Annotated in this window: 48 protein-coding genes and 1 pseudogene (2 of these 49 running past the window's edge); 24 read left to right on the plus strand and 25 right to left on the minus strand. The window is 46.5% G+C overall.

The window, feature by feature from the left end; translation table 11 throughout:
* The 3 genes from AC5JL3_RS14465 to AC5JL3_RS14475 form a co-directional block, all read left to right on the plus strand.
* Nucleotides 1–991, plus strand: the 3' portion of a protein-coding gene (locus tag AC5JL3_RS14465) for an ATP-binding protein (RefSeq protein ID WP_496075139.1). The gene continues 404 nt to the left of window position 1, outside the view; only the last 991 of its 1,395 coding nucleotides appear in the window; its start codon lies beyond the left edge, outside the window; the stop codon is at nucleotides 989–991.
* A gap of 54 nt (nucleotides 992–1,045) precedes the next feature.
* A complete protein-coding gene (locus AC5JL3_RS14470) occupies nucleotides 1,046–2,479 on the plus strand; it encodes an ATP-binding protein (RefSeq protein ID WP_496075140.1) in 1,434 nt (477 codons plus the stop codon).
* A gap of 273 nt (nucleotides 2,480–2,752) precedes the next feature.
* Nucleotides 2,753–3,646 (plus strand): prohibitin family protein, encoded by an 894-nt coding sequence (locus tag AC5JL3_RS14475; RefSeq protein ID WP_496075141.1) that lies wholly within the window; start codon nucleotides 2,753–2,755, stop codon nucleotides 3,644–3,646.
* Between the two features lie 98 nt (nucleotides 3,647–3,744).
* Here AC5JL3_RS14475 and AC5JL3_RS14480 read toward each other — a convergent pair whose 3' ends face one another.
* The gene (locus AC5JL3_RS14480; protein WP_496075142.1) at nucleotides 3,745–6,741 is read right to left on the minus strand and encodes a response regulator; all 2,997 of its coding nucleotides are present in this window, start codon (nucleotides 6,739–6,741) and stop codon (nucleotides 3,745–3,747) included.
* An 851-nt stretch (nucleotides 6,742–7,592) separates the two neighbouring features.
* On the opposite strand from AC5JL3_RS14480, the gene AC5JL3_RS14485 reads away from it, so the two are divergent.
* From AC5JL3_RS14485 to AC5JL3_RS14495, 3 genes are all read left to right on the plus strand, one after another.
* Entirely contained in the window at nucleotides 7,593–7,796 is a 204-nt protein-coding gene (locus AC5JL3_RS14485; RefSeq protein ID WP_192217148.1) for a hypothetical protein, read from the plus strand.
* A 202-nt stretch (nucleotides 7,797–7,998) separates the two neighbouring features.
* The gene (locus tag AC5JL3_RS14490) at nucleotides 7,999–9,033 is read left to right on the plus strand and encodes a zinc-dependent alcohol dehydrogenase (RefSeq protein WP_496075143.1); all 1,035 of its coding nucleotides are present in this window, start codon (nucleotides 7,999–8,001) and stop codon (nucleotides 9,031–9,033) included.
* Nucleotides 9,034–9,035: 2 nt separating this feature from the next.
* Nucleotides 9,036–9,743 (plus strand): hypothetical protein, encoded by a 708-nt coding sequence (locus AC5JL3_RS14495; protein WP_496075144.1) that lies wholly within the window; start codon nucleotides 9,036–9,038, stop codon nucleotides 9,741–9,743.
* A gap of 165 nt (nucleotides 9,744–9,908) precedes the next feature.
* Here the strand turns inward: AC5JL3_RS14495 and AC5JL3_RS14500 are convergent, their stop codons facing one another.
* Nucleotides 9,909–10,253 carry a Dethiobiotin synthetase gene (locus AC5JL3_RS14500; RefSeq protein WP_496075145.1) on the minus strand — a complete coding sequence of 115 codons (345 nt, stop codon included), beginning with the start codon at nucleotides 10,251–10,253 and terminating at the stop codon, nucleotides 9,909–9,911.
* Nucleotides 10,254–10,546: 293 nt separating this feature from the next.
* Here AC5JL3_RS14500 and speD point away from each other — a divergent pair, with 293 nt between their 5' ends.
* On the plus strand, nucleotides 10,547–10,945 hold the full coding sequence (gene speD / locus AC5JL3_RS14505) for an adenosylmethionine decarboxylase (protein WP_192217151.1): 399 nt from the start codon (nucleotides 10,547–10,549) through the stop codon (nucleotides 10,943–10,945).
* Between the two features lie 294 nt (nucleotides 10,946–11,239).
* Entirely contained in the window at nucleotides 11,240–11,536 is a 297-nt protein-coding gene (locus tag AC5JL3_RS14510; protein WP_496075146.1) for a DUF6464 family protein, read from the plus strand.
* Nucleotides 11,537–11,569: 33 nt separating this feature from the next.
* Here the strand turns inward: AC5JL3_RS14510 and AC5JL3_RS14515 are convergent, their stop codons facing one another.
* The 6 genes from AC5JL3_RS14515 to AC5JL3_RS14540 form a co-directional block, all read right to left on the minus strand.
* Nucleotides 11,570–12,124, minus strand: coding sequence for a Uma2 family endonuclease (locus tag AC5JL3_RS14515; RefSeq protein ID WP_496075147.1), 555 nt, complete (start codon nucleotides 12,122–12,124; stop codon nucleotides 11,570–11,572).
* Nucleotides 12,125–12,147: 23 nt separating this feature from the next.
* Nucleotides 12,148–12,732, minus strand: a complete 585-nt coding sequence (locus AC5JL3_RS14520; RefSeq protein WP_496075349.1) for a Uma2 family endonuclease — start codon at nucleotides 12,730–12,732, stop codon at nucleotides 12,148–12,150.
* Nucleotides 12,733–12,877: 145 nt separating this feature from the next.
* Nucleotides 12,878–14,224 carry a TldD/PmbA family protein gene (locus AC5JL3_RS14525; RefSeq protein WP_496075148.1) on the minus strand — a complete coding sequence of 449 codons (1,347 nt, stop codon included), beginning with the start codon at nucleotides 14,222–14,224 and terminating at the stop codon, nucleotides 12,878–12,880.
* Nucleotides 14,225–14,443: 219 nt separating this feature from the next.
* Nucleotides 14,444–17,242 carry an EAL domain-containing protein gene (locus AC5JL3_RS14530; protein WP_496075149.1) on the minus strand — a complete coding sequence of 933 codons (2,799 nt, stop codon included), beginning with the start codon at nucleotides 17,240–17,242 and terminating at the stop codon, nucleotides 14,444–14,446.
* 513 nt (nucleotides 17,243–17,755) lie between these two features.
* A complete protein-coding gene (locus tag AC5JL3_RS14535; RefSeq protein ID WP_496075150.1) occupies nucleotides 17,756–19,246 on the minus strand; it encodes a TldD/PmbA family protein in 1,491 nt (496 codons plus the stop codon).
* A gap of 239 nt (nucleotides 19,247–19,485) precedes the next feature.
* A complete protein-coding gene (locus AC5JL3_RS14540; protein ID WP_496075151.1) occupies nucleotides 19,486–20,268 on the minus strand; it encodes a Uma2 family endonuclease in 783 nt (260 codons plus the stop codon).
* Between the two features lie 410 nt (nucleotides 20,269–20,678).
* On the opposite strand from AC5JL3_RS14540, the gene AC5JL3_RS14545 reads away from it, so the two are divergent.
* From AC5JL3_RS14545 to secA, 5 genes are all read left to right on the plus strand, one after another.
* Nucleotides 20,679–21,944: a GTP cyclohydrolase II gene (locus AC5JL3_RS14545; protein ID WP_496075152.1), complete on the plus strand. Its 1,266-nt coding sequence runs from the start codon at nucleotides 20,679–20,681 to the stop codon at nucleotides 21,942–21,944.
* 118 nt (nucleotides 21,945–22,062) lie between these two features.
* Nucleotides 22,063–23,373 (plus strand): URC4/urg3 family protein, encoded by a 1,311-nt coding sequence (locus AC5JL3_RS14550; RefSeq protein WP_496075153.1) that lies wholly within the window; start codon nucleotides 22,063–22,065, stop codon nucleotides 23,371–23,373.
* Nucleotides 23,357–24,049 (plus strand): uracil phosphoribosyltransferase, encoded by a 693-nt coding sequence (gene upp, locus AC5JL3_RS14555; protein ID WP_496075154.1) that lies wholly within the window; start codon nucleotides 23,357–23,359, stop codon nucleotides 24,047–24,049. Before AC5JL3_RS14550 ends, upp begins: the two co-directional genes overlap by 17 nt.
* A 1,355-nt stretch (nucleotides 24,050–25,404) precedes the next feature.
* Nucleotides 25,405–25,653 (plus strand): hypothetical protein, encoded by a 249-nt coding sequence (locus tag AC5JL3_RS14560; protein WP_496075155.1) that lies wholly within the window; start codon nucleotides 25,405–25,407, stop codon nucleotides 25,651–25,653.
* A gap of 164 nt (nucleotides 25,654–25,817) precedes the next feature.
* Complete coding sequence (gene secA, locus AC5JL3_RS14565) at nucleotides 25,818–28,610, plus strand: preprotein translocase subunit SecA (RefSeq protein ID WP_496075156.1); 2,793 nt, start codon at nucleotides 25,818–25,820, stop codon at nucleotides 28,608–28,610.
* A 233-nt stretch (nucleotides 28,611–28,843) separates the two neighbouring features.
* On the opposite strand, the pseudogene AC5JL3_RS14570 reads toward secA, so the two are convergent.
* Nucleotides 28,844–29,062: pseudogene (locus AC5JL3_RS14570) on the minus strand (amidohydrolase family protein); the annotation flags it as partial.
* A gap of 371 nt (nucleotides 29,063–29,433) precedes the next feature.
* Here AC5JL3_RS14570 and lepB point away from each other — a divergent pair.
* Nucleotides 29,434–30,111: a signal peptidase I gene (gene lepB / locus AC5JL3_RS14575; RefSeq protein WP_496075157.1), complete on the plus strand. Its 678-nt coding sequence runs from the start codon at nucleotides 29,434–29,436 to the stop codon at nucleotides 30,109–30,111.
* 163 nt (nucleotides 30,112–30,274) lie between these two features.
* Here lepB and AC5JL3_RS14580 read toward each other — a convergent pair whose 3' ends face one another.
* Nucleotides 30,275–31,603, minus strand: a complete 1,329-nt coding sequence (locus tag AC5JL3_RS14580) for a dihydroorotase (RefSeq protein ID WP_496075158.1) — start codon at nucleotides 31,601–31,603, stop codon at nucleotides 30,275–30,277.
* 78 nt (nucleotides 31,604–31,681) lie between these two features.
* Entirely contained in the window at nucleotides 31,682–32,269 is a 588-nt protein-coding gene (locus AC5JL3_RS14585; RefSeq protein WP_496075159.1) for a nucleotide-binding protein, read from the minus strand.
* Between the two features lie 78 nt (nucleotides 32,270–32,347).
* Here AC5JL3_RS14585 and AC5JL3_RS14590 point away from each other — a divergent pair, with 78 nt between their 5' ends.
* Nucleotides 32,348–33,247: a DMT family transporter gene (locus AC5JL3_RS14590; protein WP_496075160.1), complete on the plus strand. Its 900-nt coding sequence runs from the start codon at nucleotides 32,348–32,350 to the stop codon at nucleotides 33,245–33,247.
* A 43-nt stretch (nucleotides 33,248–33,290) separates the two neighbouring features.
* Here AC5JL3_RS14590 and AC5JL3_RS14595 read toward each other — a convergent pair whose 3' ends face one another.
* The 3 genes from AC5JL3_RS14595 to dapF all read right to left on the minus strand — a co-directional run bounded on the left by AC5JL3_RS14595 (nucleotide 33,291) and on the right by dapF (nucleotide 37,082).
* Nucleotides 33,291–33,878 (minus strand): hypothetical protein, encoded by a 588-nt coding sequence (locus tag AC5JL3_RS14595; RefSeq protein WP_496075161.1) that lies wholly within the window; start codon nucleotides 33,876–33,878, stop codon nucleotides 33,291–33,293.
* 226 nt (nucleotides 33,879–34,104) lie between these two features.
* Entirely contained in the window at nucleotides 34,105–35,613 is a 1,509-nt protein-coding gene (locus tag AC5JL3_RS14600) for a SulP family inorganic anion transporter (protein WP_496075162.1), read from the minus strand.
* A gap of 605 nt (nucleotides 35,614–36,218) precedes the next feature.
* Entirely contained in the window at nucleotides 36,219–37,082 is an 864-nt protein-coding gene (gene dapF, locus AC5JL3_RS14605) for a diaminopimelate epimerase (RefSeq protein ID WP_496075163.1), read from the minus strand.
* Nucleotides 37,083–37,117: 35 nt separating this feature from the next.
* Here dapF and AC5JL3_RS14610 point away from each other — a divergent pair, with 35 nt between their 5' ends.
* Nucleotides 37,118–37,366 (plus strand): Hfq-related RNA-binding protein, encoded by a 249-nt coding sequence (locus AC5JL3_RS14610; protein ID WP_192217173.1) that lies wholly within the window; start codon nucleotides 37,118–37,120, stop codon nucleotides 37,364–37,366.
* 60 nt (nucleotides 37,367–37,426) lie between these two features.
* Here the strand turns inward: AC5JL3_RS14610 and AC5JL3_RS14615 are convergent, their stop codons facing one another.
* Nucleotides 37,427–39,772: a monovalent cation:proton antiporter family protein gene (locus tag AC5JL3_RS14615; protein WP_496075164.1), complete on the minus strand. Its 2,346-nt coding sequence runs from the start codon at nucleotides 39,770–39,772 to the stop codon at nucleotides 37,427–37,429.
* Between the two features lie 201 nt (nucleotides 39,773–39,973).
* Here AC5JL3_RS14615 and AC5JL3_RS14620 point away from each other — a divergent pair, with 201 nt between their 5' ends.
* Both AC5JL3_RS14620 and AC5JL3_RS14625 read left to right on the plus strand, forming a co-directional pair.
* A complete protein-coding gene (locus AC5JL3_RS14620) occupies nucleotides 39,974–40,906 on the plus strand; it encodes a M23 family metallopeptidase (protein ID WP_496075165.1) in 933 nt (310 codons plus the stop codon).
* Between the two features lie 119 nt (nucleotides 40,907–41,025).
* On the plus strand, nucleotides 41,026–41,583 hold the full coding sequence (locus tag AC5JL3_RS14625) for a late competence development ComFB family protein (RefSeq protein WP_496075166.1): 558 nt from the start codon (nucleotides 41,026–41,028) through the stop codon (nucleotides 41,581–41,583).
* Nucleotides 41,584–41,743: 160 nt separating this feature from the next.
* On the opposite strand, the gene AC5JL3_RS14630 is transcribed toward AC5JL3_RS14625, so the two are convergent.
* Together AC5JL3_RS14630 and AC5JL3_RS14635 are read right to left on the minus strand one after the other, a co-directional pair.
* Entirely contained in the window at nucleotides 41,744–42,271 is a 528-nt protein-coding gene (locus tag AC5JL3_RS14630) for a L,D-transpeptidase (protein WP_496075167.1), read from the minus strand.
* A gap of 35 nt (nucleotides 42,272–42,306) precedes the next feature.
* Nucleotides 42,307–42,768 carry a response regulator gene (locus tag AC5JL3_RS14635; protein ID WP_192217178.1) on the minus strand — a complete coding sequence of 154 codons (462 nt, stop codon included), beginning with the start codon at nucleotides 42,766–42,768 and terminating at the stop codon, nucleotides 42,307–42,309.
* Between the two features lie 533 nt (nucleotides 42,769–43,301).
* Between AC5JL3_RS14635 and AC5JL3_RS14640 the strand changes: the two genes are divergently transcribed.
* From AC5JL3_RS14640 to AC5JL3_RS14650, 3 genes are all read left to right on the plus strand, one after another.
* Nucleotides 43,302–43,958 carry a sigma-70 family RNA polymerase sigma factor gene (locus AC5JL3_RS14640; protein WP_192217179.1) on the plus strand — a complete coding sequence of 219 codons (657 nt, stop codon included), beginning with the start codon at nucleotides 43,302–43,304 and terminating at the stop codon, nucleotides 43,956–43,958.
* Nucleotides 43,959–44,066: 108 nt separating this feature from the next.
* A complete protein-coding gene (locus AC5JL3_RS14645) occupies nucleotides 44,067–44,615 on the plus strand; it encodes an anti-sigma factor family protein (protein ID WP_496075168.1) in 549 nt (182 codons plus the stop codon).
* Nucleotides 44,616–44,812: 197 nt separating this feature from the next.
* Nucleotides 44,813–45,661: an alpha/beta fold hydrolase gene (locus tag AC5JL3_RS14650; RefSeq protein WP_496075169.1), complete on the plus strand. Its 849-nt coding sequence runs from the start codon at nucleotides 44,813–44,815 to the stop codon at nucleotides 45,659–45,661.
* Nucleotides 45,662–45,728: 67 nt separating this feature from the next.
* On the opposite strand, the gene AC5JL3_RS14655 is transcribed toward AC5JL3_RS14650, so the two are convergent.
* The 5 genes from AC5JL3_RS14655 to carA all read right to left on the minus strand — a co-directional run bounded on the left by AC5JL3_RS14655 (nucleotide 45,729) and on the right by carA (nucleotide 49,867).
* Nucleotides 45,729–46,013, minus strand: coding sequence for a DUF1816 domain-containing protein (locus AC5JL3_RS14655; RefSeq protein ID WP_496075170.1), 285 nt, complete (start codon nucleotides 46,011–46,013; stop codon nucleotides 45,729–45,731).
* Between the two features lie 71 nt (nucleotides 46,014–46,084).
* Nucleotides 46,085–47,281, minus strand: coding sequence for a 23S rRNA (guanosine(2251)-2'-O)-methyltransferase RlmB (gene rlmB / locus AC5JL3_RS14660; RefSeq protein WP_496075171.1), 1,197 nt, complete (start codon nucleotides 47,279–47,281; stop codon nucleotides 46,085–46,087).
* 19 nt (nucleotides 47,282–47,300) lie between these two features.
* Nucleotides 47,301–47,771 carry a Mini-ribonuclease 3 gene (locus AC5JL3_RS14665; RefSeq protein ID WP_496075172.1) on the minus strand — a complete coding sequence of 157 codons (471 nt, stop codon included), beginning with the start codon at nucleotides 47,769–47,771 and terminating at the stop codon, nucleotides 47,301–47,303.
* Nucleotides 47,772–47,916: 145 nt separating this feature from the next.
* Nucleotides 47,917–48,285, minus strand: a complete 369-nt coding sequence (locus AC5JL3_RS14670; protein WP_192217318.1) for an STAS domain-containing protein — start codon at nucleotides 48,283–48,285, stop codon at nucleotides 47,917–47,919.
* Nucleotides 48,286–48,712: 427 nt separating this feature from the next.
* Nucleotides 48,713–49,867 (minus strand): glutamine-hydrolyzing carbamoyl-phosphate synthase small subunit, encoded by a 1,155-nt coding sequence (carA, locus tag AC5JL3_RS14675; protein WP_496075173.1) that lies wholly within the window; start codon nucleotides 49,865–49,867, stop codon nucleotides 48,713–48,715.
* Nucleotides 49,868–50,144: 277 nt separating this feature from the next.
* On the opposite strand from carA, the gene AC5JL3_RS14680 reads away from it, so the two are divergent.
* Nucleotides 50,145–51,077, plus strand: coding sequence for a retropepsin-like aspartic protease family protein (locus AC5JL3_RS14680; RefSeq protein WP_496075174.1), 933 nt, complete (start codon nucleotides 50,145–50,147; stop codon nucleotides 51,075–51,077).
* Nucleotides 51,078–51,353: 276 nt separating this feature from the next.
* Here AC5JL3_RS14680 and AC5JL3_RS14685 read toward each other — a convergent pair whose 3' ends face one another.
* On the minus strand, nucleotides 51,354–52,844 hold the full coding sequence (locus AC5JL3_RS14685) for a carotenoid oxygenase family protein (protein ID WP_496075175.1): 1,491 nt from the start codon (nucleotides 52,842–52,844) through the stop codon (nucleotides 51,354–51,356).
* Nucleotides 52,845–52,874: 30 nt separating this feature from the next.
* A complete protein-coding gene (locus tag AC5JL3_RS14690) occupies nucleotides 52,875–54,344 on the minus strand; it encodes a folate/biopterin family MFS transporter (protein ID WP_496075176.1) in 1,470 nt (489 codons plus the stop codon).
* A gap of 463 nt (nucleotides 54,345–54,807) precedes the next feature.
* Between AC5JL3_RS14690 and AC5JL3_RS14695 the strand changes: the two genes are divergently transcribed.
* Nucleotides 54,808–56,766 (plus strand): CHASE2 domain-containing protein, encoded by a 1,959-nt coding sequence (locus AC5JL3_RS14695; RefSeq protein WP_496075177.1) that lies wholly within the window; start codon nucleotides 54,808–54,810, stop codon nucleotides 56,764–56,766.
* A 32-nt stretch (nucleotides 56,767–56,798) separates the two neighbouring features.
* Here the strand turns inward: AC5JL3_RS14695 and AC5JL3_RS14700 are convergent, their stop codons facing one another.
* Nucleotides 56,799–57,293 (minus strand): 2TM domain-containing protein, encoded by a 495-nt coding sequence (locus AC5JL3_RS14700; RefSeq protein WP_496075178.1) that lies wholly within the window; start codon nucleotides 57,291–57,293, stop codon nucleotides 56,799–56,801.
* Between the two features lie 250 nt (nucleotides 57,294–57,543).
* On the opposite strand from AC5JL3_RS14700, the gene AC5JL3_RS14705 reads away from it, so the two are divergent.
* A protein-coding gene (locus AC5JL3_RS14705; protein WP_192217194.1) for a site-2 protease family protein crosses the window boundary here: on the plus strand, nucleotides 57,544–57,671 show its 5' end (the start). 1,000 nt of this gene lie beyond the right edge of the window; only the first 128 of its 1,128 coding nucleotides appear in the window; the start codon lies at nucleotides 57,544–57,546; its stop codon lies off the right edge, out of view.

Here is a 57,671-nt window from a genome sequence, read left to right on the forward strand (position 1 = left end):
TCAGACCTTATCCCAACAGCGTGAAAAACTAGCGGCACTCGGTACTTTAGCGGCTGGACTCGCGCACGAGATGAATAATCCCGCCGCCGCTGTGGTAAGGGGTGCAAGGCACTTGCAAGATATTTTTGAAGAATTGCCGTGTCTTTCGCTAAAGCTAAATCAGCAACAGATGACACCTGTTCAACTAGAGTTTCTGGCTGACTTGCAGTGCGAAGTGGTGAAAAGTGCGAAAACAGCGCCCCGGCTCGATCCTCTCAGACAAAGCGATCGCGAAGATGAAGTCAATGACTGGCTAGACGCACACGATGTAAAAGATGGCTGGAAACTCTCCTCAACTCTAGTCAGTGCAGGTTTAGATACCGCATGGCTAGACACTGTTGCCACGAAAGTACCCCCTGAATGTCTCAGTGATGCCCTGACTTGGATTTCAACGGCGTTAACAGGTGTTGGCGTGTTATCCGAAGTTGAACAGGGATCGTCGCGTATTTCCCAATTGGTGAAAGCGATTAAAGATTATTCCTACATGGATCAAGCACCACTACAGGACGTGGACGTGCATGAGGGATTGGAGAGTACAATTACCATCCTGAGTTATAAACTCAAAACAGGTGTGACAGTCACTCGTGAATATGACCCCAATTTACCGCGCCTACTCGCCTACGGCAGCGAACTCAACCAGGTGTGGACGAACCTGATTGATAATGCGATCGAAGCCATGAACGGACAAGGGGAGATATGGATTCGTACTTGGTGTGAGTATGACCATGTGCTAGTAGAAATTGCCGACAACGGACCCGGTATTCCACGAGACATCCAGCCTCGTATTTTTGAACCGTTTTTCACTACGAAAGGTGTAGGGCAAGGAACTGGATTGGGGTTAGACGTGACCTACCGTATTGTTAGCAAACACAACGGAAATATCAGCTTCATTTCCCAACCAGGAGATACCCGCTTTCAAGTCCGTTTACCAATCGGTTCTCAAACAGCCTAGAACTCATAACGCTATCGCATTCACAATAGTCAGGCTATTGATTGAGGTATTGCAATGACCGACCTCGAAGAGGCTTTACGTCAGGTACCACTGTTTGCCAAACTTCCCCAAGAGACGTTGCAGTGGTTATCCGAACATGGTGAAGAAATTTGGCTACAACCAGGAGTGCAAATTGCTAAGCAAGGAGACCCACCGGATGGTTTTTACATCATCTTAGAAGGTAAAACCGAGTGGACAAGGACAGTTGGAGCGCAAGCCGTTCATGCTGTCACTTTGGAAACGGGCGATGTCTTTGCTGAACTCATCCTGCTATTGGAGGAAACTTATCCGACCAGTGGATATGCCATAACTGGTGTTCGTCTGTACAAGCTGACTCCTGAGATGTTTTGGGAGATGCTGTGTACCTGTCCTTCAATTCCTCGGCGTATCCTGAAGATTTCGGCAGAGCGATCGCAAATTCACGAAGCTGTCTCGCAACAGCAGGCGAAGCTGATTTCCCTCGGTACCTTATCCGCCGGACTTGCCCACGAGTTAAATAACCCCTCTGCTGCCGCCCGTAGAGGCGTGGAACACTTAGAAGAAGTCTTGCAAAAGCTACCAACCCTCGCGCTAAAGCTACATCAGCAACCCATTACCGAAGAACATAGGACATTTCTATCTAATTTGTACCAGAGAGCAACTGAATCAGCTAAACGCTGCACCCATCTTGACCCCCTAGCGCAAAGCGAAGCTGAAGACGAGGTAACAGATTGGCTAGACGCGCACGATGTCGCTGATGGGTGGAAAATTGCACCGACGCTAGTTGCTGCCGGAATGGATACGGATGAGCTGGATAAAATTGTCACTCATCTCGATCCTAGTTGTCTTGGTGATGTGTTGGCTTGGCTAGAGGCGACAGTATCGGGAGTTGGACTGTTAGACCAAATTAAACTCAGTTCGACGCGGATTTCCGAATTAATCGCCGCGATGAAGGATTACTCCTACATGGATCAAGCGCCACTGCAAGAGGTGGATATCCATGAGGGGATTGAAAGTACATTAAAGATTTTGAGTTTTAAGCTCAAGCAGGGCGTAGTTGTGAAGCGCGAGTATGGGGATTTGCCCAGAATCACTGCTTATGGTCACCAACTCAATCAAGTGTGGACAAATTTAATTGATAATGCGATCGACGCAACAGGTGGTAAAGGGCATATTTGGATACGCACCTCACAGGAAGGCGATTCTGCTAGTAGCGATCGCTCTGCTTCACGCATTGTTGTCGAAATCGCTGACGATGGCGTAGGCATTCCCCCAGAAATTCAGCCACGCATCTTCGAGCAATTCTTTACGACAAAAGAAGTGGGCAAAGGAACAGGATTGGGATTGGACATTGCCCGTCGGATTGTTGTCGGACAACACAAAGGCGATATTCGGGTTGATTCAAAGCCAGGAGATACCCGATTTCAAGTCCGATTACCCATTCACAAGTCTGAGAGTGTCACTAAATAGCCATATCGACACTCAACATTTATCGATAGTTTCCGCTTGGTGATGCTGATTGCCGTTGGACTTGCGATCGCAAGTGCCGTCATTGCTGCATTGATGATTAGAAGCCAAAGAAAGCTAAGTTAAATTCATGCCTGGTGTTTCGGAAGGTAACAAAATTCTGTTTTTTGTCATAAATTAGCAGCTTGCTCCTGAGTAAGTAGTAGAGGTTCACAAGTAACAGTTTTTCAACGACAGTGAACTTCCTACTTGTTCAAACTTAAGGAACCGAAGCTCATGACATTCGTTGCATCGCTCCTCACTAGCCTGATCTCAATCCTCGTCTATCTTTCTAGTGGCAAGATTGCCAGTAAGCAGAATCAGTTTGCTGTGCGTGCGATCGCACTACTGATTGCACTCATTGCGACGTTCGTCGCTCTGTTCAAAAACCTCATTATTATTCCAGCCGGTAATGTCGGTGTCGTGGAATTATTCGGGCAAGTCTCCTCTCGTCCCCTCAATCCTGGTATCCATCTGGTTAATCCCTTCGTTGAGATCGAAAGTTTCTCGACTCGGCTTAGAGATATCAAGGAAAAAGTAGAGGCAACATCCCAGGAAGGATTAGCGTTCAATATTGAGGTAAGTCTCCAGTACAGGCTAGAACCAAACAAAGCCGCAGAACTTTATAGAACCATTGGCACCAACGAGCAGGAAATCGTGACTTCCCGCTTCCGCTCTATCGTCCGCGAAATCACTGCTAGCTACCCAGCCGAGGCGATTTACTCAACAAAACGGCAGGAGCTAGCAGCTAGACTGCGCCAAGCACTTAGCGAACAGCTAGCCCCCCTCGGTTTTGTTGTTGAGCAAGCCTTGCTAAGAGAAGTTGAACTTCCCGATAAGCTCCAAGCCGCAATTCAGCAGAAGCTAGCAACCGAGCAGGAGAGCCAACAAATGAAATTTACACTTGAACAAGCGCGGCAAGAGGCAGAACGCAAGCGCATTGAAGCAAAAGGTATTTCCGATTCTCAAAAGATTGTCGCTCAAGGACTGAATCAGCAAGTATTACAATTGAGGACAATTGAAGCCACGGAGAAGCTTGCTGGCTCTGACAATGCCAAAGTCGTAATTATTGGGGGTGGGCGAGGCGGGACACCACTGAATCTTCAGCTAGATGCTTCCTCAACTCCTTAACTTGAAAATAAGGCAGAAGGAGTAAGAAAAATTTCCATTCCTTCATTATCAGCGACAATTCCCAATTCCCAATCCCCAATTCCCAATTCCCAACAAATTCAGAGATACCGCATCAAAATTGCCTCCAACTGAGCAATTCCAATTGGCTTGCTGAGGTAGTCATCAGCACCAGCAGCGAGACAACGTTCGCGATCGCCTGCCATTGCCAGTGCCGTTGCCATCACCACCTTTAGATTCTTTGTATCCGGCTCCTGACGTAGTGTAGCCAGCAAATCAAACCCTGTGGAATCTCCTCGTAAGTGTACATCCATCAAAATCAGATTAGGTTGGAAGGCTCGCACTTGCGTGAGAAAGTCCTCGCCACTCCTTAAATGTTCAACTCTGTGACCAATTACTTGTAGATAGTCCTTCAACACTAGGGCACTGCGCTCATCATTTTCTACAAGGAGAATGCGAGATCTTGTTCCCAGTGAGCAACATTGCCCTTCACAGCCAGCTAACTCTTGAGGGGATGAAGCGGCGAATAGATCTTCTGAGGGTAAATCTGGGAGATAGAGGGTAAATTGGCTACCTTGACCCAGAACTGACTCCACTGTAACTACACCACCATGTAGCTGGGCCAGGCTCTGTGTCAGCGCCAATCCCAAACCTGTGCCAGGGAACTGCCGATTCAAGCCACTATCAAGCTGGCGAAATGGCTCAAAAAGCAGTGGTAATTTGTCAGCAGGAATCCCAATTCCCGTATCTGTGACTTTAAAGGAAACTCCTTCCGCCTCCTTTGTCACAATCAAGCAAACCTCACCTGCTGGCGTGAACTTAATCGCATTAGAAAGCAAGTTGAGTAACATCTGCTTGCATCGTCGCTCATCCGCAATACAGATACGAGCTTTAGGGTCAATGCTAAGCGTAACTTTTAGTCCTTGATCATAAGCTTGTTCACGCACTAACGTTAAGCAGGATTCGCATAACTCCTGAATGTCCAGAGGCACAAAGTTTAGTTGCTCTTTCCCAGCTTCCACCTTCGAGAGGTCGAGAATGTCGTTAATCAGTGAGAGCAGATGTTCCCCACTACTTTGAATACAGGCAACATACTCTCTCTGCTTGTCATTGAGCGTCCCGAAGATTTCTTGCCGCATCAGTTGAGAGAGTCCCAGTACTGCATTTAGGGGAGTGCGGAGTTCGTGGCTCATTGTTGCTAAAAACTCCGACTTTGCCCGACTTCCGGCTTCTGCGGCTTCCTTGGCTTGCCGTAGCTGTTTCTCCGTTGCTATGCGCTCTGCAATATCGTGAATTACGGCTTGCAAAACTTTTCGGTTTCCTAGCTTAATCAGGCTCAAGGTTACCTCGGCAGAGAAATCTTGACCATCTTGCTTGCGGTAAACCCAATCAAAGCGGTAGCTGCCTTTTTGCAGGGCAATAGCAACGTACTCTTTGGCAAGTGAGATCGACTCTTGACCATTTGGCTGTACTGGAGGAAGAAACTCATAAGGGTGCTTGTCGCATAGCTGTTGACGCTGAGTACAGCCAAATAGTTGTAAGGCGGCAGTATTGGCATCAAAGATTCTGTTTTCATCGACGAGCAATACGGCTGCACTGGTTGATTCGTAAAGAGTCCGAAACTTAATTTCTGACTCTCTGAGCGCTTCCTCCTTGACAGAGCGGACAATTGCCCCGCCAATACTTGCCGCCATTACAGTTAATATAGATTCCTCGTGGTCTGTCCACTGGCGATCTGCGCTTTGCAGCAGCGCTTCGCTATCGCCTGAGCTATCTGCAAAACTAATAAAACCCCAAAACTTACCCTCCGTCATGATCGGTACAACTAGGAGCGATCGGATGTTTTGAGGCTCTAGGATGTTTCGCTCGACTTGAGGAAAATGCTGCACCAATCCCTTTACCGCTTGACCGTTTGCTAGACTGTCGTACCAGCGAGGGAACCAGGTTTTGTAGGAAAGATTCTGGAGGCAAGGAGTTTTGGCAACCGCGATGGGATTCCTTACCCACACAAAGCTTTGGCTTGTGAGGAGTTCGCCAGTTTTTTCTTGAAGATGATTTTCAAAGATTTGAACTTGATCGACATCAGCCGCGACACCGAGAACATTTAGCGATCGCATCAAGGCACTCTGGTAATCAGTTGCAATCAAAAGCTGGCTGATTGCCTCAGTGACACCACTCAGTAAACGCTCGTGTCTGAGTAGTGCGTCTTCTGTGCGCTTATGCTTGGTAATGTCTCTGGCTGTATTAATTGAGAGTTCGATATTCCCTGTCCGATCGCGAACCGCTGCCCCATTGATACTAAGCCACTTTTGTTCCCCATTTGGGCAACCAACAACCAGTTCATAATCTTTTACGATTTCGCCTCGTAGGGCGCGACTGATTGGTAACTCTTCAGCAGTTGGTACCGAACCATCAGGCTCTTGAACGTGCAAGCGGCTCAGCCGTTTGTGCAGTGGCTCTGGCGTTCCTTCTGATTCCAAACCTAGCATCTCACTATCAGCAGGATTTGTGAGTACAACCTCACCATCAGGGCGCATTACACAAATCCCTTCTTGAATCGAATTAACAATCACCTCCAGCAAGGCTTTTTCCTGAACAAGTTGCTGGGTTCGCTCCTGCACCAATTGTTCAAGTTGTTGACGCTGTTGGGCATTGTAAAAAATCAAAGCGGAGGCAAGAGCCGAATAGCTAGCATTAGCTTGTTGCAACCGTTGCCGCTCAATGGCATAACGGATCGATCGCACCAAGAGGTGAGTATTGGTATGACGTTTGACGAGGTAATCCTGAACCCCCTGTTGTAACGTTTGAAGCGCGATCGCTTCATCACACAGGTTACTCATCACGATCACCGGAATATCCGGCGCTGCCAGCAGCAACTGTTTCACCGTATCCAACCCCTGAACATCAGGTAGCGACAAATCCAGCAGAATTACAGAAATGGATGATTTAGTCGCAAGGCAAATCAGAGCATCTGCCAGTCTTGAAACATGAATCAGTTGAAACTGAGGAGCCTCTACTTCCTCCAGCATTTCTTGCACTAGACAAGCATCTGCGGAATTATCCTCTACCAGCAAAATTGTCAGGGTTTCAGTCGGCATGGGCTTTACTCGGCGAGCACCATGACTAATTGTCAACCAGAAGTCTTGGCACGAGCTAACTAGATTTCTGAATCTGCCCTTCACTGAGACAGGTCATATTAACAGGTAGCGTAGATTACAAGTCTTAGACATATTCTGACCAAGCCGCGAATGTATTCAGGAGTACAAGGTTATTTAACTTACAGTTGGATATCCACTTTGAACCATAAAATAGTCCTTATCAATGTCCAATTGTTAACGACTAGTACTCTAATCTGCCTAGTCTATCTTCCAGATTCTGCGACGATACATCGCCAAGATTCTTTTGCAAATTGCCCTAAAGGTCACGAGGAAAGACAATAAGCCTTATAGAAGAGAATATCCGTTCCCTGAGTGCCTACGCCCTCCTACCTTTGTTGGCAATAACGTCCTCAGGCAACCAGCTAGGTTACTGCTTCTTTTCCCTCCAACTTAGTACACCCCATAAGCTCTCTCCTCAAGTCAATGTGCTAGCACAGTCCTTAGTGTTTGTTTAAGTGCTTAATCATTTTTAAAGACCATAAACAGGTAGTATAAACACTACTTGCGTTTGCTTGAAAAAAGGCTTTAATTTGATGATATCAAGCTGGGGATCGCCTATAACAAGTTCTTTCTAGAGATAGATGAGAGGAACGAAAGCTAGATTTATTCTAAATATTGTTAGGAGCTTGAGATTGCTACTTGTAAAACTGACTAACTTGCCCAAGCGAATCACATTGTGAGAACTCGGTATCGACAGTTACTGCAAGGTAAGTTTGTTGATGAGAGAATTCTTTTAGACCCAGTTTAGGTTTTTAATTAACAAGATTTTAAGAACTAGGAGATCACAAAATATGCGGGCTAACTCTTGTCCTTGTTGTGGTAGTGCCTTATTGCGCCATGCACGACGGAAGGGTGTTTATTGGTTTTGCACCTCCTGCCACCAGGAAATGATGCCCCTCAGTTCAGGTCAGTTGCCTACCTGTGTTGATGCCATAAAACAGCAGCAACGCACGGCTACTTCGATGACGTTAGAGAATTCTTTACCTTTGCGCTGACGTAATTAAGGGAAAGGGGGGCAACAGGGGAAGCAGGGAAGAGCATGAGCGTGGAATCTCCAAGATAATGACAATCACTCCGTTCCCGTTCCCCTTCCTCCTTCCTATTAAGTATTGGCTACGTTGAATGACCTATATATGGCATGAGGAGGAGATCGACCCTGTTAAGATTAGGTGAATCTAGGGTTCGAGACACTTCAGAATGCTTGCTGCGCTGCTCTACGGTCAAGAAGATTTACGTTTAGAAGAAGTCCCCTCACCGATGCCTGCTATTGGTGAGGTTGTGATTAGAGTAGGAACAGCAACGACCTGTGGCACCGATCTGAAGGTATGGCGTCGTGGTGGTCATGCCCGGATGCTACGACCCCCGACGTTGTTTGGTCACGAAGCCGTTGGTGAAATTGTATTGGTGGGAGAAGGGGTCACAGGTTGGAATGTTGGCGATCGCGTTGTTGCCAACAATTCTGCTCCTTGTATGAATTGCTTTTTCTGCCACCGCAGTGAGTATTCGCTCTGCCCGAACTTGATCTTCAATAACGGCACGTTTGCAGAATATCTCAAAGTTCCAGCACCAATTGTGCAACATAACTTGTTAGCAGTTCCTCCAGATTTACCAGATGCCTTAGCCTCGATGACAGAACCACTAGCTTGTGTACTGCATGGGGTAGCCTGTTCTAATGTCCAATCTGCTGATCGAGTTGTAGTCATTGGTGATGGGGCAATCGGGCTAATGTTCGTCGCTGTGCTTGCCCAGCAATTAGCTGCAGAAGTATTTCTGTTTGGTGGAAATGACCAACGCCTGAAAATTGGGCAGCAGTTAGGGGCATCTCGAACGTTTAATTACCATCAGTTGAGTGATGTACCGACGGTGGTGCGAGACTTAACAGAAGGATGGGGTGCAGATGTCGTCATCGAAGCAACAGGTGTTCCTGCGGTTTGGGAAAGTGCGATCGCGTGTGGTCGTCCTGGCGCAACGATTAACTTATTTGGTGGCTGTCCACGAGACACCACGATTACGGTTAGTACAGAACAGCTACACTATAATGCTTTGACCCTCAAAGGTGTCTTTCACAATACACCCAAATATGTACGTGAGGCTCTCTCCCTGTTAGCGAGTCGAGTCATACCCTTTGAGCTACTGATTAGTGACTACCGACCCTTAAAAGATTTAGAACAGGTATTTGAAGATATGAAAAACCGAAAGGCAATTAAAGTTGCCATTGAACCGGGGAGTTAGCGATGAAAAAGGTAATAAAAAGAGTGAGTAGCGATTCAGGAATGGCGGCTGGGAATTTGGCAGATTTCGAGACAAGATGTTCTAAGAGTGAAGTAAATCCTTCCAGGAAGAAAGGGCTGCTATCCTGTGCTTGGTGGAGTCCTCTCTTCCTTGTTCCTTTTTCTTTTCTTCTTCTTGGTTCAACCGCTAACGCTCTACCGGGTGAGACGACGGATACCGTTGAGGCTTGGATTAATGCTCATCCTACCTTGCGACCGGGTATTGGAGATGGGCTACTCGTGCAAAAGACTAGCACTCCTGCCCAACGTTTTACCTTTCAAGCGACGGTGTTACCTCCAGGACGAGTGACTTTGCCGAGAGACAGAGGGACAATTCGCACTGAGCGCCTTACTTTCTATGACATGGTTAATGGCGTTACACCTGAGCGACTTGAAGAATCATTGCGAACCATCTATGGTTCTGCGATTTATCAAGATTGCGACAGAGCAAGCATCGTCTACTACTATCCAACACCAGACATAGCAGAGTTGGCACGGCGACAGAATCGTCCGCTTTTAGCAGCACGACAGGGTGAACTGCGCTTAGGAGAACGCTTTGCTTATTGGTGGGAAATCACCAAAACTGAGGAAGGTAAGGCGTTCAATGGACAATTGACAGTTTTCTTAAAAGAGGATTTGGACAAGCTAGAAACAGAACTACGCGATCGCTAATTATGCATCAGTGCTTGGTCATTGGTCAGCTATAGCAAAAGGCTCTTATGGAGAGGGCTTTTATGCAGAAGGTTGAGTACTAGTACGTGGTTGTTTGGGCTGTTGAATCTGTCTTAACCTTTATGGCGACAACTATACTAATGACCAAACTCTTAACTTATGACTTTACTCACTGTGCCAAACTCCGGCAAAAATACTCTTGACTGCTCTATTGATTCGCTTCAAGTCTTCATCAAGTAGCGGAGGCCAATTGACACCTGCCTGATATCCAGCGTCAAACAGTTTTCGGCTCTCAAAAGACAAGAGATATAGTGAGTAAACGAGTTCTCGGTCAAGCGTTGGGGCAGTACGTAGTGCCTCAAATACAATTTTTAGGGCTAACAAAATATTAGTCACCTGACCCGGTACTGGCGCCTTTCCCTGCTTCAAACGCACGAGGAAGGCATCGGGATTTTGGTCAGATGTCGTTCCCTGATTGATTAGAAAGCCACAGGCAGTTTTGTAATCCATTAATTAATTCTTGATTGCCAGCTTCCCAGATGGGGCTTGACTTCGGTTAACGACTTCAATTTTTACACCGGATTGGTCCTAAATACAGTAGGGGACTTTCCCACTTCACCTGACCACTGGCAATATTCCTTGCTCAATCGTTCAAGTGTCCAAGACAAAAAGCGATCGCGCTCAATCTTCGCCCTACTCCATAAATCGTTACTATTACCTTAGACCGTGCGCTTGAGAAGCCAAGTAAATCTGTGCTATAAAGGAAATCTTTGAAACCTTTCCGGTGGAGTAAATCAGGCAGAATGAAACAAGTGGGAACTCATCTGGTCGTTGACGCATGGCAAGCGCCGCAAGACCTTCTTAATGATCCTGAAGGAATTCGCCGCGCCTTGATTGATGCGATTTCAGCTGGTGAAGCAACCCTGATCGATCTATGTGTGCATCAGTTTAGCCCTCACGGTGTTACGGCAACGGCAACGTTGGCAGAGTCACATATCGCCATACATACTTGGCCTGAGCATGGCTACTTTGCTGCGGATTTGTTCTTTTGCGGTCGTGGCAAACCGGATGAGGCAATGAAACTTTTACAAACAGCGCTTCAAGCTAAACAAGCAAGAGTGAGAGAGATTCCGCGTGGCTTTGATGAACTCTCAGAAATCAATGAGCGGCTGGGAGAACCTGCCTACCATTCGGTTCTGTAAGCTGTTTTTTCCCAAACAATGTAGTTCAGTCATTAAAGGGCAAGGCAAATCAAACCTTGTCCTTTATATTTAGAAACCCCTAAATTAAGTATTAGAGGCAGTGGGTGCCTTCTAAGGAGTCGTCCAAAAATGAAATCGCCATTTTAGAGCCTGATTTTTGTCTGTTGTAGCTCAACACAGACCACTGACAGCGAACTCTAGTTAACGTGTTAAAACGTGTGGCGTTGTTTTTGTAAGACCCTTAAGTAGCTTGAGAAAGAGCATCAGGTAGAGTCACCCCGGAGGATAACAAGCGTGTTAGAGGCAATCTTAGTTCTTGTCTTGGGTTTGGCACCGTCAGTGATTTCTGTATGGATGATGCGAAGAGCAAAGGAACGGGCGCAATCGAGGTTGAGAGCAGCAATGCAAGCCTCTGCAACTAGGGCAATACAAAGAAATCAGATACCTCCAGACCAGTATTATCTTGAAGGTTTTGGCTATTTAATTGGTGATATTACCTGCCAATTCAATGCCTGTTCTGCTTACATTCGTTGCGCGGTTAATCCCTCAGGGCCTTGTGACGAGTGTCATCATTATCAACCGAAGGATTGATGCCTCTCCATTTGTTGTTCAAGTGGGAGTATGTTACAGCCTTAACCAGCCAAAAACCTGCTCTACTGTTAGCTCCAACTCAATCTCGCTAAGTATTGGCAACGGTGCGGTTCCTCTAAGCAATTGCACTCGCTGTTCTGGAAAGACAACTAAGATGCTTTCCTCTTCTGGGTCAATTAACCACCCTAATTCTGTGCCATGTTGGGAGCAGTGGAGCAGTTTACCCAATACTTTTGTCTGACTCTGGTCAGGGGATAAAATTTCAATTGACCAATCAGGATGAATCTCGAAGCGATTGGCAATTCTTCCAGAAGGACGAAGTGGAATTCTTTCCCACCGAAACACCACAATATCTGGAACAATCGCGTCTCCCCCAAATGTACAACGTAGTTCTGGAAAGGCGATCGCAATTTTCTGTGGTTTAGCCACTCGGTTAATGGCTTCGCAAAGTTCTCCCTGAAGCAGGCTATGCTCCCCTTGTGGCATGGGTTTTTGAATGATTTCTCCGTTGATAAACTCAGAGACAGGTTTGGTTTCTGGGAGTTTTAAGAACTCCTCCAGAGTTAGGGGTTGCGTTATTGTACTCATCTTCTCACTCAGATAGCCTGCTATCAATTATTCTCTGCTTCAAAATCAACCTTGTCATAAATATCAGCTAGGGTGATTTCAAATGGAATAGACATTAGTGAGAAGATGGTTTCCTCACCTTCATATTCAGAGAGTAGCCACTGATTCGTCTCAGTTTTAACAAATCGCTCGACGTGCATACTGTACTGCTCAATCAGTACATACTCCTGAAAGCTGGCAATTGTACGGTAAGCGGCAAATTTCTCGCCTCGGTCATAGCCTGCGGTGGACTTTGACAGTACTTCTGCAATCATTAAAGGATTGGTAATCGTATCAGTGCGTCCCTCTTGAAGCTGCAAATCTCCCTGGACAACCAGCACATCAGGATAAGTATAGATACGTTTTTTAGGAATCCACAGTCGCTGGTCGGTAAAAAACACATCAAAAGGTTTACCTTTGAGCGCAAAGTTTAGATTGGCATAGAAGTTACCAGCAATTCGGTTATGGTTCGGAGTGCCACCTGTCACAGGAATAACCTCACCATTAATGTATTCATGACGTTCCTCCGAGTTGATCTCCATTTCCAGATATTCTTCTGGCGTGTAATACCGTTGCTCTTGTGCTTGCATAATCATGGAATCTCTACTCCCAACGCTTCAAGCTGCTGATTCATCCTAGTTGTTGCGGTCACTTATTCCAAGTTAAACTTTTAGAGTTTTAGCGATCGCACCTTCCCCCTCTCAGTTCAAAAGAGCGATCGCCTATACTCCTGAATTACACGCTATCCGTGACACTACTAAAGTTAAATGCTTTTACCCTTACTCCTGGCACAACACTGCTACCAAAGCGTTGCACGCTACTTAAGGCATCAACCGCTTGGAGCATCTCCGGTAACCTTTGGTTAAAGCGTAAGTTTTTGATTGGGTAAGCAATCTGACCTTCTTCAATCCAGAATGTCCCATCACGGGTCATTCCCGTAACTTCCAACGTCTTGGGATTGACATAGCGCACGTACCAAGCGCGATTAACCAAAATTCCTCGCTCGGTTTGGGCAATCAAGTCCGCCAAAGTTTGATTCGATCCAGACATGACAATTGGAAACATCGCCCCGGTTGGCTCTTTCCCTTGCTGCTGCGCCCAGTAGCGGCTATAGGATAGGGTTTGGGGAGTACCGTCCTTAATCACCTCAGTGTAGTGATTACTCAACCCATCACCAAAGCAAGTACCCAGTTGTAACAGAGGATGAGCGGGATGGCGCTGTACCTGCACCAAGGGGCTAAACATCTGCTCACCCAAGCGGTTACCTGCTGGTAACCCTGCCTCATCAGTACGGGACATAAAGGAGCGCCCTTCATCTGCCGCCCGTGCATCCAAATTCCAAATCACCCAACTGAGTAAATCAGCAAAAGCCGCACCGTCAAAAACCACTGGGTAAACACCTGGGTTGACTGTGCGAGGTTGACGTGAGGCAAGCGCCCGCTTGATTAGCTGCTCAGTCAGAGACTCAAACGGGATTTGGTCGATAGAAAAAGCCGTGCGTTGGCTCCAACTAGAGCCATCATCAATCCGAGCCGTAAAACTAAAATCTGCCTCGGTTGTGCGATCGCAAGCTCGTAAACCCCGTGAGTTTCCAACTGCCATCAAAAAGGCTTCTGTACTCAAAGTACCAGACCCTTCAATCCCGGCATTCGTACTCAACGTACAAACTCGCTGAACCATTTCTCCCCGTTCCAGAGGTGAAAAGGCAACTGTTGCTTCGTCAAATGCAGGAGTACGCTCTTCATAGTTTTGCGGTTCCAGTAAGGGCACCCATTCTGGATCTTCCGGAGCAATCCGAGCGAGTTCTTCTGAACGGCGGACTGTCTCGTTGATTGCCTCTAAATCAAGTTCCGTCGTTGAGGCAGAGGCACTGCGCTTGCCAAAATAGCTAGTGATACTGAGACTCAACCGGCTGCGGCTGATGTTTTGACTAATCTGATTTTCCGAGAAACGGCTAAGGGCTTCTTCACCAGTGCTGAGACTGACAAAAACTCCCTCTGCTTCTGACTGTTGAATAACCTTGTCTACAAGGGATAGAGCTTGGTCTTCACTGAGAAGAGTCGGTGCTTTAGCTAGGGTCATATTAAATAGATTTTCGTTACTATTTGCTTGTTAGTATGTGCTTACGTTCTAACTAACCTAACGTGCATTTCTTTAGACTTCTTGCAGAAGTAGGGAAAAGGAAAAAGGGAAGCATGAACATTCGTTTCCCCTTCGCCCTTCTCCCTATCGGCAAGAGATTTTTTTCGGGGGAGCAATAGGTCTAATACATATCGACTCAAACCCCATCGCCCCATCAGCTTACTCCCCACTCCCCATCCCTAAGTGAGATAGATTCCAATCTTGAGCAATCAATTGGGTTGCTGTTCGGCTATCTACAGGCTTAGAAAATAGATATCCTTGCCCTAACTCACAGTTGAACCCTTGGAGCTTCTCTAACTGAGTTTGAGTCTCTATTCCCTCAGCAATTACCTCCATCCCCAAGTCGTGAGCAAGGGCGACAATGGTTTTAATAATTTCTGAATGTTCCGCCTCAACTCCCATTTGTCTTACAAAAGATTGATCGATCTTTAACGTATCTAGAGGAAACCGATGCAGATAACTTAAGGATGAATATCCGGTGCCAAAATCATCAATACACAGTTGAATGTTACGGCGTTTCAACTGCAATAGCATGGCAGCGGCTAACTCAGGATTAGCCATAATTACGGTTTCTGTAATCTCTAACTTCAACGCCCTGCCATCTAGATTAGTCTCTTGGAGAATTCGATCAATTTGGACAACTAAATCAGATTGGGAAAACTGGCGCCCTGAAAGATTAACACTTACTGTTAAAGGCTGTGCATAGGGAAATTGCTTCTGCCAAGTTCGTAGTTGAAGGCAAGCCTGACGGAGTACCCACGCTCCTAGAGGGACAATTAAATCGGTTTCTTCCGCGATTGGGATAAATTCTCCTGGAGAAATGAATTCCTGTTCTATCGGTTGCCAGCGTACAAGCGCCTCAAAGCCGACAAGCTGACCTGTTTTGAGGTTCACAATCGGCTGGTAGTAAAGCTGAAATTGAGGAATGAGGTTGAGTTCCCAAATTGCCATTTGCCCAGCCTCAAGGTCTTGCACTGCTCGCTGCAAGTCTTGTTCGAGTTTCAGGAGCGCCACAATACGCTCGTGGGTTGCCAAATCAAATACTTCGTAGCGAGAGCGTCCCTGAGCCTTAGCGCGATACAGCACGATATCAGCATCACGTAATAACTCTTCGGGTCGGTTATAACCCGTTGAACTCAGGGCAATACCAATGCTGACGCTGGTGAAGATTTCTTGTCCATCTAGGAGGAAAGGATGGGTTAGTTGCTTGTGAATTTGCTCTGCGATTCGATTGGCATCGCTCAATTCTTGGATGTCCTCTAGGAGGATGGCGAACTCATCGCCACCGAGACGAGCGATGAGGCTGTTATCTTCTTGTAGGCAATGCTGTAGTCGTTGGGCAAACGCGATTAGAAGTCTATCTCCAATCGTATGCCCCATGCTATCGTTGACGACTTTGAAGCGATCGAGATCTAGGAACAGAACTGCAAATAAATATTCGGGGTGTTGTTTTGTCTGCTCTAAGGCTCGCTCCAGGTGTTCTATTAATAAGGCTCGGTTGGGCAGCCCGGTGAGAGCGTCATGAAAGGCGTTATGCCGTAAGCGTTTCTCAATGTGCTGGCGATGCTTGACGGCAGTTTCGCTAACGCTGATTTCCTGACGTAGTTGCTCATTTGCCACCTTCAACTCGGCGGTGCGTTCCTCAATGATTGCTTCCAAGTCAGCGTTTAACTTTGCCAGTTTTGCTACAGCTGAGGAATGAGCGATCGCACCACTGATACTTCCTGCTACCCCCATCAAGATTGATGTTTCACTTTCAGACCATTGATGTTCCTTATAACAATCGTCGAACCCGATGAAGCCCCAGCATTGCCCCTCGATCCGGAGCGGCACTACTAAAATTGAGCGGATGTCTTGTGATTCGAGAAACTCTCGTTCAGGTGAGGGAAAATCTCGCACCAAACCGATAATTGGTTTTCCCATCGCCAGGTTTTGATACCAGCTAGGCAGAATTGCTCGATAGGAGAGATTCTGAAGTTTTGGTTTTTTGATTTGGACACTTACTCTTTGGCTTAGCCATTCCCAGCGCTTGCTCATCAGATGTTCGCCTGTCAGGGGATGGATATGATATTGAACGATGTAAACTCGATCAACCGCCGTTGCTCGACCCAATGCCTCTAACGCTCGATTAATTCCTAGATTGCGATCGCCTATCGTTAATAGTTGATTTGTTGCCTTGGCTACTCCTTCTAATAAGCGATCGCGCTGACGCAACTCCAACTTCATTCGCTGTAAATCTGTAATGTCTTTCTCATTGACTAGAATCATCAATACTCCCGTGCTGGAGTCATTGGTGCGGCGTACATCAATCTTGTGCCACCGGATACCGTTCAAGGTATTTACCTGTGTTTCTACACTGAAAACATCTCCAGTGGCAATGCAACTGATTGCTTGCTCAGCGACGCTAGCATCAACAAAGCGTCTTCTAAACGCCTTGTTGTCCGTCTGAGGCGCATTTTTTTCGTCACCGTAGCAACGCAGCGCTGAAGGATTTTGCATCAACGGCATCTCCTCAAAGGTATAGAGAGAAACCATCAGCGTTGTGTGGCGAAGAGCTTCAATCGAGCGCAGCGTATCCGAGTCAATGTGCTCTACAACATCGGTAACCCCCTCTATGAGCATCGCGAGGTATCCGCCTTCAATCCGAATCCCAGAGCAAACACATCGCACCGATAAAGCACGTCCTTTGGGGTAGAACGTCCACTGTTCAATAACTGTTTTTTCTTGCTTAAGCTCTTCAAGATAGCCCTGAAGACGAGTTTTTGTTCCCTCGGAAAAATCGCTCCAGTCACGATTAAGCAGTTCCTCCAAGCTGCTAGCATTCCACAAGCTCAATGCCGCTTGGTTTGCCCACCACATTTTCATCTGCTCAATATCAAAAATCCAGATAGGCGATCGCAATAGATCGAGCAAAGCTAGATCCGAGCGAGTGAAACTTAAATCGCTGGTTTTATCCATGACAAAGAGTTTTCATGACACACAGAGGAGCAAACCCTGGATGACTGACAAAAGCTTAAGCAATTTTTATTTACAAAATTCCCTGAAAGCTTCCAGAGTATGACCCTCATCAAGCCACAACCTGAAATTAATCGCTTCAGTTCTACCTGAAAATGGGTTGAGGGGTGATGTCATATCAAATCCGTTTGATTACTGCTTTCTACAGTAGCCGTTAAGCTAAGCCGATGTCTTTATGTTGCTATCGTTAACCTATAAAAGTTAAAAATTATCTCTCGCGTGTTTGTTGCAGCTAAACCCTATAGGAGCGCAACTCACTGCATCTCTACTCTCCCAAGTTTATAAACGCGCTTTGCAACAGATCCCGTAAGGAGCTAGTAATAAGTGGACTTGATATTACTGAGTTAGGGGACATACCTTATGGTCACCCGTGCTAAAAGTACCATCTCTTTCACAAGATGGCTAGCTTTGGTCAAAAGCTGTTTCTCCTGGATCTCAAGCAAGTTCTACTTCAAGCTAAGAAGCTCCTCCAATCTGGATATTCTGTACTCGTACTGGCACACAGGTATGAGACATCTGAGCCACTTGCATCGGCTCCCCTTTCCCGCAGATATTAGTACCGCATTGCTCTCGTTCGGAAGCTGGCCCAATGGCATCGACGCTATTCCAGAAGTCAGTGGTCATAGCATGATACGTCACATCCTTAAGCATCCCTACTACTTTGCCCTTCTCTACTTTCCAGAAAGCATCGCCACCAAACTGGAAGTTACGCCGTTGTTGGTCGATCGAGAAACTGCCAACACCGTCAATTAAAATTCCTTCTTCGGTATCTGCAATCATTTCAGCGACAGTTGCTGTATGGCTGCCTCCATCTGAACCCGGTTCCAGCCCAAGATTGGGGATGCGTACCATCGGCACACTATACCAGCTATCGGCGTAGGCACAACCGTTACTCGCCGGACGACCGAGACGATAGGCTGTTTCGCGGTCGGTGAGGTAGTCTGTTAAAACACCATCCTTGACAACGAACCAATCTTGTGCAGGCACTCCCTCATCGTCATAGCCCAAGGTACTGCGTCCTCCTGGTTGGGTGCGATCGGCTCGGAAGTTAACCCAAGGTGCGGCGTATTGAAGCTTGCCTAATTTCTCAGTTGTGGCGAAGCTGGTACCAGCAAAGTTAGATTCGTAGCCATACACGCGATCGAGTTCAGTGGGATGTCCAACAGATTCGTGGATGGTTAGGTACAAGTTAGTCGGCTTGAGGATGAGGGTGCTACGAATACCGGAGGGACTCTTAGGGGCATGAACTTTTTCAATCGCTTCTTCAGCAACACGCTCTACCTGGCTCAAGAGGTCTGGCGCATTGATATGCTCATAACCAATGTTTAGCGGTGGACGTTCGTAGCTACGACTTTGGGCATCACCATTAGCAACAGCCGTACACCCCATACCTGGATAGCTGCGGTAGATAGTTTGTTGGATTAGAGAGCCTTCTGTAGAAGCGAAAACCTTGTCTTCACGAGTGAAACGCAGGTAAGAATAAGCTTTTTTGATGCCACGTTCGCCATAACTTAAGAGTTGCTCATTCAACCGCAACAGCAACTCGGCTTTCTCGGTAATCGGCACAGTGAAGGGGTCAATCTCAATTGGAGTGGTGTAAGTATCTTGGTAGGCTTCTACTGGCACTAATTGCACCCGTGTCTGTTGGGAAAGGCGGCTACCTTTTGCAATATCGACAGCAAGGGCGACAATTCGTTCAACTTCGGCTGGGGTTTTATAAGGGCTAGCGGCGAATCCCCACGCTCCATTAAGTAGAACCCGCACCCCAAAGCCAGAACTCACATTATCTGAAAGTTGGCTCAAAGAGCGATCGCGTGCGTAAAGATTTTGAGTGCGGTAAGTGCAGAAACGAACATCCCCATACTCACACCCAGCACGGGTAATTAACGCGATCGCTAACGTCGGTAAGTCAGTAGTCGTAATCGGCGAGTCAGGTGCTTGTACCATAGCCAGTCTCATGCAAAGTCGATAACGTATTGTAACGAGTAGGTCACCAACTCTGCATAGAGCCTCCAGTTATTCCTGGCTAAGGCGCTTCATCACCTTACACTTCCTGACTTTTCACGCTAAGTCTTGGAACAAGTTGAGAGTAAAGGTTAAAGGGGAAAGGAAATCCTATAACCTTTACCCCTTAACCCTCTCCCCGTTTCTCCACAAGCCAATTGAAAGATACTGTGAAAAGTCAGCTACACCTCCGGTTCAACTCCCAACGCCCGTAACTGAGCCGCTAATCGCTCAGCACGTTGTCGTTCTTGTTCAGTACGTTGTTGCTCTTGTTCAAGGCGTTCCTCCGCTGTTAGCAACAGATTCCCTTGAGCATCCCACCAGCGCAACCAGGGAAACACCATATTCTGATACTGCCCCTGCCAAATACCTAACTCTACCCCCAGAGGCTCGATCGGGTAATGGTTTCGCTGATTCGCTGGCATTAACTGATAGCGTCCATTTACCAATTGATATACTTCCACTTGCGCTCGCTTGACTTCATAAATGCCATAGAAAGGGACGCGAATCGCTTGCTCGTAAACCCAAAACTTACCTTTGTATCGAGTTTTGTCTCGTTCTTCTGTTCCATCTCCAGAAACGAATTCCAACACAATCAACGGTGCTACGAATTCCTTCCATAAAACATAAGAACGACGATATTCTCCATTTAGTGTTGGTGGCACATCGGGGACATAGAACCAATCGGGTGCCTCAGCTCCTTTTTCTGGTGGTTCCGGTGGTTCGGTTAAACCCCAGTAAATCCCACAATCCCGACCAATACAATACTGTCCATCAGGATGGCGTTGCTGCAAAATTGGGGTAATACAGTCAGTTAGCAGGTCTCCTTCTGGCGGTTCTTGAAAGTTTTTCACAAAGTTTCCATCCGAGTCAGGAAGCTGGGTATGATCCGGCAGCGAAGCTGGTAACCCAGCCGTGGGAGACAAATCAGTTGATGGATCTACAGATGTGGTTATTTGGCTCATATCAATATCGTGATTTTATAGTTTGGATAAGGTCTTGTAACGACTGCACAGCTAGTTCAACAGAAGGCATTTGACAATTAGCGTGGAGGCTGAAATCTCCTAGCCTTGGCGAGCTTCTATGAAACTATGGTATTCAGTCAACTGCCTGGTGGATTTAAGCATCAGCCATCCTCTTTGAGGTGGGGAGTGGGGAGATGGAAGACAGGGAAGTCGGCTCAGGCAAAGTCGAAACGTATCGTAACGGCTGTGTCACTACCTCTGCATAAGACATTTAGCAATTCCTCAAACTTTAATGCACTGGATACTTCAATAGAGAAAATCTGATTGCTATGATTAGAGCTTCTTTTAATTTACCGAGTTGGAAATTATCTAGATTCGGTAGTTATTTGTGCATTCTACTAGGGGCATTTATGCAAGAGCCGAAAATCGCATCCAAACCGAAGCATATTGTTTTAACGTCTCATCCCGGTCGTTTTGCCTCGAAACCTCTACGCATTAATTGGGGAAAAAGCGACCCTCTTGAACGGGGGCCAGTTATTGGGACACTACTAAACCCAGCTCACCGTAATGTTATTGGTACTCATTCGGGTTCTTATTCTGTCTATCGGGCTTTATCCGTTGCTAGTGGAGCGCTCCAGGCTAGTCATCGCGCTGACCTTACTAATACGGCTCCAATTGTCGCTATTGGTCCCCATCCTAGTTGGTCTGACCCTAATCGAATCGTTTCACTCGACCCCTTTGGGGGACTGGTGGGTGAAGCGTATGCCTCGTTGTATGAACAGGGATATGACATTCGACCAACAATTGCCGTGACTAAAGCTCATATCAATATGCCAGAACTACAAGACGCTGTGGCGAAAGGGCGCTTGTCAGTGGATGGTCAAATTTTGAAGAGTAACGGTAGTTTAGTTGTAACTAAGGTCGCCCTTGACCCAGTTTGGTATTTGCCAGGAATTGCCCAACGACTTAAGGTTGGTGAAAGTGACTTACGTCGCATCCTGTTTCAGCAAACAGGTGGGATGTTCCCGGAATTGGTAACACGCCCTGATTTACAAGTATTCTTACCACCGATTGGTGGCATTACGGTTTATCTAATTGGTGATGTGGCAGCAATTACTGACCCGAATCGCCTGCTTGCTGTGCGGGTACATGATGAATGCAACGGTTCCGATGTATTTGGATCTGATATCTGTACTTGTCGTCCGTATTTGGTACACGGTCTTGAGGTCTGTGTCCAGACGGCACAGGAGGGCGGTGCTGGGATTATGGTCTATTCTCGCAAGGAAGGACGAGCCTTGGGTGAGGTGACGAAGTTCTTGGTTTATAATGCCCGCAAACGTCAGGTAGGAGGCGATCGCGCAGATGCCTACTTCAATCGCACCGAATGTGTTGCGGGTGTGCAGGATATGCGGTTCCAAGAACTGATGCCCGATGTGCTGCATTGGTTGGGGATTACCCGGATTGACCGCTTTGTCTCAATGAGCGATATGAAATACAACGCGATCGTGAACTCTGGCATTGAGATTGTTCAGCGCGTTGCGATTCCCGACGAGTTGATTCCTGCTGATGCAATGGTGGAAATCGCGGCTAAGCAAGCGGCTGGTTATTACACGGAAAAAGCTGTACCCAATGCGGTTTCTTTGGCTGAAATTAAGGGACGTGGTTTAGCCGATTAGGGATCGGGGATTGGTGATTAGAGATTGGGTGAAGGGAAGACAAGGAAGTGAAGCTTTTTCCTTGTCCTCCTTAATCCCTAGTGGCTAAAGGTAATACCCATACTAAAAGGGAGCAGCTTTGAATAATTATGAACAGCAGGTAACCTGCTCTGATGAGCAGCACTCCACCATTGCTTATTTGAGAACACCTGTAGCAATTCGAGAGCGATGCGATCGCCTTTTTACTCTGGCAGGTGCTGACGAGTTACAGCACTTTCGCTGCGATTTAACTCAGCTAGACAAGGTAGCGAACTACGTCATTAAGGTGATGCGCGACGAGTACCCGGATTTGAATATCCCGTTTCATAGTCGCTGGCGGCATTTTGAGGTTGGGAACGTTCCCCGGATTGCAGAACTAGAGGAGAAGTTGGCAGGACTCGCGCCTCTAGAAAAAGCCCAAACCAAGTTTGACCTAGCAATCATTAGTGTCTTACTAGATGCTGGTGCGGGTTCTGATTGGCAGTATCACGAACAGGAAACAGGTTTAGTATTTCGGCGTTCTGAAGGGCTAGCTGTCGCCAGTTTCCGGATGTTCTGTCAAGGCGCATTCTCTAGTGATGCCGAACGCCCCCTACAAGCCGATGCCCAAGGCTTACAAGGATTGACTGCCCAAAACCTTGCCCAAGGATTTCAGGTGAGTCAAACCAATACCCTTCTTGGTGTGGAGGGTAGACTTGAACTCTTACAACGTTTAGGGCGATCGCTTATCAGTGAACCTCACCTGTTTGGTCAAGAAAATCCACGCCCTGGTAATCTAGTTAATTACTTGCTGGGTTCGCAAGTGGGAAGACAAGGAAGAGGCTTCACTCCTTTGTCTTCTCCTTCCCCACTCCCCACTTCATTAGCTGCCACCAAAGTATTAAGTGCGGTATTACAGGGATTGGGAAATATTTGGCCGGGACGATTGGCGATCGCAGGTGTCAATTTAGGTGATGTTTGGGTTCATCCTGCCCTCAAAGGAGAACATCCCAGCGATCAGTATGTACCATTCCACAAACTTTCCCAATGGTTAACCTACTCCCTTTTAGAACCCCTACAGGAACTGGGTTTAGAGATTACTGGGTTAGATCAGATGACAGGCTTACCAGAGTATCGCAATGGTGGCTTATGTCTAGATCTAGGGCTTTTGGAAGTAAAGAATACCGCTATTTTGCAAGAGCGTCATTTACCAGGATCGGAGGTAATTGTCGAATGGCGATCGCTTACTGTCAGTCTCTTAGACAAAATTGCAGCAGCAATCCGGCAACAGCTAAACCTAAGTGAGGTGGACTTGCCATTGGTGAAAGTCTTGCAAGGAGGAACCTGGACAGCAGGACGACGAATTGCTGCCCAGTTAAGAGTAGGGGGCGTTCCCCCTCTTCAAATCGAGAGCGATGGAACGGTATTTTAAAGGCAACCTCAAAAAGGCAACCATGCAATTAGACAAGGTAATGGCGGCTGAAGTTACGATCATTGACCACCCTTTTGTACAGCACAAGTTGACGCTGATGCGTCAGGCTGACACGAGTACAGCAAAGTTTCGCCAACTTTTGAAAGAGGTTGGGATGTTGTTAGCCTACGAAGTAACTCGTGACTTGCCGCTTAAGTACGAACCCATCAAAACGCCACTTGCCCCTATGATGGCCCCCATGCTTGCCCCAGAAAAGAAGATGGTAGTTGTCTCAATCATGCGGGCAGGGCAAGGGCTTTTGGATGGAATTTTAGAACTGATGCCTTCTGCTCGTGTAGGGCATATTGGGTTGTATCGTGAACCTACGACCCATGTTGCAATTGAGTATTATTTCAAACTTCCTCATGATGTTGAGCAGCGAGATATTCTCGTTGTTGACCCAATGCTAGCAACGGGTAACTCAGCGGTTGCGGCGGTTGACCGACTCAAGGAAGTTGGGCCAATGTCAATGAAGTTTCTGTGCTTACTCGCGGCACCAGAAGGAATTCAGCACTTCCATGAACAGCATCCGGATGTGCCGATTTATACAGCAGCGATTGATGAATGCTTAGATGAACAGGGCTATATTTTGCCGGGACTTGGTGATGCAGGCGATCGCCTTTATGGAACGAAATAACTACTAAGCAAGTCAAAAGTTAAAAAGGGAAACCCCCCTAATAAGTAGGCTCTTGGCGGCTACCTGTATGTGAATTAAATGTGCAACAGCTTATTCTCCTGGTTTTTAGCCACTTAGTCGCTTCGTAAGCTTTTGCCGTTCTAAAATGCATACGTTTTCAGGTAAAGAGGGGGAAGGGAAACACTAGGCATCTTTTCTCTTTTCCCATGGATTGCTGCTGTAATCAAAGGTGCGATCGCTTAGTATCAATTCCTACACAACTTGCTGATAGATTTTCCTCTTTGTATTGAAATTAGGAGGATTGATAAGTTGCTAAATCTTCGTTACAAATTTGCGCGGTATAAGACATACATTTTCTGAGTTGTAGTGATCGCTTTAAGAAATTATTACAAAGACTCTTGTTTCTTTAAAGATTTTGTAAAGAACTCGCCCAAAGAGTAGCTGTCAAAGGATTCCAAAAAAAAGCTCTAAACCTTCCTTGACAAGGATTAGGGATTAATTGTAATTTTATCCTATAGCGAAAAATACTTATTGACTTAATGTTTGCCTCTACCTTTAGATAGAATTCAACTAAGGCAATAAGCCCTATGGTTCTTTCTGACGAGTGAGGCTGGATTTAATTTTTTTCTTCTAATGGCTTCTGGCTTAAGCTGAAAAACTTCTGAAACATGCCTAAGTCTGAGTAGGGAGTAATAAGAATGCAGTAAAAATCCTTCTTTTGTAGACCTTAGAGTAAAGTATGTCTCTTTTGTATTTCGTCGTGAATAGTTCTGAACTGATAATTGACGAATCTACTACTGCCTATAGGGTCTAATTCAACTTTTATCTTTACAAACAAGTCAGCAAACGATTAGGTGTATCTACCATCAAAACTCATGAAAAACATTATTTTGACTTTGGCTTTTTTTCTCCTTAGTACTCCATCTGCTCTTGCTGAGATTATGATCTCTAACCAGGATGATCGTAATTACCCAGCCACGATTGCTATGTATTTTTCTAGCCCTATCCAACTAAATATTGACGCTAACTCAGAGAAGTCATATCCCTGTAAGACTCAATGTGTACTTCATTTATTAGGACTCTACAGTCAAGCCATAACTGTAAAAGAAAAGGCTGTGGTCATAATCAGAGGGGGTATAGTCACCGTTAAATAGCTTGTACCTTTTCCTGGATGCAACAGTTTAAAGCCTGAATGCCTGAGGCGATCGCTTCTACACAACCAAAGACTTAACAACGTCACATCAAGTACTCCCGTTGAGTGCTTGATGCTTCCCAATAACTAAAACTGTGATATTGCCTGTGTTGCTGATAATCAGTGGCACAGGCTGCACTTTCTGGCATGGCATTGAAAAGCCGTGGCTCTGTGCCTACGGCAATATTTGATGGTGGGGCTAGGCTTAAGATTTCAAGATTTCAACGTAGTTGCCTGTGTAGCAGAGTCTCTAGCCTTCGGTCAATCGGTAGGAGAAAAGCGATCGCTTATCGAGAGAGAAAATGCTAAAAACACAGTTGTTCCGTTACCCAAGGTACATTGTAGGGAACAACTCACCAGCTTTTGTCCAAATCCCCGTACCGTCTTAGTCTCAGCGGAAATGATACGATGATGATAACAATGCCCCTACAAAGGGTGGTGCCTCAATGGTCAGCAGTTAGGAACCAAAAACTGTAAACAGTTTTGAATTTAATTTTTAACTCCTTGCTCCTACCTATAGTCTTGACGCTCTAACCTCTACCCAGACCTTAGCGAATATTAAGTCTCTCTCCTGCTATGTTAAAAAACTTACTAGGCGACCCTAACGCCCGCAAACTTAAAAAATACCAGCCTTATGTCACCGACATCAACGTTCTGGAAGAAGACATCCAAGCGCTATCGGACGAGCAGCTAAAGGGCAAAACGGCAGAATTTAGGCAGAGGTTGGAGAAAGCGACAACGGATCGCGAGCGACAAGAGCTATTAGAGGAATTGTTGCCAGAAGCCTATGCTGTCGTGAGAGAAGCGGGACGGCGAGTTTTAGGAATGCGCCACTTTGATGTCCAGTTATTGGGTGGTATTGTCCTGCACAAAGGGCAAATCGCTGAGATGAAAACAGGTGAAGGCAAAACCCTGGTTTCTACGTTACCGGCTTACCTGAATGCTCTTGATGGTAAGGGTGTACACATTGTCACGGTCAACGACTACCTTGCCCGTCGGGACGCAGAATGGATGGGACAGGTACACCGTTTCTTGGGATTGAGCGTTGGGCTAATTCAATCCGGAATGGGGCCTGCGGAGCGACAACGCAACTACGCTTGTGATATCACCTATGCAACCAACAGTGAGTTGGGCTTCGACTACCTGCGCGACAACATGGCAACGGCGATGGCAGAAGTTGTGCAACGCCCGTTTAACTATTGCGTCATTGACGAGGTGGACTCGGTACTGATTGATGAAGCGCGGACACCTTTAATTATTTCTGGGCAGGTAGAGCGACCCACTCAGAAATACATGAAGGCGGCAGAGATTGCGCGATATCTCAATCCAGAAGAACACTACGAAGTCGATGAAAAGGCACGTAACGTCCTGATGACCGATGAAGGCTTCGCTGAAGCAGAAAAGCTGTTGGAAGTGCAGGATTTGTATGACCCGAATGACCCTTGGGCACACTACATCTTCAACGCAATTAAGGCGAAGGAACTCTTTGCCAGCGATGTGAACTACATTGTTCGCAATAACGAAGTGGTGATTGTAGACGAGTTCACCGGGCGGGTGCTGCAAGGGCGCCGTTGGAGTGACGGTTTGCATCAGGCAATTGAAGCTAAGGAGCGAGTGGAAATTCAAAATGAAACTCAAACGCTAGCAACAATTACCTATCAGAATTTCTTCTTGCTGTATCCGAAACTGGCGGGGATGACGGGTACTGCCAAGACCGAAGAAGCAGAATTTGAGAAGATCTACAACCTGCAAGTAACAATTATCCCCACCAACAGACCGCCTGGGCGGGCGGACTTGGCAGATGTCGTTTACAAGACCGAGCCTGCAAAGTGGCAAGCAATAGCACAAGAGTGTTCCCAAATGCATGAAGTCGGGCGCCCGGTACTTGTGGGAACGACAAGTGTAGAAAAATCTGAATTGCTTTCCGGTTTACTTCAACAACTAGGAGTGACACATAACTTACTGAATGCCCGACCGGAAAATGTGGAACGGGAATCAGAAATTATTGCTCAAGCTGGACGTAAAGGAGCAGTAACAATCGCGACGAACATGGCGGGGCGAGGTACAGACATTATCTTGGGTGGTAATGCTGACTACATGGCACGTCTGAAGTTGCGGGAATACTTCATGCCGAAGATTGTCATGCCAGAGGATGAAGATTCTTTAGCGCCAGTGTCGGTGCCAGGAGCAAGTGGGCGATCGCGTGCTCAAGGATTTGCCCCAGGAAAGAAGGTGAAAACCTGGAAAGCTAGTCCTCAGATTTTCCCAACCCAACTCTCACGAGACACAGAACAACAGCTAAAAAGTGCCGTAGACTTCGCGGGACAAACGTATGGCGATCGCTCTTTGCCGGAACTAGAAGCCGAGGATAAGGTAGCGGTTGCATCAGAGAATGCTCCAACGAATGACCCAGTTATTCAAAAACTGCGTAGTGTCTATAAAGCAATTAAAGAAGAATACGAAGGGTTTACGACCCGTGAACATGATGAGGTTGTACAGCTTGGCGGTCTACACGTCATTGGTACAGAACGCCACGAATCACGCCGGATTGACAACCAGCTACGGGGACGCGCCGGACGGCAGGGCGACCCTGGTTCCACCAAGTTTTTCTTGAGCTTAGAAGACAACTTGTTGCGGATTTTTGGAGGCGATCGCGTTGCTGGGTTGATGAATGCCTTCCGCGTTGAGGAGGATATGCCCATCGAATCCAAAATGCTCACCCGTTCCCTCGAAGGCGCACAGAAAAAAGTTGAAACCTTCTACTACGACACCCGAAAACAGGTGTTTGAGTATGACGAGGTAATGAACAACCAAAGAAAGGCAATTTATGCCGAACGCCGTCGCGTCCTAGAAGGGCTAGACCTCAAAGAACAAGTCATCCAATATGCTGAAAAGACAATGGATGATATTGTCGATGCTTACGTCAACCCAGAACTGCCGCAGGAAGAGTGGCAATTAGATCAGTTGGTGGAGAAGGTGAAAGAATTCGTCTACCTCCTACAAGACTTGGAGCCACAGCATCTAGACGACATGATGGTCGGTGATATCAAAACCTTCTTGCATGAAGAAGTCCGTAAAGCCTACGACCTTAAAGAGGCACAAGTTGATCAAATCCAGCCAGGATTGATGCGGCAAGCTGAGCGGTTCTTCATCTTGCAGCAAATCGACACCCTCTGGCGAGAGCATCTACAGTCAATGGATGCCCTGCGTGAGTCGGTAGGTTTACGGGGTTATGGGCAAAAAGACCCACTGATTGAGTACAAGCAGGAAGGATACGAAACGTTCTTGGAGATGATGATCGACATCCGCCGGAATGTTGTTTACTCCTTGTTCCAGTTCCAACCTCAAAATCAATCGCAAGCGGCTTAAGACGCAAAAAGTCGGCGGATGGCGTTCCTCTCCACCTAAAGGGAGGAACGCCATCCGCCGACTTTGCTAATGCGTCAATTTAACTAGAGCCGATCTGACCGAAAGCTGACTGCTGATGGCTATAACTTGCATGATCGGACGGGCTTTTCGGCCCATCCCACAAGATTTTTGTCAACAATGCTAATGTTTGCCTAGATGGGGAGCAGCTTAATACTTAATAACAAACAACCAGCTTAATTAAACGTCAACGCTCGACCCCGTACAGCCGTATTGAGCTGCCCTTTCTCATAAACAACCTGTCCCCCAACAATCGTATATATGGGCCATCCAGTGAGATTCCAGCCTTCAAAGGGACTCCAACCGCATTTGGTTTGGAGTTCTTCTCGTAAGACAGGGTGATAATTGTCCAAATCTACCAGGATTAAATCCGCATCGTAGCCAGGAGCGATCGCAACGGTGGACCGGAAGTGTACCTGTGGAGCAATCACTCCAGGCAACAAAGTTAAACCAGTTGCGTCTATTTCTCTATCCCCCGCAACTGCCTCTGAGGCAGGGATTTCTGGTGCAATTTGAACAATCTCTCGACCACGAGTTTGGATATCTCCTTCAAAAAATTCACCCTCTGGCAAAAGAATACGAGCATGGCGGATAAACAGACAGGAGTCAGAAAACATAAGAGGATGCTAGAATTCGTCGGTACTTCAGTACTCTATTTAAGCTTGTACAGTTAATGTAAGAACTTTTCGTTTACATTTGAGGGAATTAGCGATTTCTCTGCTTTGTCCCTCCGCTCAACTTGTGACTCTATGGTGATTGAACGGCTATGACTCGTGTGCAGGATCAAGAGCCTGAAAAGCAGCCCCTACAACAGGCTGAAAATCCTTGGATAGAAGGACTCAAGACAATTGTTTTGAGTGGTGTCCTCGCCCTAGGGATTCGTAGCTTCGTAGCGGAAGCTCGTTACATTCCCTCAGGATCGATGCTGCCAACATTACAAATTAATGACCGCCTGATAATTGAAAAGGTAAGTTATCACTTCCAAAAACCGGAACGGGGCGACATTGTAGTGTTTATGCCCCCTAATGAAGCTAGTCTTTGCTTCGGCGCTCTCCCAAGCCCCCAGCCAGGTAATTTTGCCAATCCCTCGTCTACAGATGAGACAGAGCAGAAAAATCCCAAGCTCAAGGATGCATTTATCAAACGGGTAATCGGGCTACCTGGAGATAAAGTCGAGGTTAGGGAGAGACAAGTTTTCATCAATGATAAGCTCCTACAGGAGAAATATATTGAAGAGGCTCCCGACTACCAGTTTGGACCTGTTACTGTGGCTGCAAACTCTTATCTTGTCCTAGGCGACAACCGCAATAATAGCTGTGATAGTCACTATTGGGGCTATGTCCCTCGTGAAAATATTATCGGTCGAGCTGTAGTGCGATTTTGGCCGCTGAATCATATGGGTGAGTTGGACACAACGCCAGTTTATCCAGCCGCCTCTAAGTGAGGTGGGGGAATGGGGAATGGGGAATGGGAATCCCCCTTGAAATGGATGGCACTCCAGATAAGAAATTCTTGCGTCTCGGTACAAGGTGCAACTCAAGACCAAGTTTTTTGTTTACTAGTTGGCTTCTCGCCCCAAAAAAGCAAGTTTTGTTAGTTTTTCCTCCCTACTTGCTACTCCCCACTCTCTTCTTTTTCATAGGACACCAAGTTTTTACAACTCGACCTGTAAGCTGTTGACCTAAGCAAGGGGTATTTGCAGAGAGTGACTTGAGGGTGTGTCTTTCGACTTTCCAAGTTGCTTGGGGATTGAAGAGAACCAATTCAGCCGATTCCTCAGGTGCGATCGCTGCTGGAGTTTCCTGTAGACAAATTGCTGGATTTGTGCTAAGACGCTGCCAGAGTTCTAGGGCTGACCAGTCTCCTGTCTCAACTAAACTGTGCCAAAGCAGAGGTAGAGCGAGTTCTAAGCCAATTACACCGGATGGGGCTTCGGCAAAGGGTACGGTTTTTTCTTCGTAGGTGTAGGGGGTGTGGTCAATTGAGATCGCATCAATAATTCCTTCCCGTACTCCTCGAATCAGTTCCGCCTGATCCACTGGATTCCCTAAAGGTGGTTCTAGGCGAAAATTTGGGTCATAATTGCCCAAATCTTCAGTGTTGAACAGCAGGTGCATCCAAGTAGTACTTGCTGTTACGGGTAATCCCTTAGCTTTTGCTTCTTCGATTAATTGGACACCGCGACAGGTGGAGATACGCATCAGATGCACAGGTGTACCGATAGCTGCGATTACTTCCAAGAGGGCAGCTAAAGCCGCTGATTCTGCGATCCCAGGATTTCCTGGCAAGCCAAAGCGAATTGACTGCACACCCTCTCGCGCCACCCCATCACCCGCCAGTTTGTGATCCGAAGCCCATAAAGCCACTGGCTTACCTAAAGGTTGGAGATATTCTAGCGATCGCCGGATTAGTGCCAGATTCGATACCGGATGCCCATCGGCGAAGCCTACCACGCCAGAGAAGGCTAATTCAGCGAGTTCAGTCATTTGTTGCCCTTCAACTCCCAGCGTCAGGGCACCCCAACAAGACAACTGAGGAGGAGCAATTTTTTCCGCCTCTTCTAGAGTGTTTAGTTTTTGCCTAATCTGATTTAACTTTTGATTTAAAGCCGCCAATCCAGCAGGGTTATCCAAGGGCGGCAGAGTATCAGGTAAGACAGCAAGCCGTGTAAAGCCACCCGTTGCCGCTGCTTCTAAGAGTGACAACCAAGTTTCTCGTTCCTCAAATCCCGGTTCTCCAGAATGGCTGTAGAGGTCTACTAGCCCTGGAGCTAAAATTAGTCCTTGACAATCCCGTACCGCTGTATCGGCAGGTATTTCAGAGATTTCCGTTTCAACTGCCCTGATGATACCGTCAGTAATCAGAACATCAGCCAGTTGGTCAGTTCCAGAAACCGGGTCTAAAACCCGGACTTGTTGAAGCAGTTCACTATTCATAAGGGCTAGCCGTCTACCACATCAATGGATTTAACCTAGCAGTGTTGAGTGAGTAGCTGCGATAAATGTTGATTAAAGTTAGGGCAGAATCTCCTTACCCAATGCTTCATAACTTTCCCAAGCTGTTTGCGATCGCGGATCAGGATAATCCTTCACCAATATCCCCTTGACAGGTGCGCGTTCAAATGCAACCAGCCGAGGGATTTCTATATCAAACACTGGTAAACCCGACTCTTGTAGAGATGCCCTGATCTTACGCGCAACAGAACTACGGGGAGGGACTTGGGTCAAGAGGATTTTAAATTTAGCATTCAACCCATCCAGGAGTTCCACCGTTTTGCTAAGGGCATCTAAGTCTAGTGCCTTGGGGGTGCTAGGAAGAATCATCAAGTCGCATCCCTCCGCCAAATCCTTCAGTTCTTCAGGAGAGGGACGCGCTTGGGTGTCAATCACGATGTAGTTGTGCTGTTGGATAAATCTGGGCGCAGCTGCCTCACTAACAACCTTAAAGGGAAGCTGACTTTCCCTATCCCAAACCAAAGCCGACCGATTTTTATCGGCATCTATGAGGAGAGTTGAACCTTTCTGTTGAAGGTAAGCGGCAATGTGGATAGCTGAGGTGGTTTTCCCCACCCCTCCTTTTAAGCTGACTAATGTGACAATCATCTGCAACCCCAGAAGAAACTACGATGTACGAACGCGATTTCGTATCAAACATTTCATATTAGATTAGAGCTTAAAGTAGTGTCTAAACAAAAACCTTCACAGGGATATGCACTTCTAGCCCTAGTCGCACTTGCGATGATCTGGGGCTACAACTGGGTCGTCATGAAAGTGGGGTTAAGGTATTCTCCCCCTTTTGACTTCGCCGCGATGCGGGCATTCTTTGGGGCATTGAGTCTATTTTTGGTGATGATTGTGTTGCATAAACCCCTCAAACCCAAAGCAATTGCTGGAACGTTTTTGCTCGGTATCCTGCAAACAGGTGGTGTTCTTGGACTATCCATGTGGGCATTAGTCAGTGGTGGCGCAGGTAAAACAGCCGTACTCAACTACACCATGCCTTTTTGGGTGCTTCTATTTGCTTGGATTGTCCTTGGAGAACGATTACGAGGGTTGCAGTGGCTTGGTGTTGGTTTAGCGTTAGCTGGATTGCTGTTCATGCTGATGCCATTTAACCTGACGAGTGACTTGATGAGTAAAGGACTTGCCCTTCTATCAGGTATCACTTGGGCACTGAGTGTGATTGTTGCCAAGAAACTGCATCAGCAAGCATCATTGGATTTGCTTTCTCTTACCGCGTGGCAAATGCTGTTTGGTAGCATTCCCCTAATCTTAGTTGCTTTGGTTGTCCCTACCCCACCGATTGAGTGGTCTATACCGTTCATTGCTGCTTTGGTCTACAACATCATCCCAGGTAATGCGATCGCATGGTTACTCTGGCTTTATGCCTTAAGCCGATTATCGGCAGGTGCAGCAGGTTTAGGCACATTGATCATTCCGGCAATTGGTGTCTTGGCAGCTTGGGTACAACTGGGAGAGAAACCCGGACTCAATGAATCTGTAGCAATTGTTCTTATCGTTGTAGCGTTGGCTTGCAACTCTATTCAGTTAGCAAGACAGCAGCATCAAGCGCTTCTCTAGTTTTTCGCTTGTCTCAAAATTTAGCGATCGCTAATTTCGTAGTCTACAGATAACGCCGCAACAGATGGTTAACGAACTCAGCCGCCGTTGTGAAGGTTCGCTGTTCTGGTACATCATTCGTAGCAGGATGAACCCACCAACCTTTGCTAGAATTTGGCGATCGCCACAAATCCAAATGCTCAACGGCTGGATCAGCATAAAAATTCTCCTTCCCAGCACCCAAAAGGGCTGAACTCCAGTGCGTGAAATAATCATGGCTAATACGGTGAATCGGAAAATCACCATACAGAGGAACACCCCAGCCATCAAAAGCGATAAATGCTTTAACCTTCCCTCCCAACGTCTGCCACCCCAGCGCAGCACCAATCGCACCAGCAACACCAGCACTGAAGCTGATAAAAATTACAGGTGGAGTCATTGAACCCGTACAACGCTGCAAAAATTCCAAGATATGAATAGCAGAATAAGCAGGATAGTCTTGAGTGGGAAAAATCAAAACGTTCTGAAACCAGTGCTTGGATACAGTGTTAGTGTTGTCGCTATTTAACTCTGCTAAAAAGCTTTGTGTCAACTGCGCGTCGTGAACACCAGGGCAAATAATTACAGAAGTTTGGGGAAATCCATCATTCATGTTTTTACCAATGGGTTTGGTCGCTTTAGGGTAAAAGAGCGATCGCTTCGTCTTGCACTACCTGTGTTCTTAACTAGATAGCCACAAAGCCATATTACTGATGATAGGAATAGCCTGTGGTAGCTCAAAAAAATGTTTTAGCCCACATCCAACCGTTTAAGGCATGGGATGCAGGCTATAGTTTTCTAAAAACGTTACTAGTCAGCATCTAAAGATGCGTAACAGCTTATTGTAATAAAAGCTCAGTAAGCCCTACTTTATGCATGAATAACTGGCTCTCTTCATTCAACCCAACGATCATGACCTTCTTATTGAGCTTCCGGTATTTCTGAACTACCTTTGAAACTGCCGTTACAGCGGAATGATCCCACAGGTGAGAGTTGCTAAAGTCAATAATGATTTTTTCAGGGTCTTGATTGTAGTTAAACAACTCTATAAAGTGCGTCATTGAGCCGAAGAACAGTTGACCTGATATTTTATATAGTTTGGCTCCATTACTCTCTACCGATGTTGTTGTTTTAATCTGAGCAAGTTTCCAGCCAAAAATTAAAGTGCTAAGAATAACACCTGCTAAAACTCCTTTAGCAAGGTCATGAGTCCAGACGACAACAGCCACAGTCAGAGGCATAATCAAGGCTTCACTGACTGGCATTTTTTGCAAATGCTTTAGGGATTTCCAGTCAAAGGTTTCGATTGCCACCATAATCATCACACCGATAAGAGCCGCCATTGGGATTTGTACAACAACATCTTTCAAAATCATGATCGAGAAGAGAAGGAAGACTCCAGCCACAAATGTAGAGAAGCGGCTTCTTGCACCCGATCGCACATTAATGATCGATTGTCCTACCATCCCACAGCCAGCCATCCCACCAAAGAAACCTGTAACAATATTGGCTATACCTTGACCTTTAACTTCTTTATTTTTAGAACTTTTTGTGTCTGTCAACTCGTCTACAAGATCTGCCGTTAACAGAGATTCTAAAATACCCACAATCGCCAAAGGTAATGAATAAGGCAAAATAATTGCAAGGGTTTTCAGGGAAAAGTCTATGTTCGGGAAGTGAAATATCGGTAAAGCGCGAGTGATTTCTCCGATGTCTCCCACTCGTTGAACATCTAGTCCTGTCACCATTGCCACAATCGTCATAACAACAATGGCAACTAAAGGAGAAGGTATACTCTTATTTATACGAGGAAATAGATAAACAATTGCCAAGGTAGCAGCTACCATTACATACATTTGCCAAGGCTCTCCGACAAATTGTTGTAATTGAGCAGTAAAAATTAAAATAGCTAAGGCATTAACAAATCCAGCAATTACTGATGGTGGGATAAACGTAAAAAATCGCCCTAATTTTAAAACCCCCATTAAAAATTGAATAATTCCAGTTAGGATAGTAGCGGCAAATAAATATTCAATTCCATGCTTGGCGACCAAAGTTGTCATGAGTAACGCCATCGAGCCAGTTGCGGCGGAAACCATTGCCGGACGACCACCAGTGATAGAAATAACCGTCGCCATACAAAAAGAGGTATATAGCGCTACCATCGGATTTATCTTGACAATAGCAGCGAAGGCTAGAGATTCAGGAATCAGTGCAAGTGCTACCGTTATCCCAGCCAAAATCTCGGTTTGAATAGTGGTAAATCTTGGGAGCTTAATAGCTTTCAGCTTCCATTTTCGACCTCTTTTCATTTTGAAGGGTTGAGATCTAGCTTTAATGAAAGACATAATTACTCCTGATTGACAACAAATCTGTCTAAGTTAACTCATTTTTAACCAGTACTAAGCTTGATTTCAAGAATAATTTGATACCTATGAATATCTTGATAAATTCTTTATGGTATTTGAACAAATGTAAAATTATGATGAAGAATTTTTTCTTGAGTGTTTAATGTTACTTTTACTTCCTATAGGCTTCATAAAAGCATTAATACTCAATAAAGAAACAGCCAAAAAATTGGACGTTGATAGTTAGAAAATTCTAATAATAAGAATAGCTAAGTAGAAAGCGGAAACTCCCTCCCTATTTAGCACTGCCTAGTGCAAGAAGGCAGAAAATAGGAGGCTCCAGGGCAGAAAGACTATGGCTTGCACAGTAAGCTTTTCAACCTTTTTTAACGGGATAGTTATTTCCGCCGTGCTGCACTAGTAGAGACGCAATTAATTGCGTCTCTACTTTATTAAGGAGTCCAAATAAAAAAATATCCAGGTATTTTTTGTGGGGTGGCATCTTGCCTGCCCTAATTTAAATGGCAGGCGAGACGCCTGACCCACAAGACAAGATTGGATAATTTATTTCTTGAAAATCCCTTAGTAGGGCTAGAGCGGCAAAATTATAGCTTGCCAGTAAATACTTTCTCTGCGGGTCCGGTCATATATAGTCGTTGGTCTTGCTCTGACCATTCAATTTCTAGACAGCCACCAGGAAGTTCGACAGTACAAATGCGATCGCTTTTTCCCGTCAATACACCCGCCACGACAGAAGCACATGCTCCCGTACCACAAGCCAGCGTTATCCCAGCACCCCGCTCCCAAACCCGCATCTTCAAGTAATCTGGGCGTACCACTTGAATAAATTCTGTATTTGTCCGCTGCGGGAAAGCTGGATGATGCTCAAACTGAGGACCGATGGCTTCTAAAGGAATAGTGGCAACATCCTCAACAAAGGTAATGCAGTGAGGATTACCCATACTGACACAGGTAACTTGCCAGGATTGCCCTGCTGCTTCAATTGGGGTATTGATAACCTTGTGTTCAGCCGCCGCTAGAGTTGTGGGAATTTCGGCAGCACTCAGTTGGGGTAGCCCCATATCGACCCTAACTCTACCATTGCTTTCGAGTTTGAGCGTCATCACCCCCCCTAGGGTATGAATATGATATTGTGCCTTTGGCGCATCAGAGGTGCCATGAGTTTTGGCATCAGCCCTCTCTAAATCCGAGAGAAACTGCGCTAAACAGCGAATGCCATTACCACACATTTCTGGCTCAGAGCCATCGGAGTTAAAAATCCGCATTGCGTAGTCCGTGCCGTCTTGTCCTGGTAGGGCGAAGATGACACCATCAGCACCAATACCAAAATGGCGATCGCATAATTTTATCGCTTGCTCTGACGTAATAACGGGTTCGGTAGTGACGCGATTATCAATCAGAATGAAGTCATTACCCAGACCGTGGTACTTTGTAAATTCGATTTCCATAGATATATACCTCCACTTACTTAAGGATTTGCTGCATGGCTGAATTCGATCCGGGTCTACCCAGCTTTCGTCAAATTCAAGGCTTCATAAAAGAGGGACAAGAGGTAGAGATCAAACTTCTTACCCAAGATGTGCTACTCGGTCAGATTCGTTGGCAAGATCAGCACTGTATCTGTCTCAACTCGTCCGATGGTCAGCCAATGGTTGTTTGGCGTCATGCCATTGCTTATATCAAGCCACAAAATGGGGACTATGGGAGCCGCGCTCTACAAACAATTGAGTAACTAATATAGAGCTATCAGCTATCAGTGGTCAGCTTTCTAACGGTGGCTAGTTTTCTGAGGCTAATCGCCACTTCGCTGACTATCTAAAGGGAGAAACTCTTGCAGAGCTTCGCTTACAGGTGCCTTGAGTACCGGGAGTGAGATCACAGGGATCTCGGTTCCCTGGACAATCCACTGCCGTAATTGCTTGAGCGGATAACTACCACCGCATAAGAGCAAGTGGTCGCCGGAATGCACATCTGCGCCCCCATCGGGAAAGGCGATGAACTTTCCTTCCCGACGAATTGCTTGGACAGAAACGCCGTATTGCCGCCGGAAATGTAGCTCCCAAAGCGCTTTTCCAACGGCAGGACTTCCTGGGGGCACTTGCACCCACTGTACAGGTGTACTGGCTCCTGGGACTGCCACTCCCCCTTTTGCGAGTTCATTAAACGCCGCAATTTCCTCAGGTTCTCCTACTACTAATAAGCGATCGCCTTTTTTCAACCGAGTCTGTTCGTTAGGATAGTCAATTTCCTCACCTCCAGCACGACGAATCGCGACCAAACTCACACCTGTCAATTGGCGAGTATTTGCTTCTTTTAGCGTCATGCCAGTCAGCGGTGAATCATCTGGCAAGTTGTACCACTTGCTGTTCATTTCCTGCGCTGCCAACTTTAGTTCGCGTGCAATCTGAGATGAAGTTTGAGACGTGCGTAAGTCCAGGTAATGAGAATCGCGAATTTGCTGCATTTCTCGTTGAATGAGGGGTACGAATAAACCCATACCGCCGAGTAGATGGGTTGCCAATTCCAAACTCGCCTCAAACTCTGGTTGCACTACCTCTTTGGCTCCCAGTTGATAGAACAATTCAATGTCCCGGTCATTGTTAGCACGAACAACAATATCCAAATCAGGGTCTAGCTCTAATGCCCGTTTCAAGGAGAGTCGGCTACTCATCGGGTCAGGCAAGGTGATTGCTATCCCTTTTGCCTTATCTACCCCAGCCGTTTCTAACACATGTAAACTCGCCGCATTGCCATACACATAAGGTATACCCGCTTCTCTTAACTTTTGGATGCTACTTTCCGACTGATCAATTACCACAACTGGATAGTGATGCTCCTGTAACAGCCGCACAACATTACGTCCAACTTGACCATAGCCGCAAACCACAACATGATCTTGTATCGGCAAATCCCCCGACACTTCTTGCGGGATATCTGTTGTGTCGAGATAGCGCTTCAGCCCTTCCCATCCCTCAATCCAGGTAAAAAGTTTTGGAACTAGCTGCATTACAAACGGCGTAACCACTAGCGTTACTGCTGTTGTCCCCAAAATCAAGAGATAAACCCGTCGGGAAACAAGTCCCAAAGATTGCCCTTCACTAGCCAGGACAAACGAAAACTCCCCAATCTGAGCTAATCCTAAACCAGCAATTATTGCTGTCTTCAAGGGATAGCGGAAGACTTTGACCAACGGTGTGATAATCAAAAACTTGCCGACAAATACCAGTAAAACCAATCCCAGAATCAATTCCAGGTTGTTCCACAGGAAAATCGGGTCAATCAGCATCCCAATTGCGGCAAAAAATAGAGCGGCAAATACATCCCGCAGCGGTTCTACATAAGCCAGAGTTTGGTCGGCGTATTCCACCTCTGAAATCATCAAACCCGCGACAAAGGCTCCCATTTCAATCGAAAGCCCTAACTTATCCGTTAGTAATGCGATCGCCATACAGAGGGTAACGACACCAAGCAAAAATAGCTCTCGACTCTCTGTGCGAGCTAAGTGTCGCAGCAGAGGTGGAATTAACCAAATGCCAACAGCTACGGCACCAGCGGCAAATAATCCAATTTTTAATAAAGCGAGTCCCACCGCTATTCCGAGTGCTTCCGGTGGTTGATCGAGTGCTGGTAGTACTGCCAGCATCAATCCCAGTGCCAAATCCTGTACTACTAGAATCCCCAGCATCACTTGTCCGTGAGGGGTTCCGGCTTCATTACGCTCCATCAAGCACTTGAGGACAACCGCTGTCGAGGACAAGGACAAAATTGCTCCGAGGAAAACTCCCTGTGGGGGTGAACTCACCCACCCCATAACTAGAGACACCAAAGTTGTCACCAGGATAGTCAAAGCAATTTGTAGTCCACCACCTCCTAATGCGATCGCCTGGACTTTTTTGAGTTCTGCAAAGGAAAACTCAACGCCTAGGGCAAATAACAAAAAAGCCACCCCAAGCTGTGCCAGGGTTTCTATCTGAACCAGTTCTTTAATTAGACCAAGACCTGCGGGACCAACAATCATGCCTCCCAAGAGATAGCCCAACAAAGCAGGTTGACGGCAAAGAGATGCCAAGAGTCCACCGACAGCGGCGGCGGCGAGAACAGACACAAAGTCAACGATTAGTCGGAAGTCTTCTTGCACCTGTTTTATCTGAGAAAAGTATTAAGCTCTATTAACCTATAGAATACAAAGTTTTAATGCTCCTCTGTTACTCTGGGTCAGCTTAGAGCAAAAATTCAACGAGAAGCGTTGGAAACAGTTCGTGCGAGATGATAGTCTATCCGCTATTAGTAGCTAAACCGTTGTCAACAAACAGATAGAGGATTATTGACTGTGCCTTCAATGCCTACTTCGTCTCCATCACGCTCCCGCCGAAGCTGGCTTGCCAATGCTAGTTTGTGGGTTCGACGCCAACGCACTAATTGGTTACGAACCAGCCTGACTCTTGGCATCATTATTGCGATCGTTGCAGTAGCGGTGCCAGTACGAGCGGTGCAAGTGAGCTTATCACCGACTAACCTTCAGTTGGGTGATACATTATCCGTGGTCGTTCAACAAAGCCCGACCCTGAACAGCACTCCCACGATGAAAATGGGTGGGAAAACTTATCCAACTTTTATCACAAATTCAGGTAACTTCCGGGCGTTATTGCCGACTACACCTCTTGATCAACCAGGAACGCTGCAAATTCAGGTTGAAGGAGGGGGTGAAGTCAAAAAATTGTCAGTACCTTTGCGGAATCGCTCGTTTCCAACACAGCGTATCCGGCTTTCCGGAGCAGCTGGACAGTCTGCTACACAGCAGGAATTGGATCGGGTAGCCGCTTTCAAACAACTGGAGACACCAGAGAAATATTGGAAGGGGCCGTTCTTGAAACCTAATAGTGGTGCAATCTCGTCCGGTTACGGAATCCGCCGCTATTACAACGGTGTATTTGCTAAAGATTACTACCATCGTGGTGTAGACTACGCAGGAGGCATGGGTTCACCAGTGGTTGCCCCTGCGGCGGGTCGAGTCGCCTTGGTCGGAAGAGTCTCTGAAGGCTTCCGGGTGCATGGCAACACCGTGGGAATTGACCACGGTCAAGGCGTTACTAGTATCATGTTGCACCTGAGCCGCATTGATGTCCGAGAAGGGGAAATGGTACAAGCGGGTCAAAAAATCGGTGCTATTGGTTCTACGGGTGCTTCTACGGGTCCGCACTTACACTGGGGTCTGTATGTTCACGGTCTTTCTGTTGACCCAGTACCTTGGCGATTTGAGGGATTTGAGTAAAACTTGTTTTAAGTTTTGCTGAAATTTTCAACGATGACGCGGATCTTGTGTTCATTTGAAGAAAACTTATGGCAGGTTTCCTCTTCCTCGCTGAAAAAAGGGAAGCACACTCCAACATCATGAGTATTGAAAAAATCGTAGAACAAGCTCTACAAGATGGTTACTTGACCCCAGTAATGGAAACAGAGGTGGGGCGTATTTGTGACACAGCCTCGGAGCTTTCCATTGAAGAGTACATGGCGTTGGATCGGCTGATGGGGGCACTTCTAACGGGTGAAGTGGTTGCAGTGCCCCGCAAGCAGTTTATTAATGTGATGGAGGAGTTGGTGCTAACAGAAGCGATCGCACGAGTCGCTGAAATTGAAGCGACAAGCGATCGCGTCTTGGATGTCGGCGATATTGCCGCCTACGCGCTGAACCGACTGCCACCTCTATATGCCACAACCGAAGAAGGTGCAAAATACCAGCGTCAGCGAGCAAATGAGGAACTTCATGAGTTGATTACTCAACAAGTCGGTAATGCGATCTCCCGTAACTTGGATCGACCCAATTTTGGCTCTGAACGTCAAGCGATCGGGAAAAGCAGTGGAGGTGATGTCCTCAAGCAGGTGAGTAGCTTGCTACAGGTTTACGCACCCAGCTTTGAGCCAAAATCGCCAAGCAATAGCTTTGAGTAGCACTCGTTAGCCGTTGGTTGGAAAACTATAGTAAAAGGCAAAAGGCAGAAGGTTTATTACAAGTACGTGGTTGTTTGGGTTCTTAAATCTGTCCTAACCTTTATGGCTACAGCTATAACTACAAACAACCAACAACCAACAACCAACGACCAACAACATCCTATTTCTGAACAACAACTGGTGTTCCTACACTCACCTGCTCATACAAGGCTCGAATATCACTATTACGCATCCGCAAGCAGCCGTGGGAAACTGGCTGACCAATCAGTTGCTCTTTGTTGGTGCCATGGAACCCTATTTGATGCTGTCCATCAGACCAAAAACTGATCCAGCGATCGCCTAAAGGATTATCAGGCCCAGTAGTGATTAGTTCACCCGTGATCGGCTGCTGCCAGACTGGATTGCGTTGCTTTTGTATCACTTTAAAGGTGCCAGTAGGAGTCTCCCAACCGGGTTGACCAACAGCGACTGGGTAGCTTGAGAGGCGTTGCTTTCCCCAGTAGGTGTAGGCACGAGCATCACTCAAATCAACAACGACCTTAGTATGAAGCGAAGCGATCGCATGAGCCAGAAGGGGGATGGCTGGTGAAACCTGGATCAGCTTAGGTTTTGCTGGCAGAGGCTTTGGCTTTGGCTCTTGTCGTGCTGCTGAAAACAACACTGCCGCTCCTCCAAAGCAAAGCAGCATCACGCTTGTCTTGAATGAGTTTATGATGCCCATATTCACTCATGAGTGTTCGCAGGCGGCAACTCTACAATATCAAACCAGTACTCGGCTAGCGTATTCATTGCCTCAACTAGCAATTCAAATGTGCTTGGCTTAGTTAGGTAAGAACTTGCTCCTAGCTCATAACTACGACGAATGTCTTCCTCTGATGATGAGGATGTCAGCATGACAATCGGAATGCGCCGGAGCTTAGGGTTAGCTTTAATGATTTGTAGTGCCTCAATTCCATTAATTTTTGGTAGATACAAATCTAGCAAGATCAGATTAGGGTGTGGAGCGCTCACCAACTCGCTATACTGGCGGCGACGCTGTAGATAGTCCAGCAGCTCCTCACCATCTTTAACGATATACAACTTGTAACGTAGACGACTCTCACCGAGCGCCTGCTTGATCGAGATCTGGTCGTCAGGCGTATCTTCTGCTAGCAGAATGGTGATGCGATCTCTAGGATTCCTCACTCTCGTCCTGACTCCTTTGGGCTATTTGGCAATCAAGCAGTTTTTAACCAATAGTAAAGATAATTTTCCGGAAAAATTGCCTTATGAAGAGAATTCTGGTTATAGCTTCCAACGACGTAGACCTTCGACATTGAGTAGAGGTACATTGTACGCCTGGAATGGCAAAAGGCATAAATCCCGCCTGAGTGGTCACGCTTTGAGTTTACAGTTTTTTTAGAGTTATGAGTTAAGAGTAATGAGCAATAAATTTTTAAAGTCGTTGAGCCGTAATCCTTACCTAATAAAGGGTTGTGAATTTTTAACGTCTTTTTCACCTTACTACTCATTACGCTCAAGTAACTTTTTTTAGTAGAACTCACCCGATTGGGGGATGCTCTATGACTGTCATAAAAGAAATGATAGTTGCCTTGTGCTTGCTAATGCTTGCGTACTCACATCTAAAAGGCAATTACAAAGTCGCTGATTGATGCGGGAACTCTATGTGAAAGTTGTGCGTCTTTGGGAGGAAGGATGTTCTAGCACCCATTCCATCCATGAACCAATCGACTTCTGTAACTTGGTCAACCGTTGAGGCAACAGTCCCTCAAGTATCGGTGCAACCCGACAAACTCTCAAACTATGACTTGATTTTGCGCTGTCAGGACGGACTTCGCCCTGATCGGACTGCCTTTGCTGAACTTCTGCGTCGATATCAGTCCCATGTGGATAAGATTTTGTACCACTTGGCTCCCGACTGGCAGGATAGAGCTGACTTGGCGCAAGAAGTTTGGATTCGGGTTTACCGCAACATCAAGCGATTGCAAGAGCCAGTCAAGTTCCGGGGCTGGTTGAGCCGCATTGCTACGAATTTGTTCTATGATGAACTGCGTAAGCGCAAACGGGTCGCCAATCCTCTTTCGCTAGATGCTCCACGTCGTCTGGATGACGGAGAAATGGACTGGGAAATAGCCTCAGACAATCCCAATCCTGACGATGATATGACAACACGGGAGTTCTATGAACAGCTTCGTGAAGCCATCTCAGACTTGCCAGAGGTATTTCGGACAACTATTGTTCTGAGGGAAATTGAAGGCATGGCTTATGAGGAAATTGCTGAAATCACTGGCGTTTCCTTAGGTACCGTAAAGTCAAGAATTGCCAGAGCCAGATCTAGACTCCAATCCCAGCTTCAAACCTACTTAGAAGCCTAATTTGGGTTTCTTTCTTAAGGACGGTAAGCTGAGGTGGTTGTCAGTTTATTATGGAATCTATAAAATATCCTTGGTTGAGCGCTTGCTATGACTTGGTAGTAGACGGAAATGACCTCTAATTTTGACGCTCGTAAACATTCCAGGCAGGAAGCTGCTAAACAGATGGATAGCCTACAGCGCGATCGCTTTGAATTACTTAGTGCATTTATAGACGGTGAGGTAACAGCAGCAGAGCGTAGACAGGTGCAAGAGTTGTTGGCAACCGACGCGGATATGCAGCGTTTGCACTCCCGCCTTATGAAGCTACGCCAAGGTTTGCAAAAACTCCCAGTGCCAGCCGTTGATAACACGGCTCAAGATACGGCACAGGAAGTTTTCTCACGCATTGACCGTCGTCAGAATCGACGAACAGTCATGTGGGGTGGTGCTGCGATCGCAGCGATGGTTGTTGGTGCCTTATCAGGAATTCTTCCCGGAAGTGATTCACTGGTGCCACGGCTGGCTCAGTCTCTAAACCAAGAGGTGGCTCCAGAACCGCTAGAGATTGCGATTAACCGACCCGTGATTGAGATTCCTAAGGCAGCAGTAGCATTGCCTGAACAATCCCTGGATCTACCCGCAGTACCCCATGAGACTAACCAGAATGATCTCAATTAAATCACAGGTATAGGATGCAGGTGTTTGGCTAAGTTGAGACATCTGTAAAGCTCTCCTGGATCTATTACAAGCCGAAAATCCGCTGATGCTCACTACTTAGACCAGCGGATTTTCCGCATTGTTAAGCTCAACTCGTTCGGTTAGCCAAGTTTTAGAGACAAAGGGTGAAGGAAACAGTAGAGGTTCCGCTATTTGATATGAGTTCCAAACCTTACGCCACTGATCTCAACGTTCAAGTTCAAGGAAAGGGTTTCCCTATCCTCTGCTTACACGGGCATCCTGGTGCAGGCAGTAGTATGTCAGTTTTTACCCGACATCTATCACAACGGTTCCAGACTATTGCCCCTGATTTACGGGGATATGGCAAGAGTAGAACTCAATTAGACTTTAAAATGACCGACCACCTGATTGACTTGGAAGCGCTTCTAGACAACTTCCGGGTTGACCGTTGTCTTGTACTAGGTTGGTCTTTAGGCGGAATTCTTGCGATAGAGTTGGCGCTAAGACTACCAGAGCGAGTCACAGGTTTAATTTTAGTGGCTACAGCGGCTCGACCCAGAGGAAGTCATCCGCCAATTAGCTGGGAAGATAATTTCTACACTGGGCTTGCTTCGATTGTGAACCGACTACAACCTGGTTGGCAGTGGAATATTGAAAGGTTTGGAAAGCGATCGCTTTATCGCTACCTCATCCAACAACACACTCCGGCTGCCTACCAGTACCTTGCCCTCGAAGCCATGCCCGCTTATCTACAAACCTCTACGGCTGCCACCCGTGCCCTCAATACGGCTCTAAAAGCTGGCTATAACCGACTTGCAGACTTAGAGAAAATTCAATGTCCTTCCCTTGTATTGACAGGAGAAGCTGACCGACACATCACCGTCGAGTCAAGTCAAGAGACTGCTCAGCATCTCAAAAATTGTCAATGGCACTGCTACCCGAATACAGCTCACCTATTTCCTTGGGAGATTCCCGATCAGGTATTAGGCGATATCGACCACTGGATAGAAGATAATCCTCAGGCCGTCGGGTTAACTGGGAAATAACCAAGAAGGTGTAGAGCTAGCAAGAGGATTTTGGGGCAGTAGAAAGTTTGGGAGATGAGAAGAGTAGTTATGATGGCTGTCTACTAAGAGAATGTATTTTCTCGCGCTCACTCGGCTCGCCCAATTCATCAAAAAGTGTTAGTTTGCTCGGTTTACAGCGCCTGACACTAACAACAATGCCTTGAGCGCCTTCATTTTCCAAATCTTCAACATACCCAGTCTTCGCGACCTGAGCATCTTTATCACTGAAGAAAGGGCCAAAGTAGTAGGTGCAACGAGGGTTGTCCGTAATAATTTCAACCCAAAAAGCCAATCCTAAGAACTGGAGAATCTTGATCAACACTTCTTTCATGCTGTTTGCCTGGAATATAAGATTCTAATCGGTCTTTTAATACCGTTATTTTTACATTTTGTTATACAACTTCACGTTACTTTTTTCAAAGTATTCTTAGAAAGACTGCCAAGATACAAGAAATTTGACCAACGTTGTCGATAAGCTTCGTATAACACCATAGCGGCAGCAACCGAGGCATTTAAGCTCGGAGTTTTGCCTTGGAGGGGAATTGAGACTAGTTCATCACAACCACGTTCGGTTAGCAAGCTCAAACCATTGCCTTCTGAACCTACTACTAATGCTACTGGACCTTTAAATTCAACACTGTGTAGTACTTTACCGCTACTAGATGTTGTGCCATAAATCCAAAAGCCAGCCGATTTCAATTCCTCTAAAGCACGACCAAGATTGACAACCCGTGCGATTGAAAACGTTTCTAGAGCGCCCGCTGCAACTTTCATGACGGTGGAAGTCACTCCCACAGCACGACGTTGAGGGATAACTAAGCCCTGAGCGCCCATTGCTTCGGCTGTGCGAATAATTGCCCCTAAGTTGTGGGGGTCGGTGATGCTATCACAAACCAATATCACTGGCTGCTCAGCCGTGGCTTTTGCCTTATCAATTAAATCTCCTAAATCCACGTAAGGATATGGAGCAACTTGAGCGGCAATACCTTGATGGTTAGCGCCCTCTGTGATTTGGCTGAGGCGGCGAGGTTCTACTTCATCAATCACCGTACCATTTGCCTTGGCTTGGAGAAGTAAGGAGTGAAAGCGGGGATCGTAACGCAGTTGGGGAATAATCCAAATCCGGTTTAGCTGGCGCTGATTCTCTAGCGCCGCAATAACAGGATGACGCCCATAGATTAAGTCAGTATCCTCCTCTTCCTGCTGGGGGGCAACAGGTGGCTCGGTTGTTGTTGGCTTAAAATGTTGAGGTTCTTGATTGTTTTTGCGTATCGGCTTGGACACGGCAACAGGGTTGCGAGGTTTGAATGTCCTACTGTTCTTCTCCTGAGAGTGAACAGGCTTCCCCAGTTTCGGCTTCCTCGGATAGCGTTGCTCAAGTCGCTCAGTTTTGTCTTCTGAGGAATGGCGCAGCTTCGGCTCTGAGTTTTGGGAACGAACAGGCTTTCCTGGCTTCGGCTTCCCTGTAGAGCGAGGCTTGTAGCGGTCAGTGTTTTCGTCCTGAGAACGGGAGAATTTGCGATTTTCACGCGCCTCATGCATCGGCTTCCCTCGCTTTGGCTTACCAGGAGTGTGAGGGCGGCGGTTTTGATTAGCCATATTGTTAATAGTTGATGATTTAATGGGGATCGAGTGGTAAATGCGCTAACAACTGGGTTAGACGTTGGGGATTAGTCAGGTACAGGTATCCAATTAAGGTTTCTAAGCTAGTTGCTTGCTGATAGATTTCCGGATCGAGACGCCGAGGGATTCCTGCCGTGGCATTGCGCCCACGCCGCAAGATTTCGAGTTCGCCTTCAGTGAGGTGGGGAGTGATTAATCGCAGAGTATTGGCTTGACTCTCTGCTCGGACTTGATCCACTACATGATCATGATAGTTATTAAGGCGCTTAGGGGGGAGCAGATAGCAGGTTCGGATATAAAGTTCATAAACAGCATCTCCTAGATACGCCAAAGACGCTGGTGAAACTTGTTGAATTTTAAAGTTGGAATCAGCGACATTACTCAAGAGCTTAAACCGAGCTTCCGCCCATGAGAGTGCTGATTCAGTTTCTAAGATATTTGAAGGCTCTTCCTCCTGTGATGTCACAAACTCTGCCGACCTCAACCTTCTAAATTTTAGCGTTGCCAGGAATTTTTCATGGCATTAATAAGACTCAAAGACAAGCCACTGAGGTTCCCGATAGAATAAGGGCGAGCTTGAAAGCCCGCCCTGACATTTGTGTACAGTTTTGTCAGCTACCCTTTACATTTTCCAAGGCTTCTTCAACAGAAGGTTGCAGCGAGAGAAATTTTTCTAGGCGAACCAGCTTGACTGTTTGAGTCACACGGGGATTCGTTACAATTTGCAATGTTCCCTCAGCTGTTTGAGCCTTCTTCACTAACTGCACTAAAGCGCCCAATCCAGAGCTATCGACAAAGTCGATCTTGGAAAGATCCAAAATAACGTTCGTCGGGCCATCATCAATATGTTTGCTAACGACCTTGCGGAATGTAGCTTCCGAAAAGGCATCTAGCAATCCAGTGAGGCGGAAAAGTTGGCAATTTTCCCTAACTTCGCGAGTGCCCCTTAAGCTGACTGTCAGGGTTAGTGGCTCAGGAATAACACCCTCCTACTGTAGCGTACTAACATTTTTATTTTTGACATTCCCCTTGGCAACAAGACTAAGGCTATAACCGGGGATTCTTGGGCTGATCTTACCTCTGGCAAACAGATGATTTGTCATCCAGATTTTAGATCAAGAAGTTTCCTTTGGTCGTTGCCGACCCAGCCTCAAGCTTAAATTTCGGTGTGCCCCACCGTATCTGCCTATTGTTATAAATAGGCTCATACGGCGCTTTACACGTTCCAAATCAGCTTAAGGCTTTCTTCGGAGGTACTCCAACACCGTATGCAATAGTATAGCGAGAAGTTCCCGTCTACTTTAAAGTAACCTGCTATTTTTGGCAAGGCTTTATATTACCTTTAAGTCGCACTTTATAAAAGCCGTTTTAGTTTTGGCTCCCTTGAACTGCGGTTTGACGATGCGATCAGCTTTGCTGGTGCGCTTTGCGCGATCGCATTGATTGGACAAACTGCTCGAATAGATAGTCAGCATCGTGAGGTCCCGGACTTGCCTCTGGGTGGTACTGCACCGAGAAGAAGGGCAACGTTTTGTGACGCAACCCGGCTACTGTATGGTCATTCAGGTTGAAGTGAGTAATTTCTACTTCAGGATTTAAAGTATCAGCATTAATTGCAAAACCGTGATTCTGGCTAGTAATTTCTACCTGCCGCTGTAACCCTGCTGGGTGATTTAAGCCCCGGTGACCAAATTTGAGCTTAAAGGTTTCCGCACCCAAGGAAAGACCGAGAATTTGGTGACCCATGCAAATGCCAAATATGGGTCGCTGACGCTCTAATAAGGCTCTTGTCGTGGCAATTCCTTCACTAACAGCGGCTGGGTCGCCTGGGCCATTGGAGAGAAAAATTCCGTCAGGGTTGTAATTGATAATTTCCTCAGGCGGTGTATCGGCAGGAACCACAATCACGCGGCAACCATAGCTTGCCAAACGCCGCAGGATGTTGCGTTTCATGCCAAAATCAATCGCTACAACTGTCAGGGGTTTATCCGGAGTCTCATCCAGTACGGGGCGAAACTCCCAGATTTCATCTGTGGGGTCAGACCACTCATAGACCTCTTTCGTTGTGACTTCCCGAACCAGATTTAATCCTGCCATGCTGGGTGCCGCCTGAACCTTTTTGAGCAACTCGGCAGGGTCGAGAATGTCTGTGGAAATGCCACCGTTCATGGCACCGGAGGATCGAAGTTTAATGGTTAAGGCTCTAGTATCGATCCCGTAAATTCCTGGGATGTTATGTTCCTTGAAGTAGTCAGGCAAGGACTGTGTTGAGCGCCAATTACTAGGACGACGAGCAATGTTACGTGCGATCGCACCCCGGATTTGAGGGTGTGCGGATTCTTCATCCTCTGGGTTAACACCCGTATTGCCCAATTCGGGATACGTGAAGGTGACAATCTGACCACAGTAGCTAGGATCGGTTGCTACCTCTTGGTAACCCGTCATCGCAGTGTTAAACACTACTTCTCCAATGGCAGTACCAGTAGCACCGAAAGACCAGCCTTGGTACGATGTTCCATCTGCTAGCACGAGCAGAGCAGGTGAAGCCGCTAAAACAGGCATAAGCAGTTGATAATTGTGAGTTGTTAGTTTTTAGTTGTTGGTGGTCGATGGAAGGACATGAGGAACAACTAATCACTGACGTGTTATTATCTCATGGCTTTAAGGAGACTGGCAGGTTTTTAAGCCATCAATTGTTAGCAGATGATAACAGCGATAACGTAGTACAACTCGACTGTCTCCTCTCAAAGGAGGAGAGTTTAAAAGGCAAGTGTATTACCTCAGTCTGTATGTTTAAACTGGAATATAGATAGATAGCTCATGAGTAATTTTAAAGTGCATGTCTTCTCATGAACGTGCGGCAATTGTGCTGCTTTCAGGTACCCTAGCCTTGCTCAATGTGGCTTGCAGCCGCATCACGGCTGTATCAAAGCCCCATGAACCATCACCAGTTGCCGTCTCTTCAACTTCAAGTCCTGTTGCGAAGCCATCGGCTAAGCCCAAACCAGCAGCGACACCGACAAGTCAATCCCCACTTGCGGCAAAAGAAGCTTATGAACGGGCATTGGATGTTGCCTACAGTGCAGCAACCATTAGTCAATCCGCTGAGTCTTCCGGCGATTGGCAACTGGTGAGTAGTCGCTGGCAAGAAGCGATCGCGTTATTGGGCAGCTTGCCCCCTTCTAGTTCTTATCAGGCGATCGCTAAGCAGAAAATTTCGGAATATCAACGTAATTTGCGTATCGCTCAACAACTCGCGACTCGTCCGCTTCCTGATTCTCCAGCAAGAACTACAGTAGCAACAGCTCCCCGAACTGTTGTTGAGCAAGCGACTCCCCCCACCTCGCCAATCACTAACACGCCAACACCCAAGACGAACTTAATCCCCGCTTCTGCTAAGTCGCAGGTGATTACAGTTCCAATTAAACGTCGCGCTGGTCGAACACCAGTTATCGAGGTGATGTTTAATGGTGGTCAGAGGTTTGAGATGATTGTCGATACTGGCGCTAGTGGTACTGTAATTACACAAGCTATGGCTGATAGCCTTGGTATTGAGCCAGAGGGTGAAGTGATAGCGGATACAGCTAGTGCTAAAGCCGTAAAGTTTCCCATTGGTAAAGTTCAATCAATTGCTGTTGAGGACGCAGTGGAAACGAATGTTCCTGTTGCGATTGGTGGATCTGAGCTGGATTTAGGACTGCTTGGTCAAGACTTCTATGGGAAGTATGATGTCTGGATTAAAAAAGATGTTGTTGAATTTCACCCTCGTTGATTTTATCCAATCAGCTCTTAACTAGTCCTCATTAACTGCGTACACCAAAACGATAGGTAAGTTGCTGAGTGCAGCGTGGCGGAAATAACTATCCAGTTGGACATTAGCTATAAGGCTACTGTACAAGTAATGTTGCTTCTGCCTTCTGCCTTCTGTCTTCTGTCTTCTTGCACTGAGCGAGTTGCCCCAGACCCATGTTCTGCGTACTTGCTGCCATCATCGCGAGAACTGGGACTGGGTCTAATCGAGACTGCCTCGAAGGTGCGATCGCTTCACCTAAAACACGTTTGGTGTCCAGCTACCATGTAGACCGTAAGGGACGTGATGCTTCAGGTGGAGTCGTGCCACTGGTCCTCGATTGAAGTCACGACCATCTAAAATCACGACATCAGACCGATGGCGGCTAGCATCATAAACTAATGAAAGCACCCAACCGTCATCTTCTTCGTTGCCATCAGGTCGAGGAACGAAAATAGGCTCACTGACATAACCTTGGGGTGCAGCACTCCAGAGTTGTTGTTCGCCTGTTACTGCATCCAGTTTGAGAAGTGCTTGTAGGGGTGCATTCCCGGTTGGATTATGAGCAGCCCCCATGAACAAGTAGCGGTAGGGGTGTCCGACATGGTTGGGATGAACGTAGGGAAACTCGCAGCAACGCTCTTCTAGTAGGCGACGTTGTACAGTTTTGTCATTCAAGTTTAGGGTAAACCGCCACAGTTGTCCTGGTGCGATCGCATCAAAATCAACCTGTCGGAAATCGCTATTCGCTTCAACTTCCGGAAAAGACTCGTAGCAAATCGAGTCAATGCAAATCTTGTCATCTTGTTCAAACGCATTCGCATGGTGGAAGACAAAACCCGATTGCGTCTCTAGTATTTGGACTGGTTCTTTGGAATTACGGGGAATCACCAAAATACGGGTAGGCTTTTTCGGTTCAAACTTCACGCACTCCCCCGCACCCCTGAGTCCCAACGCGAAGGGAATTGGATTGAAGCTAACAGGATTTTGGAAGAACAGGCAGTAATTTGGCGTAATCGCAAAGTCGTGAATGAAAGCAAACCCAGGAACACTTCTAGCCTGACTCCGCAGAAGTTTACCTTGTGGGTCTAACTCATAGATGGTAATTGTGGTGGAAAGACCTGGTTTAATCGCAAAATTAACCAGAATAGGGGAACCATCATCTTGTTCACAATTCGGGTCAATCCTGGGGTGGGCAGCAAAGGCGTTACCCTCTTCCAAAACACCATCCAAGTAATCTTTTCCTAGTGTTTCTAGAGTTTTTGGGTTTAAGCCGTGAGGTTCTGCTGCTTCCCACAAGGCAAGGAGTTTGCCCCCCCAGTAGATGATGTTGGTATTGGCAATATTTTTGTGTTGGAAGTCAAAGGCATTAGCTAGCCAGCCTCCTGGCTTTTGGGTGCCAAAAACGCCTCGATAGAGAATTTTTCCCGCTTGCTGTTCTTTAAGGTAGCCTTCGGTCCGAATAAAGCGATTGCGGAAGTGGGCGCGACCATTATCAAAAGCGATCGCACAGATCATTCCATCTCCATCAAAGGGATGATGAATACGCTGACCATTTACTTCCAATAATCCAGGCCCATTACGAAACAAGGTCCCCTGTAACGATGAAGGAATCTCCCCTTCTACCTCATCAATCCAATAGTCATATTCATTCGGCTGCGATAGATAGCCTTTTTTCCAGTCATTGCGCTCATAAGGCACCGAAGAGACAGGTACCGAAAAACGTTCTTTAATCGGTAAGTTTTGCATGATTTTTTTATCAGTGAGAATAGTGCTTAATTATTCAACAGGTTCTTCTAGGGGCTGTGAGGCTACGGGAGTCCTCATGAAATCTGGCACCAAGTCAGGCAGGAAGGGTTGTTCTGCCTGGGAGCCTAGGGCATGATGTTCAAAAACTTCAACTTGGGGCATTGCCCGTCGAGGGTCTACAGATTCAATTTCAATTTGTGGGTCAGCAGCAGGTAGCCAGCCCAAAAATGGTAATGGTAATAAACTTGAAGCGTTTGTAATTACCACTAACAGCCAAAGCTTGTCAAAGTTTGTTTCTGTAATACCCAGCCAGTGGGTTAGTAAGGCTCCCAGTTCGTGAGATAAAAGCCCTGAAAGGTTCCAGACTGACATCAACAGGGCAAACAAGGTCGCTTCTACCCCCGCAGGACACAATCGTGCTGAAAGTATCAGAACTGGCATAAAGGCAATTTGTCCCATCACGGTGAGGATGAGGCTATCTCCCAAACTGAACCAGTGGTCGTCTATGCCCAAAGACCGATTTGTGTGGGTAACAAGGATTAGAGCCGTCATTCCTAACAGCGAGGAGATTACCGTAGTCCAACCCATGAGAAGGCGGAAAGGAATGTTCTTTAGAAAGCGCTGAAATAACCAAATGCCACATAGGGACGCAAGGCTGGTTACCAAGCGCACACGTCCTAAAAATTCCGGTTCAAAGCCCAACTCATTGGTTGTGAAATAGAAAAATGCTGAATCCGCCGATGGTGTCGCTTGCCAGATGAAGATGAAGGCGGTAGGCAACCAAATTGCTTTTTGGGTAATTGCACCACGTAATTGTTGGATTTGGTTCCAAACAGTGGAGGCATGGGGGCGTGAGTTTATGGGTTCTTCGGCAATAAACCAGGCAACGGCTGAAACCAAGAGAGGGAACGTTGCGGTGATAGCGAAGACCGTTTGAGTACTGAAGTGTTGTAGTAGTAAACCACTCAAGTAAGCAGTGATTAAGCCGCCAACGGCTGAAGCACCCCAAGTCAGTGATTGCAAAGAACCAGAGTCGCTGAGTGATTCTTCCCGCGCTCGTTCCACAACCAGTGAGTCTACAATCACATCACTAATGGCAACAGACAAAGAACTCAGGAGAATTGCCCCGGTTGCCGCCCAAGCGGTATCAACGACAGTCGCTAGACTCAGCCAAGCGGCTGTCCCCAATAGTCCAGATAAAACGAGGTAAGGGCGTCGTCTGTAACCGAATATGGGCAGTCCATCTGAGAGAAAGCCAAAGACTGGCTTAATCACCCACGGTAAAGCCGCAATACCCATTAGGGCAGCGACTTGGGCTGGACTGAGGGAAAGTTCATCTTTAAGGAAAAAGCTAACCGCTAGACGTGCTAAGCCAAGGATTCCTTGGACAAAATAGACGATTAAGATAGCAACTAACTCAGTCGTTGGTTCGTTACCAAAGAATACTTTCTCTTTAAATGATTCTTTAATTTTCTCCAATCCGGAGGGGGAAACAATCATGTAGTTTTTTTAAGAATTGTCGCCATTCATAATCATACACGCAGCCTTATGGAGGTTGTAATCGCTAGAAAGTCAGAGGTTGGTAGAGAAAGGCTACAACAAGAGCTATGAGCGTTACGAATGTTAAGGAATAGTAACCCAGTAACTAGCAGAAGTATTTAGAGCGATCTGCACTGCCTGGTTATTGCCCCCCATACCTCAGATGTAATAATGTGGTATGTAATTTTGCCAACATCTTTTTTGTTGAGTGAGCAACTGGGTAGATTAACCCCTAGCATCAGCCCTCAAGCATTTGACCTGATAGCGTTGTCACAGTTGCGAATAGTGAAGAAACAACATTAGGGTTATCTGCTGTCATTAGACTTGCCCAAAACTTTTGTAGAGAGCCATCTTTTTCCAGCCCGCTCAAAACTTGTTTTTGCTTCAGTGCTGTCAATCAGGTTAGTGAGACATTAAAACATTTATGATCTTCAGCATCGCTCGAAAGATTGGTATCTACTTACCTGACCTGACTAGTATGCGAGTCGTTGCAGCCGCAACAATCACTGTAACGGCAGGTCTTTTGGGAGTAAGGCATCTCGGTGGACTTCAGCATTTAGAACTCGTCGCTTTTGACCAACTCGTGCGCTTACGGTCTCCGGAAACAGCACCAGACCCTCGAATCCTGGTCGTTGAAATCACAGAAGATGATATCCAGCGTCAAAACGCTTGGCCGATCTCTGACGAAGTTTTAGCGAAGCTGTTGAGGAAGTTACAGGCCTCGCAACCAGAAGTCATTGGTTTAGATCTGTACCGCAATATTCCAATAGAACCGGGACATCAAGAACTAGTTACCCAACTCAAGCAACCGAACTTAATTGCCATCCAAAACATCGATACCCTGGCAGGAACACCAGCACCGAAGGTTGTTTCTCCTGAGCGAGTTGGTTTCAATGACCTAGCGATTGATCCAGATAATGCTGTTCGCCGCAATATTTTGTTTGCTGGAAGTGACGGTGGTACTCTTTATTCCTTTTCCCTGCGTCTTGCGCTTGCCTACTTGCAACAGCAAGGTATACAACCTCAAGGTAGCAAGAGCAATTCTGAACACCTCCAATTAGGGCTATCAGTCTTTGTACCCATCAAGCAAGATTTTGGTGGATATCAATCAATAGAAGCAGAGGGCTACCAAGTTTTGCTCAATTACCGTTCCGCTAAAAATGCGGTGCGGGAAGTCTCATTGAGCGATGTATTGTCCGGGAAGGTCGATCCCAGTTGGGTGAAAGACAAAATAGTGATTATTGGCTCCACAGCACCCAGCCTGAAGGATATGTTCATCACTCCTTACAGCCCTAGCCTCAAAGAAAGCTACAAGATGCCAGGGGTGTTGATTCACGCTCAGATGGTGAGCCAATTCCTCGATGCAGCCACAGGTAAGCGATCGCTATTTTGGTCGTGGTCGGAATCACAGGAAGTCTTATGGATTATCGGCTGGATTGCCACTGGTGGGATATTAGGCCGGATAGCGAGTCATCCCCTGACGCTGAGTATTGGCTTTGTTCTATGTTTAGGTACGTTATTTGGCAGTGGCTTCTATTCGTTTACTAGTGCTGGATGGATACCACTCGCCGCCCCTGCCTTAGGATTTGTCTTGACAGTGGGTACAGTTGTCAGCTTCCGGTCATATCAGGCACAACAAAAACAACAAATTGTGATGAAGTTGTTGGGGCAGAACACCTCACCGGAAATTGCTCAAGCCCTTTGGCAAGGACGCGATCGCCTACTCAAATCGGGTAAGCTTCCGGGAATCCGCCTCACAGCAACAATGCTCTTTGCTGACATCAAAGACTTCAGCACTATCTCCGAACAAATGACTCCTGAAGCCTTGCTAGAGTGGCTCAACGAACTCTTAGAGGTAATCACCCAGGAAATATTAAACCATCAAGGAATCGTCAACAAGTTTACAGGTGATGGTGTCATGGCGGTGTTTGGTGTACCCACCTCTCGCCTTCTCAAGACTGAAGTTGAAGCAGACGCCAAAGGGGCAGTTGCTTGCGCCTTAGGGATTAGCGATCGCCTTGAGAAAATGAACCAAAATTGGCAACGTGTTGGCTTACCAGTGGTTCAGATGCGGATCGGAATTTTCACAGGCCCCGTTGTTGTTGGCAGTTTGGGGGGTAAAGACCGCTTGGAATATGGTGTAATTGGCGACAGCGTGAATATTGCCGCCCGTCTCGAAAGCTGCGAAAAACATCGCCAACCTACCAACTGCCGCATCCTCATCGGCTACGAAACTCTGGTTCATCTCCAAGAGCAATTTGAGGTTGAACCATGGGGATTATTAGCTCTCAAGGGCAAACAACAAATGGTAGATGTTTACCGGGTTTTGGAACCACAACGGAATAAACCGTTACCTGTTATCGCGAATGAAAGCAAATTTTAGCCAGACAAGCTTTAACAAAGTAAGTCTCTACCTCAATTTAAAACTTTCATCCAGTTGTTGATGCGAGTAGAAATTGATTTTGTAAGCTGGTATTTACGATACCACTTTTGAAAAGCTTCTTCATACTCTTCACCTTGTAATTGGTAGGTGTTCCAAGTATTTAATCCAAGGGATAGGCTCCAAAACAATAAAATATATAAAGACCAAGAAATCTGACCATTGCTGAGGAAGTTCAGCCCCACCAAAAAGCTATTGATGATTAAATATTTGCCAAAACGTCTTTTTAATTTGCTTTGTCGGTAAAGATTAAAGTCGTTACGCTTCTGTTGCTCTCCTTTCTGAAGTAGCCAGTCCCGTTCTGCTTCTAGGAGGGTTGCTGTAGAAATACCTAATTCATTAGCAATCTCTACAAGCTGCTCATGGGAAAATTCTTCGACATTATCCTGACGCGCGATCGCCAAGTTTAGGATTTGCTGGATATCTTCTTGCTGGTAAGAGCGTATGATTTTTGTTTCAAAAACAGACATAATTTAGTTATCAATAGGAGAAGACATTTCGCTCTAGAGATCTAATGCGGCTAAGGCACAAAAAGCAGAGCTTATCTTAATTATGCCGATGCTAGCAGGGATACCACAGGTAATTGGAATTCCCAAAACCGAACCGCAGCGGACGGATTTTACGACAGATGATAGATGAGAGCATCTTTTACATTTCGTTACGATGGAAATAAGAGATGAAAGAAATAAAACGTCTCAGATATAAGGAGAGGTAGTCCATATGAATGGCAGTATTCGTGTTGGTAATTTATTCGGGATTCCTTTTTATGTGCATCCTTCCTGGTTTTTAGTCCTAGGCTTGGTGGCATTCAGCTACGGAGGTGAATTGGCATCTCTCTTCCCAGGATT

It is taken from the genome of Symplocastrum torsivum (assembly GCF_059505465.1).

Bases quoted from the DNA above. Each gene is read 5' to 3' on its own strand.
- AC5JL3_RS14470 (WP_496075140.1), top strand. From the start codon at position 1,046: ATGACCGACCTCGAAGAGGCTTTACGTCAGGTACCACTGTTTGCCAAA.
- AC5JL3_RS14475 (WP_496075141.1), top strand. From the start codon at position 2,753: ATGACATTCGTTGCATCGCTCCTCACTAGCCTGATCTCAATCCTCGTC.
- AC5JL3_RS14480 (WP_496075142.1), bottom strand. From the start codon at position 6,741: ATGCCGACTGAAACCCTGACAATTTTGCTGGTAGAGGATAATTCCGCA.
- AC5JL3_RS14485 (WP_192217148.1), top strand. From the start codon at position 7,593: ATGCGGGCTAACTCTTGTCCTTGTTGTGGTAGTGCCTTATTGCGCCAT.
- AC5JL3_RS14490 (WP_496075143.1), top strand. From the start codon at position 7,999: ATGCTTGCTGCGCTGCTCTACGGTCAAGAAGATTTACGTTTAGAAGAA.
- AC5JL3_RS14495 (WP_496075144.1), top strand. From the start codon at position 9,036: ATGAAAAAGGTAATAAAAAGAGTGAGTAGCGATTCAGGAATGGCGGCT.
- AC5JL3_RS14500 (WP_496075145.1), bottom strand. From the start codon at position 10,253: ATGGATTACAAAACTGCCTGTGGCTTTCTAATCAATCAGGGAACGACA.
- speD (WP_192217151.1), top strand. From the start codon at position 10,547: ATGAAACAAGTGGGAACTCATCTGGTCGTTGACGCATGGCAAGCGCCG.
- AC5JL3_RS14515 (WP_496075147.1), bottom strand. From the start codon at position 12,124: ATGAGTACAATAACGCAACCCCTAACTCTGGAGGAGTTCTTAAAACTC.
- AC5JL3_RS14520 (WP_496075349.1), bottom strand. From the start codon at position 12,732: ATGCAAGCACAAGAGCAACGGTATTACACGCCAGAAGAATATCTGGAA.
- AC5JL3_RS14525 (WP_496075148.1), bottom strand. From the start codon at position 14,224: ATGACCCTAGCTAAAGCACCGACTCTTCTCAGTGAAGACCAAGCTCTA.
- AC5JL3_RS14530 (WP_496075149.1), bottom strand. From the start codon at position 17,242: ATGGATAAAACCAGCGATTTAAGTTTCACTCGCTCGGATCTAGCTTTG.
- AC5JL3_RS14535 (WP_496075150.1), bottom strand. From the start codon at position 19,246: ATGGTACAAGCACCTGACTCGCCGATTACGACTACTGACTTACCGACG.
- AC5JL3_RS14540 (WP_496075151.1), bottom strand. From the start codon at position 20,268: ATGAGCCAAATAACCACATCTGTAGATCCATCAACTGATTTGTCTCCC.
- AC5JL3_RS14545 (WP_496075152.1), top strand. From the start codon at position 20,679: ATGCAAGAGCCGAAAATCGCATCCAAACCGAAGCATATTGTTTTAACG.
- upp (WP_496075154.1), top strand. From the start codon at position 23,357: ATGGAACGGTATTTTAAAGGCAACCTCAAAAAGGCAACCATGCAATTA.
- secA (WP_496075156.1), top strand. From the start codon at position 25,818: ATGTTAAAAAACTTACTAGGCGACCCTAACGCCCGCAAACTTAAAAAA.
- lepB (WP_496075157.1), top strand. From the start codon at position 29,434: ATGACTCGTGTGCAGGATCAAGAGCCTGAAAAGCAGCCCCTACAACAG.
- AC5JL3_RS14580 (WP_496075158.1), bottom strand. From the start codon at position 31,603: ATGAATAGTGAACTGCTTCAACAAGTCCGGGTTTTAGACCCGGTTTCT.
- AC5JL3_RS14585 (WP_496075159.1), bottom strand. From the start codon at position 32,269: ATGATTGTCACATTAGTCAGCTTAAAAGGAGGGGTGGGGAAAACCACC.
- AC5JL3_RS14595 (WP_496075161.1), bottom strand. From the start codon at position 33,878: ATGAATGATGGATTTCCCCAAACTTCTGTAATTATTTGCCCTGGTGTT.
- AC5JL3_RS14600 (WP_496075162.1), bottom strand. From the start codon at position 35,613: ATGTCTTTCATTAAAGCTAGATCTCAACCCTTCAAAATGAAAAGAGGT.
- dapF (WP_496075163.1), bottom strand. From the start codon at position 37,082: ATGGAAATCGAATTTACAAAGTACCACGGTCTGGGTAATGACTTCATT.
- AC5JL3_RS14610 (WP_192217173.1), top strand. From the start codon at position 37,118: ATGGCTGAATTCGATCCGGGTCTACCCAGCTTTCGTCAAATTCAAGGC.
- AC5JL3_RS14620 (WP_496075165.1), top strand. From the start codon at position 39,974: ATGCCTACTTCGTCTCCATCACGCTCCCGCCGAAGCTGGCTTGCCAAT.
- AC5JL3_RS14625 (WP_496075166.1), top strand. From the start codon at position 41,026: ATGAGTATTGAAAAAATCGTAGAACAAGCTCTACAAGATGGTTACTTG.
- AC5JL3_RS14630 (WP_496075167.1), bottom strand. From the start codon at position 42,271: ATGCTGCTTTGCTTTGGAGGAGCGGCAGTGTTGTTTTCAGCAGCACGA.
- AC5JL3_RS14640 (WP_192217179.1), top strand. From the start codon at position 43,302: ATGAACCAATCGACTTCTGTAACTTGGTCAACCGTTGAGGCAACAGTC.
- AC5JL3_RS14645 (WP_496075168.1), top strand. From the start codon at position 44,067: ATGACCTCTAATTTTGACGCTCGTAAACATTCCAGGCAGGAAGCTGCT.
- AC5JL3_RS14650 (WP_496075169.1), top strand. From the start codon at position 44,813: ATGAGTTCCAAACCTTACGCCACTGATCTCAACGTTCAAGTTCAAGGA.
- AC5JL3_RS14655 (WP_496075170.1), bottom strand. From the start codon at position 46,013: ATGAAAGAAGTGTTGATCAAGATTCTCCAGTTCTTAGGATTGGCTTTT.
- rlmB (WP_496075171.1), bottom strand. From the start codon at position 47,281: ATGGCTAATCAAAACCGCCGCCCTCACACTCCTGGTAAGCCAAAGCGA.
- carA (WP_496075173.1), bottom strand. From the start codon at position 49,867: ATGCCTGTTTTAGCGGCTTCACCTGCTCTGCTCGTGCTAGCAGATGGA.
- AC5JL3_RS14680 (WP_496075174.1), top strand. From the start codon at position 50,145: ATGTCTTCTCATGAACGTGCGGCAATTGTGCTGCTTTCAGGTACCCTA.
- AC5JL3_RS14685 (WP_496075175.1), bottom strand. From the start codon at position 52,844: ATGCAAAACTTACCGATTAAAGAACGTTTTTCGGTACCTGTCTCTTCG.
- AC5JL3_RS14690 (WP_496075176.1), bottom strand. From the start codon at position 54,344: ATGATTGTTTCCCCCTCCGGATTGGAGAAAATTAAAGAATCATTTAAA.
- AC5JL3_RS14695 (WP_496075177.1), top strand. From the start codon at position 54,808: ATGATCTTCAGCATCGCTCGAAAGATTGGTATCTACTTACCTGACCTG.
- AC5JL3_RS14700 (WP_496075178.1), bottom strand. From the start codon at position 57,293: ATGTCTGTTTTTGAAACAAAAATCATACGCTCTTACCAGCAAGAAGAT.